Source organism: Sphaerisporangium perillae (genome assembly GCF_023276435.1).
Taxonomy (GTDB): Bacteria; Actinomycetota; Actinomycetes; order Streptosporangiales; family Streptosporangiaceae; genus Sphaerisporangium; species Sphaerisporangium perillae.
This window is the reverse complement of the sequence record NZ_JALLPO010000056.1, coordinates 1-48,072: the sequence shown is the minus strand read 5'-3', so window position 1 is coordinate 48,072 and position 48,072 is coordinate 1. Positions and strand designations below refer to the sequence as shown.

General features: G+C 72.0%; 42 protein-coding genes and 1 riboswitch. Of the genes, 30 read left to right on the top strand and 12 right to left on the bottom strand.

Annotated features, from left to right (window positions below; all coding sequences use genetic code 11):
- The 9 genes from metK to rpe form a co-directional block, all read left to right on the top strand.
- Window positions 1-704, top strand: a 704-nt coding sequence (metK, locus tag MYF83_RS37420; protein WP_248965547.1) for a methionine adenosyltransferase, incomplete at its 5' end; no start/stop codon positions are given.
- 1,231 nt (window positions 705-1,935) lie between these two features.
- Entirely contained in the window at window positions 1,936-4,821 is a 2,886-nt protein-coding gene (locus MYF83_RS37415) for a primosomal protein N' (protein WP_248965546.1), read from the top strand.
- Window positions 4,822-4,871: 50 nt separating this feature from the next.
- Window positions 4,872-6,593 carry a hypothetical protein gene (locus tag MYF83_RS37410; RefSeq protein ID WP_248965545.1) on the top strand — a complete coding sequence of 574 codons (1,722 nt, stop codon included), beginning with the start codon at window positions 4,872-4,874 and terminating at the stop codon, window positions 6,591-6,593.
- Window positions 6,594-6,690: 97 nt separating this feature from the next.
- On the top strand, window positions 6,691-8,055 hold the full coding sequence (locus tag MYF83_RS37405) for a hypothetical protein (RefSeq protein WP_248965544.1): 1,365 nt from the start codon (window positions 6,691-6,693) through the stop codon (window positions 8,053-8,055).
- A 131-nt stretch (window positions 8,056-8,186) separates the two neighbouring features.
- Complete coding sequence (gene def / locus MYF83_RS37400; protein WP_248965543.1) at window positions 8,187-8,735, top strand: peptide deformylase; 549 nt, start codon at window positions 8,187-8,189, stop codon at window positions 8,733-8,735.
- A 3-nt stretch (window positions 8,736-8,738) separates the two neighbouring features.
- The gene (gene fmt / locus MYF83_RS37395) at window positions 8,739-9,689 is read left to right on the top strand and encodes a methionyl-tRNA formyltransferase (protein ID WP_248965542.1); all 951 of its coding nucleotides are present in this window, start codon (window positions 8,739-8,741) and stop codon (window positions 9,687-9,689) included.
- A 192-nt stretch (window positions 9,690-9,881) separates the two neighbouring features.
- Entirely contained in the window at window positions 9,882-11,285 is a 1,404-nt protein-coding gene (locus MYF83_RS37390) for an RsmB/NOP family class I SAM-dependent RNA methyltransferase (RefSeq protein WP_248965541.1), read from the top strand.
- A 130-nt stretch (window positions 11,286-11,415) separates the two neighbouring features.
- Window positions 11,416-11,910, top strand: coding sequence for a cupin domain-containing protein (locus MYF83_RS37385; RefSeq protein WP_248965540.1), 495 nt, complete (start codon window positions 11,416-11,418; stop codon window positions 11,908-11,910).
- Between the two features lie 118 nt (window positions 11,911-12,028).
- Entirely contained in the window at window positions 12,029-12,694 is a 666-nt protein-coding gene (gene rpe / locus MYF83_RS37380) for a ribulose-phosphate 3-epimerase (RefSeq protein WP_248965539.1), read from the top strand.
- Window positions 12,695-12,716: 22 nt separating this feature from the next.
- Here rpe and MYF83_RS37375 read toward each other — a convergent pair whose 3' ends face one another.
- From MYF83_RS37375 to MYF83_RS37355, 5 genes are all read right to left on the bottom strand, one after another.
- Window positions 12,717-13,703, bottom strand: coding sequence for an ABC transporter ATP-binding protein (locus tag MYF83_RS37375; RefSeq protein ID WP_248965550.1), 987 nt, complete (start codon window positions 13,701-13,703; stop codon window positions 12,717-12,719).
- Window positions 13,704-13,750: 47 nt separating this feature from the next.
- Window positions 13,751-14,809 carry an ABC transporter ATP-binding protein gene (locus MYF83_RS37370; protein WP_248965538.1) on the bottom strand — a complete coding sequence of 353 codons (1,059 nt, stop codon included), beginning with the start codon at window positions 14,807-14,809 and terminating at the stop codon, window positions 13,751-13,753.
- 10 nt (window positions 14,810-14,819) lie between these two features.
- Window positions 14,820-15,800: an ABC transporter permease gene (locus MYF83_RS37365; RefSeq protein WP_248965537.1), complete on the bottom strand. Its 981-nt coding sequence runs from the start codon at window positions 15,798-15,800 to the stop codon at window positions 14,820-14,822.
- A 63-nt stretch (window positions 15,801-15,863) separates the two neighbouring features.
- On the bottom strand, window positions 15,864-17,645 hold the full coding sequence (locus MYF83_RS37360) for an ABC transporter substrate-binding protein (protein WP_248965536.1): 1,782 nt from the start codon (window positions 17,643-17,645) through the stop codon (window positions 15,864-15,866).
- A 41-nt stretch (window positions 17,646-17,686) separates the two neighbouring features.
- Entirely contained in the window at window positions 17,687-18,715 is a 1,029-nt protein-coding gene (locus tag MYF83_RS37355) for an ABC transporter permease (RefSeq protein ID WP_248965535.1), read from the bottom strand.
- Between the two features lie 359 nt (window positions 18,716-19,074).
- Here MYF83_RS37355 and MYF83_RS37350 point away from each other — a divergent pair, with 359 nt between their 5' ends.
- The 6 genes from MYF83_RS37350 (at window position 19,075) to MYF83_RS37325 (ending at window position 23,914) form a co-directional block, all read left to right on the top strand.
- The gene (locus MYF83_RS37350; protein ID WP_248965534.1) at window positions 19,075-19,884 is read left to right on the top strand and encodes an oxygenase MpaB family protein; all 810 of its coding nucleotides are present in this window, start codon (window positions 19,075-19,077) and stop codon (window positions 19,882-19,884) included.
- Window positions 19,885-19,983: 99 nt separating this feature from the next.
- Window positions 19,984-20,114, top strand: a riboswitch (FMN riboswitch).
- A 383-nt stretch (window positions 20,115-20,497) separates the two neighbouring features.
- Window positions 20,498-21,106, top strand: a complete 609-nt coding sequence (locus tag MYF83_RS37345; RefSeq protein ID WP_248965533.1) for a riboflavin synthase — start codon at window positions 20,498-20,500, stop codon at window positions 21,104-21,106.
- Window positions 21,103-21,729, top strand: coding sequence for a nicotinamide mononucleotide transporter family protein (locus MYF83_RS37340; protein ID WP_248965532.1), 627 nt, complete (start codon window positions 21,103-21,105; stop codon window positions 21,727-21,729). Before MYF83_RS37345 ends, MYF83_RS37340 begins: the two co-directional genes overlap by 4 nt.
- Window positions 21,726-22,943 (top strand): bifunctional 3,4-dihydroxy-2-butanone-4-phosphate synthase/GTP cyclohydrolase II, encoded by a 1,218-nt coding sequence (locus MYF83_RS37335; protein WP_248965531.1) that lies wholly within the window; start codon window positions 21,726-21,728, stop codon window positions 22,941-22,943. Before MYF83_RS37340 ends, MYF83_RS37335 begins: the two co-directional genes overlap by 4 nt.
- The gene (gene ribH, locus MYF83_RS37330; RefSeq protein WP_248965530.1) at window positions 22,940-23,410 is read left to right on the top strand and encodes a 6,7-dimethyl-8-ribityllumazine synthase; all 471 of its coding nucleotides are present in this window, start codon (window positions 22,940-22,942) and stop codon (window positions 23,408-23,410) included. Before MYF83_RS37335 ends, ribH begins: the two co-directional genes overlap by 4 nt.
- Window positions 23,411-23,458: 48 nt before the next feature.
- Window positions 23,459-23,914, top strand: a complete 456-nt coding sequence (locus tag MYF83_RS37325; RefSeq protein ID WP_248965529.1) for a PH domain-containing protein — start codon at window positions 23,459-23,461, stop codon at window positions 23,912-23,914.
- A 152-nt stretch (window positions 23,915-24,066) separates the two neighbouring features.
- On the opposite strand, the gene MYF83_RS37320 is transcribed toward MYF83_RS37325, so the two are convergent.
- The 4 genes from MYF83_RS37320 to MYF83_RS37305 are packed head-to-tail and all read right to left on the bottom strand — an operon-like array spanning window position 24,067 to window position 27,863.
- Window positions 24,067-25,221: an LLM class flavin-dependent oxidoreductase gene (locus MYF83_RS37320; RefSeq protein WP_248965528.1), complete on the bottom strand. Its 1,155-nt coding sequence runs from the start codon at window positions 25,219-25,221 to the stop codon at window positions 24,067-24,069.
- A gap of 2 nt (window positions 25,222-25,223) precedes the next feature.
- Window positions 25,224-26,219 carry an ABC transporter substrate-binding protein gene (locus MYF83_RS37315; protein ID WP_248965527.1) on the bottom strand — a complete coding sequence of 332 codons (996 nt, stop codon included), beginning with the start codon at window positions 26,217-26,219 and terminating at the stop codon, window positions 25,224-25,226.
- Window positions 26,220-26,268: 49 nt separating this feature from the next.
- On the bottom strand, window positions 26,269-27,027 hold the full coding sequence (locus MYF83_RS37310; RefSeq protein WP_248965526.1) for an ABC transporter ATP-binding protein: 759 nt from the start codon (window positions 27,025-27,027) through the stop codon (window positions 26,269-26,271).
- Window positions 27,000-27,863, bottom strand: a complete 864-nt coding sequence (locus tag MYF83_RS37305; RefSeq protein WP_248965525.1) for an ABC transporter permease — start codon at window positions 27,861-27,863, stop codon at window positions 27,000-27,002. The genes MYF83_RS37310 and MYF83_RS37305 overlap by 28 nt, the downstream gene beginning before the upstream one ends.
- Window positions 27,864-28,042: 179 nt before the next feature.
- Between MYF83_RS37305 and MYF83_RS37300 the strand changes: the two genes are divergently transcribed.
- The 12 genes from MYF83_RS37300 to MYF83_RS37245 all read left to right on the top strand — a co-directional run bounded on the left by MYF83_RS37300 (window position 28,043) and on the right by MYF83_RS37245 (window position 39,516).
- Window positions 28,043-28,897 (top strand): AAA family ATPase, encoded by an 855-nt coding sequence (locus tag MYF83_RS37300; RefSeq protein WP_248965524.1) that lies wholly within the window; start codon window positions 28,043-28,045, stop codon window positions 28,895-28,897.
- Window positions 28,890-29,990 carry a vWA domain-containing protein gene (locus MYF83_RS37295; RefSeq protein WP_248965523.1) on the top strand — a complete coding sequence of 367 codons (1,101 nt, stop codon included), beginning with the start codon at window positions 28,890-28,892 and terminating at the stop codon, window positions 29,988-29,990. Before MYF83_RS37300 ends, MYF83_RS37295 begins: the two co-directional genes overlap by 8 nt.
- Window positions 29,983-31,092 (top strand): XdhC family protein, encoded by a 1,110-nt coding sequence (locus tag MYF83_RS37290; RefSeq protein ID WP_248965522.1) that lies wholly within the window; start codon window positions 29,983-29,985, stop codon window positions 31,090-31,092. The genes MYF83_RS37295 and MYF83_RS37290 overlap by 8 nt, the downstream gene beginning before the upstream one ends.
- 67 nt (window positions 31,093-31,159) lie before the next feature.
- Complete coding sequence (locus tag MYF83_RS37285; RefSeq protein WP_248965549.1) at window positions 31,160-31,780, top strand: nucleotidyltransferase family protein; 621 nt, start codon at window positions 31,160-31,162, stop codon at window positions 31,778-31,780.
- A gap of 53 nt (window positions 31,781-31,833) precedes the next feature.
- Complete coding sequence (locus MYF83_RS37280) at window positions 31,834-32,874, top strand: LLM class F420-dependent oxidoreductase (RefSeq protein WP_248965521.1); 1,041 nt, start codon at window positions 31,834-31,836, stop codon at window positions 32,872-32,874.
- Between the two features lie 182 nt (window positions 32,875-33,056).
- Window positions 33,057-34,631 carry an MDR family MFS transporter gene (locus tag MYF83_RS37275; protein ID WP_308201567.1) on the top strand — a complete coding sequence of 525 codons (1,575 nt, stop codon included), beginning with the start codon at window positions 33,057-33,059 and terminating at the stop codon, window positions 34,629-34,631.
- An 84-nt stretch (window positions 34,632-34,715) separates the two neighbouring features.
- Entirely contained in the window at window positions 34,716-35,762 is a 1,047-nt protein-coding gene (locus MYF83_RS37270) for a M24 family metallopeptidase (RefSeq protein ID WP_248965519.1), read from the top strand.
- A 51-nt stretch (window positions 35,763-35,813) separates the two neighbouring features.
- Window positions 35,814-36,374 (top strand): elongation factor P, encoded by a 561-nt coding sequence (gene efp, locus MYF83_RS37265; protein ID WP_248965518.1) that lies wholly within the window; start codon window positions 35,814-35,816, stop codon window positions 36,372-36,374.
- A 1-nt stretch (window position 36,375) separates the two neighbouring features.
- Window positions 36,376-36,786 carry a transcription antitermination factor NusB gene (gene nusB, locus MYF83_RS37260; protein WP_248965517.1) on the top strand — a complete coding sequence of 137 codons (411 nt, stop codon included), beginning with the start codon at window positions 36,376-36,378 and terminating at the stop codon, window positions 36,784-36,786.
- Window positions 36,787-36,828: 42 nt separating this feature from the next.
- Window positions 36,829-37,638 carry a methyltransferase domain-containing protein gene (locus MYF83_RS37255; protein WP_372500356.1) on the top strand — a complete coding sequence of 270 codons (810 nt, stop codon included), beginning with the start codon at window positions 36,829-36,831 and terminating at the stop codon, window positions 37,636-37,638.
- Window positions 37,639-37,719: 81 nt separating this feature from the next.
- Window positions 37,720-38,976: a DNA polymerase IV gene (gene dinB, locus MYF83_RS37250; RefSeq protein WP_372500355.1), complete on the top strand. Its 1,257-nt coding sequence runs from the start codon at window positions 37,720-37,722 to the stop codon at window positions 38,974-38,976.
- Window positions 38,977-39,123: 147 nt separating this feature from the next.
- On the top strand, window positions 39,124-39,516 hold the full coding sequence (locus MYF83_RS37245; protein ID WP_248965515.1) for an SCO2097 family morphological protein: 393 nt from the start codon (window positions 39,124-39,126) through the stop codon (window positions 39,514-39,516).
- A gap of 301 nt (window positions 39,517-39,817) precedes the next feature.
- On the opposite strand, the gene MYF83_RS37240 is transcribed toward MYF83_RS37245, so the two are convergent.
- Genes MYF83_RS37240 through MYF83_RS37230 form a run of 3 tightly spaced genes read right to left on the bottom strand, consistent with a single transcriptional unit; the run spans window position 39,818 to window position 44,627 of the window.
- A complete protein-coding gene (locus MYF83_RS37240; RefSeq protein WP_248965514.1) occupies window positions 39,818-42,316 on the bottom strand; it encodes a transglutaminase TgpA family protein in 2,499 nt (832 codons plus the stop codon).
- Window positions 42,313-43,593: a DUF58 domain-containing protein gene (locus MYF83_RS37235; RefSeq protein WP_248965513.1), complete on the bottom strand. Its 1,281-nt coding sequence runs from the start codon at window positions 43,591-43,593 to the stop codon at window positions 42,313-42,315. Before MYF83_RS37235 ends, MYF83_RS37240 begins: the two co-directional genes overlap by 4 nt.
- Window positions 43,593-44,627 carry an AAA family ATPase gene (locus tag MYF83_RS37230; RefSeq protein WP_372500354.1) on the bottom strand — a complete coding sequence of 345 codons (1,035 nt, stop codon included), beginning with the start codon at window positions 44,625-44,627 and terminating at the stop codon, window positions 43,593-43,595. Before MYF83_RS37230 ends, MYF83_RS37235 begins: the two co-directional genes overlap by 1 nt.
- Before the next feature lie 475 nt (window positions 44,628-45,102).
- Between MYF83_RS37230 and mraZ the strand changes: the two genes are divergently transcribed.
- From mraZ to ftsL, 3 genes are all read left to right on the top strand, one after another.
- On the top strand, window positions 45,103-45,534 hold the full coding sequence (gene mraZ, locus MYF83_RS37225) for a division/cell wall cluster transcriptional repressor MraZ (RefSeq protein WP_248965511.1): 432 nt from the start codon (window positions 45,103-45,105) through the stop codon (window positions 45,532-45,534).
- Window positions 45,535-45,824: 290 nt separating this feature from the next.
- Window positions 45,825-46,796, top strand: a complete 972-nt coding sequence (gene rsmH, locus MYF83_RS37220; protein WP_248965510.1) for a 16S rRNA (cytosine(1402)-N(4))-methyltransferase RsmH — start codon at window positions 45,825-45,827, stop codon at window positions 46,794-46,796.
- Window positions 46,793-47,377: a cell division protein FtsL gene (ftsL, locus tag MYF83_RS37215; protein WP_248965509.1), complete on the top strand. Its 585-nt coding sequence runs from the start codon at window positions 46,793-46,795 to the stop codon at window positions 47,375-47,377. Before rsmH ends, ftsL begins: the two co-directional genes overlap by 4 nt.
- Window positions 47,378-48,072 lie beyond the last annotated feature (695 nt).

The following is a 48,072-nucleotide window of genomic DNA, read 5'->3' as shown; positions in this document are numbered from 1 at the left end:
AGAACGGCACGGTTCCCTATCTGCGTCCCGACGGCAAGACCCAGGTCACCATCGAGTACGACGGCGACCGCCCGGTCCGCCTGGACACCGTGGTCGTCTCCACCCAGCACGCTCCCGAGATCGACCTCAAGGAGATGCTGCTCCCCGACATCAAGGAGCACGTCGTCGAGCCGCTGCTCGCCGAGCTCGACCTTGAGACCGATGGCTACCGCCTGCTGGTCAACCCGACGGGCCGGTTCGAGATCGGCGGTCCGATGGGTGACGCGGGCCTGACCGGCCGCAAGATCATCGTGGACACCTATGGTGGCATGGCGCGTCATGGTGGTGGCGCGTTCTCGGGCAAGGATCCCTCCAAGGTGGACCGTTCGGCCGCGTACGCGATGCGGTGGGTGGCCAAGAACGTGGTGGCGGCCGGGCTGGCCGACCGTGCCGAGGTGCAGGTCGCGTATGCGATCGGCAAGGCGCAGCCGGTCGGGGTGTTCGTGGAGACCTTCGGCACCGAGAAGACCGACGTCGCCAAGATCCAGGAAGCCATCTTGACGGTGTTCGACCTGCGTCCGGCCGCGATCATCCGCGATCTGGACCTGCTGCGGCCGATCTACTCCCAGACCGCCGCCTACGGCCACTTCGGCCGCGAGGAGCCCGACTTCTCCTGGGAGCGCACCGACCGCGCCGACCAGCTCCGCCAGGCCGCCGGCCTCTGACAGCCCCACCCCCGCGGCCCGTGCCCAGCACGGGCCGCGCACGCGTCCCCACGTCCACAGCACCAGCGCTGGGTCGCGGGTGTCTGGTGGCATTTGCCGTTCCGAAGCGATCCCGACAAACCCATCTCAAATGGAAACGCGCCTGATCATTGCCTCCAAATGGAGGGTCGCGCGTGATCCGGATCCTTCCGATGTCCAGAGCGGCGCTTCACGCAACATCTCAAGAACTGCTGTCAACGTGACGACGCCCGGCCGGTTCCACGGCCTTCCGCGGCCTCGGCGCGGACCTAGACGATCACACTCGCCCGATCATCGGCGCCTGGTGGTGGCGCACGGACACCCGGCCGGTTCCGTGGTCTTCCATGGTTTGGCAGAGGGCCAGAGGATCACGTCCGCCTGATCATCGGCGCTAGATGGCGGCTCGGCAGCCCGACATGGATGGGTTGTCATGATTGTCGGCCCGCCCCATAGCCGACGGACCCCCACAAACCGCATGGTTACAAGATCGGCCGCGCCCTGTTGAGGGTTGCGCGTGGTTCGGAATCTTCCGATGTCAAGGGCTGCGCCGGCACGCGATCGACGCCCGGCCGGTTGGCGTACCTTCAGGGCCTCGCCGCGGGTCCAGACGATCACTCCCGCCTGATCATCGGCGCCAGATGGCGGCTCGGGGAAGCCGGCGCCGTCGTATGGTGGGTGACCGGTCGCGTGGCACTCGGAGTCGCGCGGGTTCGATTCAGGTCCCATCCGTATCGTCTGGTAGGACCTAACCGTGACCGAAGTCAGCCCTACCGTGGATCCCGCCGGGGCGTTGCCGCTGCTCGAGCTCATGAGCGACCCCGCGCGTCGAGACCTGGTCGAGGGCACGGCCTCCGGCGCCGAGAACAAGTCATCGGCGCAGGGCGAGGGTCGCGACGGGCGATCGGGTCCGGTCAGCGGTTCGCGGGCTGGCAAGGCATCTGGGCCGGCCGGAGAGCCGGAGTCTGGAAAGGGGTCTGGCCTGCTCGGGGAGCCGGGGTCTGGGAGGAGATCAGGGCTGTTCGGGGAGCCGGGGTCTGGGAGGAGATCGGGGCTGTTCGGGGAGCCGGAGTCTAGGTTGGGGTCTGGGCTGTTCGGGGAGCCGGAGTTTGGGAGGGGATCGGGGCTGGTCAGGGGGGCGGGGTCTGAGAAGCGCTCAGAGCTGGTTGGGGCACCCGGATCTGGGCCTGTCAAGGCGCCGGGGTCCGGTAAGGGGATGGAGCCGGCGAAGGGGGCGCTCGTGCCCGCCGAGGAGCTGCCGATCGCCCGGGTCCTCGTGGACATGCCGCTGCCCCATCTGGACCGGCCGTTCGACTACGTGGTCCCCGAGGCGATGACCGCCGATGCGGTGCCCGGGTGCCGGGTGAGAGTGCGCTTCGCGGGCAAGCTCGTCGATGGGTTCCTGCTGGAGCGGGCGCAGGTCAGCGAGCACGAGGGGAAGCTCGCGGGCCTGGAGCGGGTGGTCTCTCCCGAGCCGGTGCTCACCAACGAGGTGGCGGCCCTGTGCCGGGCCGTGGCCGACCGATACGCCGGGACCATGTCCGATGTCCTGCGCCTCGCCGTTCCACCGCGACACGCCAAGGTAGAGGCCGAGGGAGCCAAGCGTACGGGGCTGGAGGCTGAAGGGGTCAGGGGTACGGGGCTGGGGGCCGAGGGGGCCGTGCCGGGGGAGGGGCTCCCGGTGGTGGCGCAGGTCTCGGATGAGGGGGGTCCGGCATTCCCGCAGGTTCAGGATGTGCGATCCCCGGTGGTCCCGCAGGCCGCGAGTGAACGGTTCCCGGCGTTTCCGCGACCGGGCCTCTGGGGCGACTATCCCATGGGGCCGTCCTTCCTCGCGGCTCTCGCCGAGGGGCGTTCCCCGCGCGCCGTCTGGAATGTTCTCCCTGGTACGGGCCCGGCTGGGAGCAGCGGCACTGCCGCCGGGCCCGGCGTCGGCGCGGGTACGAGCGCCGCGACCGGTACGAGCGCGGCGACCGGTACGGGCACCGCGACCGGCACAGGCGCCACGACGGGCCCGGGTGCCGCGACCGGCCCAGGCACAGGCGCAGCCTCAGGTACGTCTGCGGGTCCGGGCATAGGCACAGTCCCAGGTGCGTCTGCCGGTCCCGGCGCAGGCGCCAGGACCAGTACGGGTGCCGCGACCGGCCCAGGTATGGCCCCAGGTATGTCTTCCGGCCCGGGTACAGGCGCCATGACCAGCACGGGTGCCGCGACGGGCCCAGGCACGGCGCGGGGTGCGTCTGGCGGTCCCGGCATGGGCGCGGCCGCCGGTACGGGTGCCGGTCGTGGCGTGGGCGCAGGCTCGGGCAGAAGGACGGGCAGGGGGGCCGGACGAGGTGTGGGTACCGATGGCGGGGGCGAGGTGCCGGGGTGGGCCGAAGGGGTCGCCGTGGCGGTCCTCGCGACCTTGTCCGGCGGCAGGGGAGCCGTGGTGGTCGTGCCCGATGGCAAGGACGTCGCCCTGCTGGACGCGGCGTTGCGCCAGGCGCTCGGGCAGGGCGCCCACGTGGCGCTGACCGCCGACCTCGGCCCCGCCGAGCGTTACCGCCGCTGGTTGCGGGTGCTCCGGGGCGAGGTGCGGGTGGCCGTCGGCACGCGGGCGGCGGCGTTCGCGCCGGTCCGTGACCTCGGCCTGGCGGTGATCTGGGACGACGGGGACGACCTGCACGCCGAACGGCTCGCGCCCTACCCTCACGCACGGGAGGTCCTCGCCCTGCGCGCCCACCAGACGGGGGCCGCCATGCTCATCGCGGGCTACGCCCGTACCGCCGAGGCGACGCAGCTGATCGCGACGGGCTGGGCCCGGCCGATCGCCGCGACGCGGGAGGTGCTCCGGCGGCGCGCGCCCCGCGTGCGTCCGTCCGGAGACGATGCCGAGCTGGCCAGGGACGATGCCGCGCGGGCGGCACGGCTGCCCAGCATGGCCTGGGGGGCTCTCAGGCAGGGGCTGGCGAGCGGCCCGGTCCTGGTGCAGGTGCCGCGCCGCGGTTACCTCCCCGCGCTGGCCTGCCAGGCCTGCCGCGCCCAGGCCCGTTGTCACCAGCAGGTGGCGGCTCCGCCCGTATCCATGACGTCCCCCGGACCGTCCGGCGGCAGGGGCGTCGCGGGGACCGCCGGGCGCATCGGGCATCAGGAGCTGCTCGGGGGGACCGCCGAGGGCGTGGTGGGGTACCTCGGCGAGGCCGCGGGGACGGCCAGGCACGCGGCGGGGTATCCGGGGGAGGCCGGTGGGCGTGCCGGGGGCGTGGGGCATCCGGGTGAGGGCGGACCGGAGGCCGGCGGGCAGGCGGCGGGGGAGTCGGGGGGCGTGGGGGCGTTGTGCGGGGGGCCGCTGGCGTTGCGAGGGGGTCATGCGGCGCCGTACTGCCGCTGGTGCGGCCGCATCGCGGGGACCTGGCGCTGCCAGGCGTGCGGGAGCAACCGGATGCGCGCCGTGGTGGTGGGCGCCCGGCGCACGGCCGAGGAGCTCGGGCGCGCGTTCCCGTCGGTCCCGGTCAAGACGTCCGGGCGTGATGGCGTGCTCGCCACCGTCGGTCCCGCCCCCGCGCTGGTGGTGGCCACCCCGGGCGCGGAGCCGGTCGCCGAGGGCGGGTACGCGGCGGCCGTCCTGCTGGACGGCTGGGCGCTTCTGGGCCGCCCCGATCTGCGTGCCGCCGAGGAGACGCTGAGACGCTGGATGAACGCCGCGGCGCTGCTCCGCCCGGCCGCCGACCTGGTCGTCCTCGCCGACCCGAGCGTGCCCGCCGTCCAGGCGCTGCTCCGCTGGGACCCGGTGACCCACGCCGAACGCGAGCTGTCGGAGCGGGCGGCGCTGGGGTTCCCGCCGGCGGTGCGCATGGCGACGCTGACCGGTACCGCCGCTGGGGTCAGGGAGATGGCGGCCGGCCTGCGGCTGCCGGAAGGGGCGCAGGTCCTCGGCCCGGTTCCGGTGGAGAACCCGCGGTCGGCGCCCGAGGAGGCGCAGGAGCGGCTGATGGTGCGGGTGCCGCGCGGGGCCGGCCTTGCGCTGGCGCGGGCGCTCAAGGGAGCGGCGGGCGTGAGGTCCGCGCGGAAGGCTCCCGACCTGGTCCGGGTGTGTATGGATCCGATCGATCTGATCTGACCGGAGGTCGCCGATTCGCGGTGCCGAAAGTAAGCCGTTAGTTTCTCCCTGTGTCGATCGAATGGGTGAACGGGGCCATCGAGGAGATCCGGGCGTGGGGGCGCTCGAACAACGTCATGGTCGACGCCGATGAGGTGCGGCTCCTGTGTGACTACGCCAGCGACTATCTGGATGTCGGCGAGCTCGCCGACTTCACGCCCGGCACGTTCGAGCAGCTGCTCCTCGACATCTACCCGCGCAAGGTCATCGCGCCGCCCGAGAGCGCGGCCGAGACGGTGGCGGCGGCGCGCACGCTGGTCGACTTCCTGCTGGACAGCGGGGAGATCGGCACCAAGATGGCGGCCCGCATGCGGGCCAAGATCGACGAGATCGCGCCCGAGATGCCGGCCGCGCTGGCCGACACCTCGAAGTTCGGCATGGCGAAGAGCATCTTCGGGGCGATGGGCGCCGACCTCGACGCCGGTGAGATCGAGGGCGCGGGGCAGCACGGCTCCGGCGACGACTTCCTCGGCCTGCCGCCGCAGCGGCTGCGCGGTGTGACGGCCGACGACGAGTGCGCCTGTCCCGGGTGCTCGCCGCTGCCCGCCGTACGGCTGGCGCCGCCGGAGGAGGTCGCGCGGGCGGCCCGGGAGGCGGGCCTGCTCCAAGACGCCCACGGCGTGGTGGCCTGGATGCTGGAGGGCGGTCATGTGCCGACCGTCCGGGGCGGGCTGCGGGTCAGGGACGCCGCGCGCATCACCAGGGAGCTCGGCATCGCCGCTCCGAAGCTGGCCTGGCAGCTGGCGGTCGCCATCGGCCTGACCGAGGTCTCGGGCGCCTCTCTTTCGGCGAGCGGGCTCCGGCCGCTGCCGTCCCGCGGCGACGCCGAGGTGCTCGACCTGTGGGCGGGCACGGTGGCGTTCCTCATCGACGGCCCGGCCGTGGAGGTCACCGGTTCGGCGGAGGTCGACCGCGAGCTCTACACGATCCACGACATGCTCTACCGCCTGCAGGTCCCCATGCCGGTCGCGGCGCTGCGCGAGCACCTCGACGAGACCTGGGCGGGCGACCGGCCCGACGGTGACGACCAGGACGAGCTGGACGCGGCGCTGGCCGCCCTCGTGCACTGCGGCACCGTCGCGCACGTGGCGGACACCGTCCGGCTCACCGCGCGCGGCCTGTGGGGGATGCGTGAGACGTTCTCCCGCATGGGCCTGCCGGCGCCCGTCGCCCCGGACCCCGCCGAGGGGGACGCCGCCGGGCTGATCGCCGGCCTGCTGGGCGGGGTGCCGGCCGAGCAGGCGGAGCGTGACATCGCCTCCTGGCTCGGCCGACGCTCCGCCGCCGAGGCGGCGCACGAGCTGCTCACCGCCGTCCGCGAGCAGGACGCGGTGACGCGCGGGGTGGCGGTCGCGATCGTCGACCGGCTGGGGGAGGACGCGGACGCCGCGGTGCGGCCGTTCCTCTCGGATCCGGAGCTGCGCCCGCACGCCGTCCACTGGCTGGCCTCCCGCGACCTCGAGGCGCCCGCCCTGACGCCGGAGGAGGTCCTGTGGCTGAGCGTCGACATGCTCGCGCTGGCCATGCCGGACGCCGAGGACGACCCGGAGCGGTTCGCCGAGACCCTTGCGGAGGCCGGGCCGCCCGCCCACGTCATCGAGGAGATGTGGCAGGTCGACCACCCCGATGTCGCGGAGGTCCTCGATCTTCTCGGCCGTCACCTGCCCGACCGCGGCGTGGCCAAGGCCGCTCGCAAGGCGGCTTTCAAGGCGCGCTCGCGCGGCATCCACTGAGCGGTCCCTGTGGACGTCCGGCGACATTCACCGAGCGGTCTAGGTCATCGTCCGGAGTCGGTCATCGGGTGTGGCTGGTGTGGAGTAAGTTGCCTGAATGGCCAACAGCGAGAACGGCGGCGTCTTCGATCTTGGAGAGCTGCGCAATCTCATCGACGAGCTGGGAAACGTGTCCGGCGAGGAGCGGGAGGCGCTGCTCACCGAGATGGCGGGCGGGAACGACGAGTGCGACTGCGGTGAGTGCGGCGAGGGTGAGGTGCTGAGCTTCCCGCCGGTCGAGGTCGCGCCTTCGGCCGAGCTCGCCGACGCGGTCCTGGCCGTGCCCCTCGTACGGGACGCGCGGCGGCTCGCGGCCTGGACGGGCACGCGCGAGGTGACCGGCGAGGGCCTGCTGACGCCCGCCGACGCGCGCGAGGCCGCCGGCGAGCTCGGGCTGAGCGGCGACCGGCTGCGCCTGGTGTGGATCGTGGCGGTCAACAGCGGCCTGCTCCGCATCACCCAGGCCGGCGCGTCTCCCGGCCCCGGGCTGCCTCCCGACCTGATGGAGTTCTGGGACGGCGTGGTCATGGACGTCCTGGACCGCACCGACGAGGGGCTCACCGGCTCGGCCGTCGCCGACGAGCACCTGACCGAGATGCTCGCCACCATCTACGCCACCAGCGACGGCATCACCTACACCGCCCTCGTCGAGGGCATGCTCCAGGCGCACGAGATCGGCTGCGAGGCGCGCGCGCCCGAGATGCGGCGGCTGCGCGAGGAGCTGCCCGGCGAGCTGGACGCGGCGCTCGACCTGCTGAGTTACTGCGGGCTCTTCGAGCGCACGGCCGACAGCGTGCGGCTCACCCCCCTCGGGGTGTGGGCAGTGCGGCAAGATCTGCTGCGCGAGGGCCATGACGCGCCGCTGCTGTCGGAGGTCGCCTCCTACGCCGAGCTGAGCGCCGCCGAACTGGTCGAGGCGATGCTGTCGGGGGAGGCGCCGTCGAGCGCTCCGACGCTGTGGGTCGAGCGCCGCGTCCCCGAGGACGCCGCCCGCGAGCTGATCAAGGTGGCGGCGTCCGGCACCCCCGGCCAGCGCGGGGTGATCGGCACGGTCCTCGAGGAGATCGGGCCGGAGGCCGAGCCGGCGATGCGCGAGGCCCTGGCCGAGCCGACGATGTGGCGCCACGCGGCCGTCTGGCTCGGCGTGCGCGACCTGGACGCGCCGGCCCTCAGCGAGGACGACGGCACCTGGCTCGCGGTGGACACGCTGGCCACGCTGCTGCACATCCCCGACGCCCAGGAGGCGATGGGGGAGTTCGAGGCGCTGGACGCCGGCGAGGAGCTGCTGCGCCTGGTCGACGACATCGGCCGCAGCCCTCATCCCGACGCCATCGCCGTCCTTTCGCTCCTGGGCGCTCACCATCCCGACGCCACGGTAGCCAAGGCGGCTCGCAAGGCCGCGATGAAGGCCCGCTCCCGCTGACCCGCGACGCCCGCGCGCGACCCTCGCGCGCGGCGGCGGCCGGGCGCGCCGGGCATGATCGCAAACAGCGCGTTCGCGGCGAGCCCATAAACTAGAGGGACCTTCAATTCGTGACGTGAACGGAGTCGTCCGTGGCAATTCAGTCGATCCGCCTGTTCGGCGATCCGGTGCTGCGCACCCCCGCGGAGCCGGTCAAGGATTTCGACAAGGAGCTCCGCAAACTCGTCAAGGACCTCACCGACACGATGATGGACGCGCCGGGAGCGGGGCTCGCGGCTCCGCAGATCGGCGTCGGCCTGCGGGTGTTCACCTACTACGTCGATGACACGCTCGGCCACCTGATCAACCCGACCCTCGACCTCTCCGAGGACAAGGACGAAGAGGGCGAGGAGGGCTGCCTGTCCTTCCCCGGCCTCACCTTCCCGACGCCGCGCGCGATCCGCGCCGTGGCCAAGGGCTTCGACATGCACGGGGAGCCGATCACGGTCGAGGGCACCGATCTGCTGGCCCGGTGCGTGCAGCACGAGACCGACCACCTCGACGGCGTGCTGTTCATCGACCGCATGGACCCCAAGCAGCGCAAGCTGGCCATGAAGGCGATCCGCGAGGCCGAGTGGAGCGGCCTTTCGGCCCCCGCGGTCAAGTTCTCGCCGCACGCCACTCAAGGGAAGGCTCTCTAGCCCGTGCGCCTCGTCTTCGCCGGAACCCCGCAGACCGCCCTGCCGCCGCTCAGGGCGCTGCTCGACTCGCCCCGGCACGAGGTGGTGGCCGTGGTGACCCGGCCGGACGCCCAGTCGGGCCGGGGCCGCAAGGTCCATCCCAGCCCGGTGGCGGAGCTGGCGGAGTCCGCCGGCATCGAGGTGCTCCGGCCGGCCAAGGCGGGCGACCCGGAGTTCCTCGCCCGGCTCAAGGCCATCGATCCTGACTGCTGCCCGGTCGTCGCCTACGGCGCGCTGCTGCCGCAGTCGGCTCTCGACATCCCGCGGTTCGGCTGGATCAACCTGCACTTCTCGCTGCTCCCCGCGTGGCGGGGGGCCGCCCCGGTGCAGCACGCCGTCCTCCATGGTGACCCGATCACCGGCGCGGCGACGTTCCAGATCGTCAAGGAGCTCGACGCCGGGCCGGTCTACGGGGTCGTGACCGAGGAGATCCGGCCCGCCGACACCAGTGGCGAGCTGCTGGCCCGCCTCGCCGAATCCGGCGCGGGGCTGCTCGCGGCGACGCTCGACGGGGTGGAGGACGGCACGCTGGAGGCCCGTCCGCAGCCCACCGAGGGCATCAGTTACGCGCCCAAGATCGAGGTCACGGACGCACGGGTCGACTGGTCGGCGCCCGCCATGCGCGTCGACCGGCTGGTCCGCGCCTGCACGCCCTCTCCGGGCGCGTGGAGCGAGTTCCGGGGCCAGCGGCTCAAGCTCGGTCCGGTCCGGCTCGTGCCCGACGCCTCGGAGCCGGTTCCGGGCGCCGGCGCGCTGGCGCCCGGCGAGATCGCGGTCGCCAAGGACACCGTCCTGGTGGGCACCGCCACCCATCCGGTGCGGCTCGGCGACGTCCAGCCGCAGGGCAAGCGCCAGATGACCGCGGGAGAGTGGGCGCGGGGCGTGCGCCTCGCCGCCGGTGACCGGCTCGGCTGAGGGCCGCGGGCCCGGCGATCCAGGGCGTCCCCTCGCGGGCGCCGCGCGCCTCACGGCGTTCAGAACAGAAAGCAGATCCGACATGTCCCGCTTGGCGATCATCGACCACCGCGCCCTTTCCGGGCCGCACCGGCAGAACGGGGAGGGCGTCCTCTCCGCGCCGAAGGACCGGGCCCGCGCCCAGGATGTCCGATGAGTCCGGCGAACGGGCAGAGCGGCCGCTCGAGGGGCGGGAACCCCAAGAGCGGGAAGAGGCCCAGGCCGGTACGCGACGAGGCGCGCAACGTCGCCTACGACCTTCTCAGGGCCGTCGACGAGCGGGACGCCTACGCCAACCTGCTCATGCCCACCCTGCTGCGCGAGCGCCGCCTGGCCGGGCGCGACGCCGCCCTGGCGACCGAGCTGGCGTACGGCACGCTGCGCGGCCTCGGCACCTACGACGAGATCATCGCAGCCTGCAGTGACCGGCCGCCCGAGGAGATCGACCCGCCGCTGCTGGACGCCATCCGCATCGGGGTGCATCAGCTCCTGAAGACCCGGGTGCCTCCGCACGCGGCCGTCAGCGCGACGGTCGATCTGGTGCGGCTGCGCATCGGCACCGGGGCCTCCAAGTTCGCCAACGCGATCCTGCGCAAGGTCGCCACCCGCGACTTCGACGAATGGCTGCCCATCGTGGCGCCCGACGCGCAGGACGACCCGGTCGGCCACCTCGCCGTGACCTACAGCCATCCCCGGTGGATCACCTCGGCGCTGCGTGACGCCGTGGGCGGGGACATGGGCGAGACCGCCGAGCTGCTGGCCGCGGACAACGAGCGTCCCGGGGTGACCCTGGTCGCCTGGCCGGGACGCAGCACCGTCGCGGAGCTGGTCGAGGCGGGCGCCGTCGCCGCGCGCTTCTCGCCCTACGCCGCTTACCTGCCCGACGGCGACCCCGGGTCCGTCGAGGCGGTCGGGCAGGGCCGGGCGGCCGTCCAGGACGAGGCGAGCCAGCTCGTCGCCCTGGCGTTGACCCGCGTGCCCGTGGAGGGCGCAGACCGTCTCTGGCTCGACATGTGCGCGGGCCCGGGCGGCAAGGCCGGGCTGCTCGACGCGCTCGCCATCCAGAACGACCGCCACCTGCTCGCCGCCGACCAGCGGTACCACCGGGCCCGGCTGGTGTGGCGGGCGACGCGCAGGGCGGGGGTCATCACGGCGGACGGCACCGAGCCGGCCTGGCGTCCCGGGGTGTTCGACCGGGTGCTGGTGGACGCCCCCTGCACGGGCCTCGGCGCCCTTCGCCGGCGTCCCGAGGCGCGCTGGCGGCGCGCTCCCGAGAGCGTGCCCGAGCTGGGCGCGCTCCAGCGGCGCCTGCTCGGCTCCGCCCTGGAGGCGGCGCGCCCCGGGGGGGTCGTGGCCTACGTGACGTGCTCCCCGCATCTGGCCGAGACCCGGGCCGTGGTCGGTGACGTCGTGAAGCGCCGGGGCGACGCCGAGATCCTCGACGCCCGGGCGTTCCTGCACGAGGCCGACGATCTCGGCGACGGCCCCTACGCCCAGTTCTGGCCGCACCGCCACGGCACCGACGCCATGTTCCTGGCCCTGCTCCGCCGCACGTGACCCGCCGGGCCCTGTCGCGTTCCTCGAGCCGCCGCTCCTCTCCGCCCGGTGCGCGGGCCAAGGTGCGAAGGTGCGAAGGTGCGAAGGTAAGTGATCATTTCGCCAGGTACCGAGAGACGGGGACGAGATCATGTCCTATCCAGACCCGAGCTATTTCGCGGCCGAGGGTGAGGTCAGCGCGACGTACCGGCCCGCCGGCCAGGAGGCCGAGTTGACGATGGGCGCCGGCGGGACGAGGGTGAGCCATCTCGCGACCGGCGCGACGACGAGCGGGCGGTTCGGGCTGTACCGCTGGGAGATGGGGCCGAAGCCGAGCGGGCCGAGCGCCCACTTCCACCGGACGATGTCGGAGTCGTTCTACGTCCTGTCCGGGACGATCCGCCTCTTCGACGGGGACAAGTGGATCGAAGCGACTCCCGGGGATTTCCTGCACGTTCCCGAAGGGGGCATCCACGCCTTCCGCAACGAGTCGGGTGCGCCCGCTTCGATGCTGCTGCACTTCGCTCCGGGCGCTCCGCGCGAGGCGTACTTCGAGGAACTCGCCGAGATCGCCGCGAGCGGCGGCAGGCTGAGCCCCGAAGAGTGGAACGCGATCTTCCTCCGCCACGACCAGTACATGGTCTGACCCCGGCCCGCGGGGTCGGGATTCCGCGATGTGGAGGGGCGAGCCGGATCTCCGCACCGGGTCGCTGAGGGTGTGCCGGGCCGGGGGCGCGGGTGGCGGGGTTCTAGACTTCGGCCTCATGGCCGTACAGATCTCACCCAGCATCCTGACCGCGGACTTCGCCCGGCTGGCGGACGTGGCGGCGAAGGTGGCGGGCGTCGCCGACTGGCTGCACGTCGACGTCATGGACAACCACTTCGTGCCCAACCTCACCCTCGGGCTGCCGGTGGTCGAGTCGCTGCTCAAGGCGACCGATCTGCCGCTCGACTGCCATCTGATGATCGAGAACCCCGACCACTGGGCCCCCGCGTACGCCGAGGCCGGCGCGGGCAGCGTCACGATCCACGCCGAGGCCGCCAAGGCCCCGGTGCGGACGCTGCGGCAGATCCGCGCCGCCGGGGCGCGGGCCGGGTTCGCGCTCAACCCCGGCACCTCGGTCCAGCAGTACGAGGACCTGCTCGGCGAGATCGACATGCTCCTGGTGATGACCGTGGAGCCGGGCTTCGGCGGGCAGTCCTTCCTCGACATCATGCTCCCGAAGATCCGCAAGGCCCGGGAGCTGATCGCCAAGCACGGCGGCGAGGTCTGGCTCCAGGTGGACGGCGGGGTCTCGGCCAAGACCATCGAGCGCTGCGCGGAGGCCGGGGCCGACGTGTTCGTCGCCGGCAACGCGGTCTACGGCTCCGGCGACCCCGCCCAAGCCGTACAGGACCTGCGCACCCAGGCCGAGCGCACCGAAAGCTGACCCCGGCGGCCGTCCGGGGTGCTCAGGCGAGGGCCGGGTCCAGGACGATCTCCCTGCCGTGGGTGGTGGGCTCCTCGGGGAAGTGGCAGGCGGTGAGGTGCCCGTCGCGGTTGCCGCCGATCTGGAGCAGCGGAGGCTCCTCGGCGGCGCACTTCTCCTTGGCCTTCCAGCATCGGGTGCGGAACCGGCACCCGGACGGCGGGTCGATCGGCGAGGGGACGTCGCCGGCGAGGCGGATCCGCTCGGTCGCGACGCCGTCCTCGGGAAGCTCCACTTCGGGCACGGCCGACAGCAGGGCGTGGGTGTACGGATGGCGGGGCCGCTCGTAGATCGACTCCCGGTCGCCCACCTCGACGATCTTGCCGAGGTACATCACGGCCACGCGCTGGGAGACGTGGCGCACCACCGCGAGGTCGTGGGCGATGAACAGGAAGGCGATGCCGAGATCGCGCTGCAGCCGCTGCAGGAGGTTGACCACCTGGGCCTGGATGGACACGTCCAGCGCGGACACCGGCTCGTCGGCGACGATCAGCTTGGGTTCCAGGGCGAGGGCCCGGGCCACGCCGATGCGCTGCCGCTGGCCGCCGGAGAACTCATGGGGGAACCGGTTGTAGTGCTCGGGGTTGAGCCCGACGATCTCCAGCAGCTCCTGGACGCGCTTCTGCAGCCCGCCCTCCGGCCTGATGTCGTTGATCTCCATGGGGCCGCGGATGATCGTTCCCACGGTCTGGCGGGGATTGAGCGAGCTGTAGGGGTCCTGGAAGATCATCTGGATCTCCCGGCGGATCGGCTTCAGCTCCCGGCGCGTGCTGTGGGCGATGTCGCGGCCCTGGTAGAGGACCTTGCCCCCGCTCGGCTCGTGCAGCCGGGCGACCAGCCGGCCGAGGGTGGACTTGCCGCAGCCCGACTCGCCGACCAGCCCCATGGTCTGACCGGCGGGCACGGTCAGATCGACGCCGTCGACGGCGTGCACCTTCCCGATCTGGTGCTTGAGGACGAAGCCGCCCATGACCGGGAAGTACTTGGTCAGCCCCTCGAGTTCCAGCAGCGGCGTCGTCACGGTCGTCCCTTGATCTGTGCGAAGGTTTCCTGCTTCTGCTTCGGCGTGAGATAGCACGCGTCCCCGTGCCCGGTGGCGGGGGACAGGTCCGGCCGCTGGTGCACGCACAGCTCGGGTCCCGCCAGCCGCACGTATTCGCACCGCGGGTGGAACGGGCAGCCGGACGGCGGGTTGAGCATGCTCGGCGGGGTGCCCCTGATCGGCGTGAGGGGCACGTCGACCGGCGACCCGAGGCGGGGGACGGAGGAGAGCAGGCCCCAGGTGTAGGGATGGCGGGCTTCGCCGAGGACCTCCCGGACGGTTCCCCGCTCGGCGGCCCGGCCCGCGTACATGACCAGCACCTGGTGCGCGGTCCTGGCGATCACGCCGAGGTCGTGGGTGATCAGGATGATCGAGGTTCCGGTCTGCTGCTGCAGGTCCTTGAGCAGGTCGAGCACCTGCGCCTGGACGGTGACGTCGAGCGCGGTGGTGGGCTCGTCGGCGATCAGCAGGTCGGGGTCGCAGACCAGGGCCATGGCGATCATGACCCGCTGCCGCATGCCGCCCGAGAAGTGGTGGGGGTAGTCGTCCACGCGCGTCCTGGCGTTCGGGATGCCCACCCGCTCCAGCATTTCGATCGCCCGGTCCCGGGCCTCCTTCTTGCTCGCGCCCTTGTGCTTGCGGTACACCTCGCTGATCTGGCGGCCGACGGTGTGGTAGGGCGACAGCGAGGTCAGCGGGTCCTGGAAGATCATGGCGATGCGGTTGCCGCGCAGCCCCTCCAGGGCCGTGCGGCTCGCGCCGGTCAGTTCCTGGTCCTCGAACCAGATCTCGCCGTGGATCTCGGTGCGGTCGCGGTTGTGCAGGCCGAGGATGGCCAGGTTGGTCACCGACTTGCCCGAGCCGGACTCGCCCACGATGCCGAGCGTCGTGCCCTTCTCCACCTCGAAGGAGAGCCCGTCGACGGCTCTCACCACGCCGTCCTCGGTCTGGAAGGAGATGTGCAGGTCCTGGACGGACAGGAAGGAGTCGCCCCGGCGGCCGGGACTGCTCTGGGAGAGTGTGACGGCGGTCAAGCGGTGACTCCTAGCTGAGGCGGACGCGCGGGTCGATGACGGCGTAGAGGGCGTCCACGATGACGTTGAAGACGACGATCGCGGCGGCGGCGAGCAGCACCGTCGCCATCAGCATGGGCAGGTCGGAGTTGAGCACGGCCTGGATGGAGAGCCGGCCGATGCCCTGCAGGCTGAACGTCGTCTCGGTGATGATCGCCCCGCCGATGAGGGTGGCGACGTCGATGCCGAAGATGGTCGCGATGGGGGTGAGCGTGCCCCGGAGCGCGAAGCGCAGGATCACGGTGCGGGCGGACATGCCCTTGGCCCGCGCAGTGCGCACGTAGTCCTCCGACAGCTGCTCCACCATCGTGGAGCGGGCCATGCGGGTGTAGTTCGCGGTGAAGATGATGGCGAGCACCACCCACGGCAGCAGCAGCCCGTACGCCCACTCCAGCGGGTTGTCGGTGAAGGGCACGTACCTCGGCCGCGCGATGATGTTCCACTGGTAGACCAGGAAGTACATGGCCAGCGTGCCGACGAAGTAGATCTGCACCGAGGCGCCGATCAGCGACGAGACACTGGCGATCTTGTCGAGGGCCTTGCCCTGGTTGAGAGCGGCGACGATGCCGGTGCCGACGCCGAAGAGCAGGAAGATGACGGCGGAGCCGAGGGTCAGCGAGATCGTGACCGGCATCCGGTCGGTGATCGTCTCGAAGACCGGGGCGTGGTTGACGAAGGAGAACCCGAGGCAGGGCGCGGGGCAGTGCCCGAGTCCCTCGTAGTCCCGTCCGACGAAGATCCCGGCCAGCCAGGTGACGAACTGGACGAAGATCGGCTGGTCCATGCCGAGGTTGTGCCGCGCCTGCGCGAGCGTCTCGGGCGGGCACACCTTCCCGCAGGCAAGCCGTGCCGGGTCCGCGGGCACGGCGAAGAAGAGGAAGAACGTCACGGCGGCGATGATCAGGAGGATGACCGCCGCGCCGAGGGTCCGGCGAGTCAGGAATCGGAGCATGGCCTGTCGTTCTCACTTGTGGGTGCTCCGGGGCGCCGCACGGGCGCCCCGGAGCCGGGAGTGCTACTGCTTCACGAAGATGGTGTTCGGCGAGACGACCCAGCTGATCGGGTCGATCTCGGCGCCGCCCACCAGCGACCCGTGGAGCTGCAGGCCGACGTTGTTCAGCGCGGGCACCAGGGGGGTGACCGTCTCCATGATCTTCTTGTCCAGCTCGCCCCATGCCTTGTTGGCCTCGGCGGCGTCGGGCAGGGCCTCGATGCGCTTGATCTCCGCGGTGATGGCCGGGTCCTTCAGGTGCGACTGGTTGTAGCCGCCGTCGTGGACCGGGCCGAAGATCACCGGGAAGACGGTGGCCGCGGTCGGCCAGTCGGCGCCCCAGCCGCCCCAGTACATGTCCAGGCCGTTGTCCACCTTGCCGGTCGCGTCGTACCAGGTCTTGGTGTTCATCGGCTTGGCGACCACCTTGACGCCGGCCTTGGCCAGCTGGTTCTTGATGGCGACCGTGATGCGCTCTTCGGTGGGGGTGTCGTTGTACCCGTAGACGATGGTCGGCGTCGGGTTGCTGGACTGGGCCAGCAGCTCCTTGGCCTTGGCGATGTCGCCCTCGGGGTGCTGCTTCATGCCGAAGGCATCGTAGTCCTGCCAGCCCGACACGCTCGGGTTGAGGATGGTGGTGTTGATCACCGAGCTGGCGGGCCCGCCGCTGATCTGCATGATCTGCTGGGTCGGCCAGGCGTAGTTGATCGCCTGGCGGATCTTGACGTCCTTCATCCTGTCGAGGTTGAAGTAGTAGTAGTCACCGTACGGCGAGGGCTGCTTGAGCAGCCGCGACTGCAGGTCGGGGTTCTCGACGACCTGCTGGGTCCGCTCGGCGGCGACGTGGCCGTAGAAGCTGAACGTCTTCTTGTCGTCGCCGGTGTCCGCGATGAACCGGTCGGTCACCTGCAGTGCCTGGAAGCCGAACTCCAGGTGCCACTTGTCGGGGTAGGCGCCGCGGATCGGGTCGGAGGCGGGGTCCCAGTTGGGGTTGCGCTCCAGGTCCATCGACTTGTCGACGACGTGCTTGGCGATGATGTACGGACCGCTGGAGACGGGCTCCTTGTCGTACTTCTCCTTGGTGTCCTTGGCCTTCGGGACGATGCCGTACCCGGTCATCGCGAGCGCGTAGTTGGCGTCCGCGTGCGGGGAGGTGAAGTGGAAGACGACGGTCTTGTCGTCGGGGGTCTCGATGCCGTCGAGCTCCTTGCCGCTGTACGGCCCCCCGTAGGCCTTCTTGTAGTCCTCCTGCGTCAGCCACTGCTGGATGTACGGCGGCCCTTCGGTGATGAACGGGGCGAACAGCCGCTCCATCGTCCACTTGACGTCACCGGAGGTGATCGCGCTGCCGTCCTGCCACTTCACCCCGTCCTTCAGGGTGAACTTCCAGGTCTTGCCGCCCTCGGAGGACTGCCCGGCGTCGGTGGCGAGGTCGCCCACCACCTTGTAGTCGCCCGTGGCGACCCGCTTGTACCCGGTGAGCTGGCGGGTGATGAGCTCGTGGAAGTTGCCGGTGACGTTGTCGTACACCCTGCCCGGGTCGAAGTGCGGGTAGTCGTCACGGTCGATCATGTTGACGGTGCCGCCCTTGACGACGCCCTCCGGCGGGATGGCCGGCCCGTTGGAGTCGTCCGCCGTGCCGACGGTGACCTTCGCGGGGGCGAAGAGCTCGGTGAGGTTCGTCGTGGTGGCGCTGGGGGTCGAGCCCGCCGGTGGCCCGCCGGCGTTTCCCTTGGAACACGCCGCGGTGAGCGCGAGGGATCCGATGGCGAGGACGGCCAGTGCGGACCGCGTTCGTGCTGACATTTCACTCCTGGTCGTAGATATATGAGGGGTGCGGGGCCGGGTCAATGTCTGATCTTCGGGTCGAAGGCGTCACGGACCGAGTCACCCAGGAGGTTGAAGGCGACGACGAAGAGGAGGAGTGCGACGCCGGGGAACATCAGGTAGGTGATGTCGGCCTGGTAGACCTCGGTCCCGCGCAGGAACATGCGGCCCCAGTCGGGCACGGGCTCGATCATCCCGACGCCGAGGAAGGACAGCGCCGCCTCGGAGGTGACCAGGGCCGGCAGCAGGAGCGTCGACTGGATGAGGATCGGCGTCCACAGGTTCGGCAGCAGCTCCTTGAAGATGATCCTGCCGGGCGAGGCGCCCGTGACCCGCGCCGCCTCCACGAACTCCCGCTCGCGCAGGGAGAGCACGTTGCCGCGCAGCAGCCGCGCGAGACCCGCCCAGCCGAACACGGTGAGGAAGATGATGAGCGAGGCGGCGCGCAGCCAGGTCGGCGTCTCCTCCTCCGGCTTCACCATGAGGTTCTCCACCACCGGCATGAACGCGATGATGAACAGCGTCGAGGGGAAGGAGAGCAGGACGTCGATGGTGCGCCCGATGAAGTAGTCGGTCCGCCCGCCCGCGTATCCGGCGACGATGCCGACCACGATGCCGATCACCGTCGTGATGGCCGTCGCCGCCAGGGCGATCAGCAGCGAGGTGCGGATGCCGTACACGAGCTGGGTGAAGACGTCGCGGCCGAGGCCGGGCTCGATCCCGAACCAGAACTCCGAGCTGATGCCGCCGTTGGGCAGCACCGGGAAGCCGTACGGGTTGAGCAGCCCGGGCTCGTCCAGGCCGTAGGTGGTGTACGGATCCTTGCCGTACAGCGCCGAGATCAACGGCGCCGCGATGGCGACCAGGATGAAGAACAGCACGATGACGGCGGAGACCACGCCTGTCTTGTCGCGCCGGAAGCGTCGCCACATGAGCTGGGCCGGCGAGCGGCCCACCAGGGGGGAGCCGCCGGCGCCGGACGTCGCGGCGAGGTCGGGGTCCGCGGGTCCGGAACCGGCCTCGGCCGTGGCCTGAGAGGGGAGAGCCATTGTGCGGGTGCCACCCCAGAGATCGATCGCGGTAAATCGTGACTTGGTGGAACCCTGGCAATTAATAAGCCGTTGGTCAACGTGTGGAACGTACTTTTCATGCCACTTCGCCGTTTGTTGTGCAATGTCAATCAGGTTGTGTCCGTAACCCCCTTGACCTGCCCTGATGCTCTACGAGAGAGTGTTCATCGCACGTGATTGCCATTGTCACGGTTTCGTGACACAAGCATGACATGGCTATGACGCAATCACCTTGATCGCTGGATGATTGTGGATATAGGGCCGGACGCGAGGGCCGGGTGTGGGCGGGGAGTTCCGTGGGTAACCCCTTACTTACGGCGTTCCCCGGAGGTGGCGCGATGGACCACGGGTTGTTCGGTCCGCGGTCGGTGACATGGCGGGTGATGGGCGAGCCGGTCCAGTTGGTCGGCGGGTTCCGCGCACTGCTGATGCAGGGCCTGCACCCCCGGGCGATGCGCGGCGTGGTGCAGAACTCCGCCCTGATGGACCCGGACGAGGCCTGGGCCCGCTTCGTGCGCACGACGGAGTTCGTCCGGATCCGCACCTACGGCACCCGGGCCGAGGCCGCCAGGGCCGGCGCCCGGGTCCGCAAGATCCACGCCTCGCTAACCGCGTACGATCCCGACCGCGACGAGGACTTCCGGCTGGACGACCCCGACGCGCTGCGCTGGGTCCACGTGGGCGAGGTCGACTCCTACCTGACGGTGGCCCGGCGCGCGGGGGTGCCGCTGAGCGACGAGGACGCCGACCGGTTCGTGGCCGAGCAGCGGCGCTCGGCCGAGCTCGTCGGGCTGCGGCCGGGGGACGTGCCGGGGTCGGTGGCCGAGCTGAACGCCTACATGGAGGCCGAGCGCCCCGGCCTGTACTTTGTGCCGGAGGCCGCCCATCCGCTGCGAGTGTCGCTCAACGCGCCGCTGCCGCTGCGGCTCACCCTGTTGAAGCCGGCCTTCCCGCTGGTGACGGTGCTGGCCATCGCCACGCTGCCGCGCTGGGCCCGCAGGCTGTACGGCCTGCCGGCCACGCCGCTCGAGGACCTGTGGGCCACCATGACGCTCAAGGCGCTGCACTGCGGCACTCAGGTGATCCCCGAGGGGCTGCGCTACAGCCCCGCCGTGCGGCGCGCGCGGCGGTTGATGTCGGCCGCCTGACAACCCGGGGGCCACCCCCTAGCTAGCAAGCGCTTGCTTACCATAGGGGTAGTAGTGGGTTACGTGCGCTTTGCCGCGCATGGCACACTGATAGCAGAGCAGCGTGCTCCGGGGTCGGTGAAATTCCGAACCGGCGGTGACAGTCCGCGACCCGGCCGAGTCCATCGGCCGGTGGACCTGGTGGAATTCCAGGACCGACGGTGAAAGTCCGGATGGGAGGAAGCGCGCGAGCGTCCGGCGATCCGTCGCCGGACGCGTCCGTGGTGCGTGTGCCGCACCCGATCACCCCGGGGCCCGCCGTGGCATGAAAGCTACTGGCGAGTAGGAGGGGCCGGGTGGGCCGACCGGACGTGACCGCGTGCCGCGCCATCGAGCGTGCCGCACCTTTCCCTGCCATCGCGCCGGCCGCGCTCGCGCCGCCGTGCCCGCTCGATCGCGGCGTGTCCCCGGAGCCGTACAGGGACCTTCCCCGTTCCCCGATTCCCGGCTCTTCCGAAGGATCCCCCCGGTTCCCCGGAAGACGGACGGATCTCCGCGGGTTGCTTCCTCACGCAGGTCACCGATCGGCCCGAGCTCAGGCTCCTCGTCCGGCCGCATCGCACAAGGAGCGCTGATGTTCACAGGAATCGTCGAGGAACTCGGCGAGATCGCCGCGATGGAACCGCTGCCCGACGCGGCACGCCTCTCCATCCGCGGCAAGGCCGTCGCCCCCGGAGCCCGTCACGGCGAGTCGATCGCCGTCAACGGCGTCTGCCTGACGGTCGTCGACGTCGACGGAGACACCTTCACCGCCGACGTGATGAAGGAGACCCTCGACCGCAGTTCCCTCGGATCGCTCTCGCCGGGCACGCGGGTCAACCTCGAGCGCGCCGTACGCGCCGACCAGCGCCTCGGCGGCCACATCGTCCAGGGCCACGTGGACGGCACCGGCGTCGTGCTGGCGCGCGAGCCCGCCGAGCACTGGGAGATCGTGCGCGTCTCGTTGCCGGCCGGGCTCGACCGGTACGTGGTCGAGAAGGGCTCGATCGCCGTCGACGGGGTCAGCCTCACCGTCGCGGACGTGCGGCCCGGCGAGTTCGCCGTCAGCCTCATCCCCACCACCCTCCAGCTCACCACGCTCGGCCGCAAGCAGCCGGGCGACCCGGTCAACCTCGAGGTGGACGTGATCGCCAAGTACGTCGAGAAGCTCGTCGGCCCGCACCGGCAGGGCGTGGCCTCATGAGCTGGACCCAGGCGGGCTTCACCCTGTTCGGCCAGCATCTGCTCTACACCGACCTGGTGGGCAACATCTGCGCGCTCGCCACCGTGGTGCTGGCCATGAAGCGCACCATCTGGACCTGGCCGGTGCAGCTCGTGGGCTCGGTGCTGCTGTTCGTCGCCTCGGTTGAGGCGCACATCACCGGCAACGCGCTGAAGCAGGCGATGTTCGGCCTGCTCGCCGTCTACGGGTGGGTCAAGTGGGTGCGGGGCATGAGGGACGGCGAGACGCTTCCCGTGCGTCCCGGCCGCACCCGCGAGCGCGTCGTCCTGGTCGCCGTCATGGTGGCGGCCACGGCGCTCGTCGCCCTGTTCTTCAGCGTCACCGGCTGGTCGTGGGCCCCGCTCCCGGACGCCTACATCTTCGTCGGCAGCGCCATCGCGACCTACGCCCAGGGCAGGGCGCTGATCGACTTCTGGTGGATCTGGATCGCGGTCGACCTCGTCGGCGTCCCCCTGGCGTTCAGCTCCGGCCTCGTCGTCTCCGGCGTGGTGTACGGGATCTTCTTCGTCATGGTCCTGCTCGGGATCCGTGAGTGGCGGCGGCAGTACAGCCGCCGTCTGGAGCTGGAGGTAGTCACAATATGAGCGACATCACGCTCGACCCCATCGAGCGGGCGATCGACGACATCCGCGCCGGCCGGCCGGTCGTCGTCGTGGACGACGAGAACCGCGAGAACGAGGGCGACATCATCTTCGCGGCCTCCAAGGCCACCCCCGAACTGCTCGCCTTCACGATCCGCTACACCAGCGGCGTGATCTGCGTCCCCATGCTCGGTGAGTACCTGGACCGCCTGGGCCTGCCGCTGATGGTCCACCAGAACCGCGAGCGGCTCCGCACGGCGTACACGATCAGCGTCGACGCGCGTGACGGGGTGACCACCGGGATCTCCGCCGCCGACCGGGCCAAGACCATCCGCACCCTGGCCGATTCGGCGACCGAGCCCTTCGAGCTGGTGCGCCCGGGCCACATCTTCCCCCTGCGCTACCACGAGGGCGGGGTGCTCGCCCGCCGCGGCCACACCGAGGCGGCCGTCGACCTCTCGCGCCTGGCCGGGCTCACCCCGGCCGGAGTGCTCGCCGAGATCGTCAACGACGACGGGACGATGGCGCGCCTGCCCGAGCTGCGGGTGTTCGCCGACCGTCACGACCTCGCGCTGGTGTCCATCGAGCAGCTCGCGGAGCACCGCCGCCGCACCGAGCGGGTCGTCACCCGGGTCGCCGTCACCGAGATCCCGAACCGGTACGGCGTGTGGCGCGCGTACGGCTTCGCCAGCGGCATCGACGGCGGCGAGCACATCGCGCTGGTCTACGGGGAGCTCGGCGACGGCGAGGACATCCTCGTGCGCGCGCACTCCGAGTGCCTGACCGGAGACGTGCTCGGCTCGCTGCGCTGCGACTGCGGGGTGCAGCTCGACCACGCCATGCGGGCCATCGCCGCCGAGGGCAAGGGAGTGATCGTCTACCTGCGGGGACACGAGGGGCGCGGCATCGGGCTGCTCGCCAAGCTCAAGGCCTACAGCCTGCAGGACAACGGCAGCGACACCGTCGACGCCAACCTCGAGCTCGGCCTGCCGGTGGACGCCCGCGAGTTCTCCAACGCCGGCCAGATGCTGGCCGACCTCGGGGTCAAGTCGGTGCGGCTGCTGACCAACAACCCGGCCAAGCTGCGCGGCATGGACGGGTACGGCATCAAGGTGCTCGGCCGCGAGCCGATGCCGGTCGCGGCCAACCAGTACAACATCAAGTACCTCACGGCCAAGCGCGACCGCCTCGGCCACCAGATCGAGGGAGTCCGATGAGTGGTACCGGACGGCCGCAGGCCGCCCCCGTCGCCGCCGAGGGGTTGAAGGTCGGCATCGTCGCGGCCCGGTGGCACGAGCAGATCACCGACCGGCTGCTGGTCCGGGCGCAGAACGCCGCCGAGGAGTGCCGGGCCGAGTGGGTCGCCGTACGGGTGGCCGGGTCGCTGGAGATCCCGGTCGTGGCCCAGGCCCTCGCCCGCCGGTGCGACGCCGTCGTCGCGCTGGGCGTGGTGATCCGGGGCGAGACGGCCCATTTCCAGTACGTCTGCGACTCGGTCACCACAGGACTGACCCGGGTGTCCCTGGACGAGTCGACTCCGGTGGGCAACGGGGTGCTGACATGTGACAACCTTGATCAGGCCGTCGACCGGGCGGGCCTCCCCGGCAGCCACGAGGACAAGGGATACGAGGCCACGGTCGCGGCCATCGAGACAGCGCTGGTGCTGCGTGACCTGAAGGGATGAGGGATTTGCCGCGCCGATCCACCTGCCGTTCCCACCGGGCGGGCCGCCGTGCCTGACAGCGAGCTCCCACCGTCCCTCCCGGTGACCTGGCGGCCCCGCCGGGCCATGATCCTGGCGTACGGCTTCGCCGTGGTGATGGTCGTGGGCTCGATCGCGCTGGCCGTGGTGCTCCCTCCTCCGTTCAAGCTGCCCGACAAGCTCGGCCTGGTCGCGTTCGGGTGCCTGGTCGCCTTCCTGCTCCACCTGCTCGGCCGGCTGCGCGTGGAGGCCGACGAGGGGGGCATCACCGTCGTCAACGCCCTGCGGGTCCACCGGTACGAGTGGCCGGAGGTGCTCGACGTCACCATGCCCGAGGGGGAGCCGTGGCCCAGGCTCGACCTGGCCGACGGGTCCAGCGTCGGCGCCATGGGCATCCAGGGCGCCGAGAAGGCCCGCTCCCGCAAGGCCGTCGCCGAACTCCGCGCCCTCATCCACGCCTACGGCGAGGCCCCCGACCACAGCTAGAGCCGGTCGACGGCGGCGGCCTGGACCCCGGGGCCTGCTGGAGGCCACGATGGCCTTCATGGCGGGCCTGTGGGTCGCCGGCGTGGACGCCCAGGCGGTGGTCCCGCCCGTGAAGTACGCCTTCGGCCCCCGCTAGAGGACGCCCGGCCGGCTCAGGCGGTGAGGCCGGCGGGCTCCTTCGCGCCGCGGTCCAGGGCGCCCCGGCGGCGCAGTTCGGGCAGGACGCCCTCGCCGAACCAGTAGGCCTCCTCCAGGTGCGGATAGCCGGACAGGACGAACTCGGTGACGCCCTGGCCGGCGTACTCCTCGATGAGGTCGGCGACCTCGGCGTGGCTGCCGACGAGCGCGGTCCCCGCGCCGCCGCGCACGAGGCCGACGCCGGCCCAAAGGTTCGGGTACACCTCCAGGTCGTGGACGCCGCCACCGTCGCGCCGGTACTCCTCGTGCAGCGCGAGCATGCGCTTCTGCCCGACCGACTCGCTGCGGGCCAGCGTCCGCTGGGCGGTGCGGATGTCGGCGGGGTCGATGCCCGACAGCAGGCGGCCTGCCTCCGCCCACGCCTCCTGTGCGGTGTCGCGGGTGATGACGTGCAGCCGGACGCCGAACCTCAGCGTCCGTCCCTCCGCGGCGGCCAGGCCGCGGACCCAGGCGATCTTCTCGGCGACCTGGGCGGGCGGTTCCCCCCAGGTGAGGTAGGTCTGGACGTGCCTGGCCGCGACCGCGCCCGCCGCCGCCGAGGAGCCGCCGAAGTACAGTTCGGGCTCCGGGTCGGGCACCTCGGCCACCGTGGCGCCCTCCACCTGGTAGTACGCCCCGGTGAAGTCGTAGGGGGCTCCGCTCCAGGCTCCGCGCACGACCGAGAGGAACTCGTCGGTGCGCGCGTACCGCTCGTCCTTCGACAGGTGGTCGCCGAAGCGGCGCTGCTCGGTGCCCTCGCCGCCGGTCACGACGTTGAGGAGCAGGCGCCCGCCGGAGATCCGCTGGTAGGTGGCGGCCATCTGGGCGGCCAGGGTGGGGGAGATGAAGCCGGGCCGGAAGGCCACGAGGAACTTCAGCCGCGTCGTCACCTGGGTGAGCGCGGCGGTGACCAGCCAGGCGTCCTCGCACCAGGTGCCCGTCGGGGTGAGCACCGCCTCGAAACCGAGCTGCTCGGCCGACCGGGCGATCTGGCCGAGGTAGTCGATGGACGGCGGCCGGAACGCGCTCGCCGCGGCGCGGCCGTGGCCACGGGTGAGCCCGTGGCCACCGCCGATGATCGCCCTGCTGTCGCCGGAGGTGGGCAGGAACCAGTGGAACTTCAGGCTCATGGTCAGGCGTCCTTCTTGACGATGTCGTTGAACCGGCGGTCGGCGAAGTCACCGAAGGTGATCTTGCCGGGGAGCAGCCCCGCCGAGGTGAAGGCGTCGGCCATCTCCTGCTCGGAGGCGATCAGGGCGTCGTCGATCGGCACCGGGGTGGTGATCCGGTTGGCGGCGGCGGCCGTCGTGACCGGGAGCGGCAGGCCCGTCTCCTTCGCCCACGCCTTGGCCCACTCGGCCTGGTGGGTGTTGGCCCAGACCTTGGCGCGCTGCAACCGGAGGAGGTAGTCGCGGATCGCCCCGGCCTTGGCACGGTCGGCGAGGGCCGCCTGTCCGGCGACCTGGAAGCTGTAGCCGTTGACGTAGCCCTTGCCGTCCACCAGCAGCTTGGCGCCGTTCCCGAGGCGCGCCTGGGAGGTGTAAGGATCCCAGATCGCCCAGGCGTCGACCCGCCCTGAGGTGAAGGCGGCCAGCGCGTCCGCGGGCTGCAGGTAGTTCACGGTGATGTCCTTGAAGGTGAGGTTCTCCTTCTTCAGGACGGACAGCAGGTGGTAGTGCGCGGAGCTGCCCTTGGCCACCGCGATCCGTCTGCCCTTCAGCTGGGCGGGGGCCGTGATGGCCGACCCGGACGGCACCAGGATGGCCTGTCCGGCGACGTCCTGAAGCGAGGCCGCCACTATCGCGATCTTCGAGTTGGCCGCCGCCGCGAAGATGGGCGGCGTGTTGCCCACCGCGCCGAGGTCGACGCCTCCGGCGTTGACGGCCTCAAGGAGCGGCGGGCCGGAGGTGAACTGAGCCCAAGTGATCTTGTAGGGCAGCGAGTCGAGCTCGCCCGCGGCAGAGAGGAGCGCCTGGGAACCGGCCTTCTGGTCGCCGACCCTGAGGGTGACCTGCGACGAGCCGGACGCGGATCCCGCCGGGGCGTCCTCTCCGGCGGTGCCCGCGCAGGCGGCGAGCGCGGCCGCCAGGCCCAGGGCTCCGAGCAGCCGGACGGCCTTGGTGATCATCCTGTTCCCTCCTTGGAGACATGGGCCTTGGAGACACGGGCGGTGGCGGTCATCGCTGTTCCTCCGGGGTGGCGGCGCGATCGGGGGTGAGGCCGGCGTCGGTGCTCACGCCGAGCGCGGTGAGCAGGCGTGTACGCAGGGAGGTCAGGTCGGGGTGGTCGCGGTGGCGGGGGCGTGCCACGCCGATGAGCTCCTCGTGGGCGATCCGCCCCTCATGGAGGACGAGCACGCGGTCGGCGAGGGCCAGCGCCTCGTCGACGTCGTGGGTGACCAGCAGCACGGCCGGGCGGTGGACCGCCCACAGCCGCAGGACGAGCTGGTGGACGGTGATGCGGGTGAGCGCGTCGAGCGCGCTGAACGGCTCGTCGAGCAGGAGCAGCTCCGGCTCCCTGGCGAGCGCGCGGGCGAGGCTGGCCCGCTGTGCCTCGCCGCCCGACAGGGTCAAGGGCCAGGCGCCGGCCCGCTCGGTGAGGCCCACCTCGGCGAGTGCCCGCCGGGTGCGTTCCCCGGGGTCGGGGACGTCCAGGCCGAGTGCGATGTTGGCGTCGACGCGCTTCCAGGGCACCAGGCGCGGCTCCTGGAAGGCGACGGCGACCGAGCCGGTGACCTCCAGCTCGCCCTCGGCGGCGCCGTCGAGGCCCGCCAGCGCGCGGAGCAGCGTCGACTTGCCCGAGCCGCTGCGCCCGAGGAGCGCGGTGAACTCTCCGTGGGCGATGTCGAGGTCCAGCCCGGCGAGGACGGTGCGCTCGCCGAACCCTCGGGTGAGGCCCCGGACCGTGGCTACTCGCCGAGAAATCCGCGTCGCCATGTCAGCGCCCGCCTTTCCATGAGCCGTACGAGCGCGTCGGTGAGCAGGCCGAGCGCGCTGTAGACGAGCAGCCCGACCACGATGACGTCCGTGCGGAGGAACTCGCGGGCGTCGTTGATCATGAAGCCCAGGCCGGCGTCGGCGTTGACCTGCTCGGCCACGATGAGGGCGAGCCACGCGACGCCGAGGCTCTGCCGCAGGCCGACGAGCGTCTGGGGCAGTGCTCCGGGAAGGACGATGTGGCGGACGAGCGCGGCACGGCCGAGTTTCAGGGTCCGCGCGAGCTCGGCGAGCTTGCCGTCGACGCCCCGGATCCCCGCGAAGGTGTTGAGGTAGAGGGGGAAGGAGACGGCGAGCGCCACGAGGGCGACCTTGGGGGTCTCGCCGATGCCGAACCACAGGATGAACAGCGGGATCAGCCCGAAGAACGGCAGTGCGCGGAGCATCTGCATGAGGGGATCGACGGCGTTCTCGCCCGCCCTGCTGAGCCCGGCGGCCAGGGCGAGCAGGATCCCGGTGATGCCGCCGAGCAGGAATCCGGCGGCGACCCGCTGGAGCGAGACGGCGATGGCGGCGGGGAGCGTGCCGTCGGAGATCAGGCCGGCGGCGGTGACGGCGATCGTCGAGGGAGAGGCGAGCAGGCTTTGGGGCAGGAGGCCGGTGGTGCTGGCGATCTGCCAGACGGCCAGGGCGGCGAGGGGGCTCACCCACCGCTGCCAGACCTTGACCCTTCCCGGGGCGTGGGCGGGCCGGGAGCGGCGCGGGGTCGTGGCCCTTGGGGCGGCGGCGGGTGCCGGTCCGCGTACCCCCTGGGCATCCAGTGCGGGGATGGACATCGAGGGACCTCGCAGGGATCGTCGCGTGCGGCGTCCCTTGCATGATTAGCTGCATTACCTACCAAGTCAATAGGTTTTGCGCGGCCCCTGCGGCGCGGGGGGCCGGGAGGCGCGCGGACGCGTAACCTGAGGGGGTGCGGCACAGGACATCCCGGGCGTCTGACATCGAAACACCGAGCATGCTCGCCGAACTGCTCGACGCGCGGGCCTACCTCGCCGACGAAGGGCTGGCGACGGCGTGCTTCCTGGCGCTGAGGATGGGGCGCCCTCTGTTCCTGGAGGGGGAGGCCGGAGTCGGGAAGACCGAGCTGGCCAAGACCCTCGCAGCGGTCCTCGGCGCGCCGCTCATCCGCCTGCAGTGCTACGAGGGCCTGGACGCGGCCCAGGCGCTGTACGACTGGGACTTCGCCCGGCAGCTCCTGCACCTCAAGGCCGCCGAGGCCACCGGCGCGACGGGCGCCACGGAGGCCGCCCGCCTGGAGGGGGAGCTGTACGACCGGCGGTTCCTGATCGCCCGTCCCCTGCTCAAGGCGCTGGAGACCCAGCCGAGCGTGCTGCTGGTCGACGAGATCGACCGGGCGGACGACGAGTTCGAGGCGTTCCTGCTGGAGGTGCTGTCGGACTTCACGATCTCCATCCCGGAGCTCGGCACGATCAGCGCCGAGACGCCTCCGGTGGTGGTGGTGACCTCCAACCGCACCCGCGATGTGCACGACGCGCTCAAGCGCCGCTGCCTCTACCACTGGCTGGAGCACCCGGCGTTCGACCGGGAGGTGGCGATCCTGCTGCGGCGCCTGCCCGAGTGCACGGAGACCCTCGCGGACCAGGTCGCCCGCGCCGCCGGGCGGCTGCGCGGCGCCGGGCTGGTCAAGCCGCCGGGCGTCGCCGAGACCCTCGACTGGACCGAGGCCCTGCTCACCCTCGGCGCCCGCGACCTGGACCCCGGGCTGGCCGCGGCGACCCTCGGCGCGGTGCTGAAGTACCGCGAGGACCAGGAGACCGCCCTCGCGAACGGCCTCCTGCGCCATGCCTGAGGAAGCGGCGGAGCTGATCGCGACGATGACCGGCTTCGCCCGGACGTTGCGGGCGGCGGGGGTCGCGGCCGACCACGAGCGCACCCAGGCCTTCCTGCGCGCCGCGCGCCACCTGGACGCCGCCGATCCCGGCGCGGTCTACTGGGCCGGGCGCCTGACCCTGTGCGCGGGCCCCGACGACCTCCCGCGCTACGACCGGTGCTTCGCGGCCTACTTCGGCGGCGAGCGCGCCCGCGCGGCCCGTACGCGCCCGCCCGTGGTGACCGTCACCCGGCACACCGTCTCGCTGGACGGCGCCGGGCCACGGGAGGACGCCGGCCAGGAGGCGCTGCCCGCGACCGCGAGCTCCACCGAGGTGCTCAGGCGGCGGGACATCGCCCGCCTGACCGCCGCCGAGCTGGCCGAGATCCATCGCCTGCTCGCGATCCTGCGCGCCCGCAGGGAGCAACGCCGCTCGCGGCGGTTCGCCCCCGCCCACCGGGGCCGCCTGGACCCGCGGCGCACCATGCGCGAGACCCTGCGCCGCGGCGGTGAGACGGCCCGGTTGCGCCACCGGGCGCATCGGGTACGGCCGCGTCGCGTCGTGCTGCTGGTCGACGTCAGCGGGTCGATGGCGCCGTACGCCGACACGCTGCTGCGGTTCGCCCACGTGCTCGTCCGGTGCGAGCCGCGCGCCACCCAGGTCTTCAGCGTCGGCACCCGCCTCACGCGGATCACCGCCGAGCTGCGCCACCGCGACCCGGGCAGGGCGATGCGGGAGGTGTCGGCGGCCATCCCCGACTGGAGCGGGGGCACCCGCCTGGGCGAGGAGCTGAAGGAGTTCCTCGACCAGGGGGCGGGCGCCCGGGGCGCTGTCGTCGTCATCGCCTCCGACGGGTGGGAGCGGGGCGACCCCTCCCTGCTCGGGCAGCAGATGGCGCGGCTGTCGCGGCTGGCCCGCCGGGTGATCTGGGTCAACCCGCACAAGGGCCAGGAGGGCTACCGGCCGCTGACCGGCGGCATGCGCGCCGCCCTGCCGCACGTCGGGGCGTTCGTCGCCGGGCATAGCCTGGCGGCCTTCGAGGAGCTCGCGGAAAGGCTGTCGCATGCGTGATGTGCTGTCGCAGATCGTGCGGTGGTGGGAGGCCGGGGAGAAGTTCGGGCTGGCGACCGTGGTGAACACCTTCCACAGCGCGCCGAGGCCGCCCGGCGCCTCCATGGCCGTGCTCGGGGACGAGGCCGCCGGCAGCGTGTCCGGCGGCTGCGTGGAAGGGGCGGTGTACGAGCTGGCGCGGGAGGTCGTCGCCGAGGACCGCGCGGTGCTGCAGCGGTACGGCGTCAGCGACGACGACGCCTTCACCGTGGGCCTGACCTGCGGCGGGATCATCGACATCCTGGTCGAGCCGGTGTCGAAGGACTCCTTCCCCGAGCTCGGTGAGATCGCCGGGTCCGTGCGGCGGCACGAGCCGGTGGTGGTCACGACGATCATGTCGGGACCGGGGCGCGTCGGCGCGCGCAGGGTCATCTGGGGCGACCGCGCGTCGGGGTCGCTGGGCGTGGCGCGACTGGACGCCGCCGTGGACGACGACGCGCGCGGCATGCTCGCCCAGGGGCTCACCGGCGTCCGCCGGTACGGCCCGGAGGGGGAGCGGCGGCTGGACGACCTGTCGGTGTTCGTCCACTCCTTCGCCCCGCCGCCGCGCATGCTCGTCTTCGGGGCCATCGACTTCGCCGCCGCGGTCGCGCGCATCGGCAAGTTCCTCGGCTACCACGTCGTGGTGTGCGACGCCCGGCCGGTGTTCGCGACGGCCAAGCGCTTCCCCGAGGCCGACGAGGTGGTGGTGCGCTGGCCGCACGACTACCTGTCCACCGCCTACGTCGACGAGCGCACGGTCATCTGCGTGCTCACCCACGACCCGAAGTTCGACGTGCCGCTGCTGGAGGTCGCTCTGCGCACCGGCGCCGGGTACGTCGGGGCGATGGGCTCGCGCCGCACCCACGAGGACCGTCTGGAGCGGCTGCGCGAGGCGGGCGTGCCGGAGGCGGACCTGGCGCGGCTGCGCTCGCCGATCGGCCTGGACCTCGGCGCGCGGACGCCGGAGGAGACGGCGGTGTCGATCGCGGCCGAGCTGATCCAGCTCCGCTGGGGCGGTTCGGGCCGGGCGCTGACCGAGACCAGCGGGCGCATCCACGGGAGCGGGGAGGCGGCCGGGTGACCGGGGACGGGATCGGGGAGGCGGCCGGGTGACCGGGAAGGCGGCCGGTGAGCTGGATGGGAGCGGGATGACCGGGCGCGGGCCGGGCTGCGCCGGGCTGCTGCTCGCGGCGGGCAAAGGGGCCCGGCTCGGCACGCCCAAGGCGGCCGTCTCGTTCGGCGGCGAGCTGCTGGCCGACCGGGGGGCGCGCCTGCTGCGCGAGGGAGGCTGCGATCCGGTCGTGGTGGTCCTCGGCGCGGTCTCCGTCCAGGTGGCCGGCGCGGTCACCGTGCGCAACCCCGACTGGGAGTCGGGGATGGGCTCCTCGCTGCGGGCCGGGCTGGACGCGCTGCCGGCGTCCGCCGAGGCCGTCGTGATCGCCCTGGTCGACCAGCCGCTCATCGGCGCGGGGGCCGTGGAGCGGCTGATCGAGGCGAGGAGCGTCGGGGCGGCGGTGGCGGTCGCGACGTACGGCGGCGCGATGCGCAACCCCGTGCTGATCGGCAGGGAGCATTTCGGCGAGGTGGCGAGGCTGGCGGCCGGCGACGTCGGGGCCCGGCCGTTCCTGCGCGCGCATCCGGAGCTGGTCACGCCCGTGCCCTGCGACGACGTGGGCGATCCCGCCGACATCGACACCCCGGACGATCTGGCCCGCCTCTCGCGGGGCGCGCGGCCCCCAGGGGTCGACCCCCGGCGGGCGACTCGATAGCCTTGCCTGGCTACTGGAACATCATTCGGTTTGCCTCGACGGAAGGACGCGGGATGCGTATCGGCATGGCCCTCAACTACGCCGGGGGCTTCAAGGAGACCGTGGCGGAGCTGGCCGACTACGAGCGCGCGGGGCTCGACATCGTCTTCGTCGCCGAGGCCTACAGCTTCGACGCGGTGAGCCAGATGGGCTACATCGCGGCCAGGACCGAGCGGCTGCAGATCGCCTCGGGCATCCTGCCGATCTACTCGCGCACCCCGGCGCTGCTCGCCATGACCGCGGCCGGCATGGACTACGTCTCCGACGGCCGATTCGTGCTCGGGCTCGGCGCGTCGGGCCCGCAGGTGATCGAGGGCTTCCACGGCGTGCCCTACACCGCGCCGCTCGGCCGCACCCGCGAGGTGATCGAGATCTGCCGCAAGGTGTGGCGGCGCGAGCGGCTGACCCACGACGGCAAGTACTACCAGCTGCCGCTCCCGGAGGGGGAGGGCACCGGCCTGGGCAAGCCGCTGAAGCTGATCAACCACCCGGTCCGGCCGCGCATCCCGATCGTGGTCGCGGCCATCGGCCCGAAGAACGTCGAGCTGGCCGCCGAGCTGGCCGAGGGCTGGGAGCCGATCTTCTACGTGCCGGAGAAGGCCGCCGACGTGTGGGGCGCCTCGCTGGCGGCCGGCAAGGCAAAGCGGGACGCCGAGCTCGGCGAGCTGGACGTCGTCGCCCAGGCGACGCTGGCGATCGGTGACGACGTCTCGGGGTTCCTGGAGTTCGGCAGGCCGATGGCGGCGCTGTACATCGGCGGCATGGGCGCCAAGGGCAGGAACTTCTACAACGATCTGGCCCGCCGCTACGGGTACGACAAGGAGGCCGAGCAGATCCAGGACCTCTACCTCGAGGGCAAGAAGGACGAGGCGGCGGCGCTCGTGCCGATGGAGCTGCTGGAGAAGATGTCCCTGGTCGGCTCCGAGGGGTTCGTCCGCGACCGCATCGCGGCCATGAAGGAGTCGGGCGTGACCACGATCAACGTCAACCCGATCGCGGGCTCCCACGAGGAGCGCCTGAAGCTGATCGAGAAGATCAAGGACCTGGCGGCCTGAGCCGCGGGCCGCGCCGGGCACCGGCGCGGCCAGGTCGGGGAGGCGGCGGGCGGCGCGGCGAAGGCCGATCCGCCCGGCCGCCTTTCCCCTTTTCGCCCCATGTAGCGCTGTGTAGTTGTTTGACAAGGTAAACAGGCCTCTAATACAAATAGTTGGTAAAAACATAAAACTGGGGGCCTGTAGTGGCGTTACAGGGGGATACCCGAGCGGACGCACATGGCGAGTCGGGGGACCGCCGGACCTACACTCATCAAGAGATCCTCAAGGTCATGTCGGGGCTGCTCATCGCCCTGATGACCTCGCAGATCTCGACGTCCGTCGTGGGCACGGCTCTGCCCACCATCGTCGGGGAGTTCGGCGCCCAGGACCAGCTCTCCTGGGTCGCGGCCGCGCCGCTGCTGACGCTGACCGCCTCCACTCCTCTGTGGGGCAAGCTGTCCGACCTGTTCGGGCGCAAGCGCATGTTCCAGCTCTCCCTCGTGATCTTCGCTGTCGCCTCGGTGATCGCCGGCCTCTCACAGAGCATCGGCATGCTCGTCGCCGCCCGCGCGCTGCAGGGCCTCGGCACCGGCGGCCTGTCCGCGCTGACCCAGGTGATCCTCGGAGATGTGGTCCTGCCGAGGGAACGAGGCCGCTATTCCGGCTACATCGGCGCGGTGTTCGGCGTGTCCACCGTCGGCGGGCCCCTGCTGGGCGGCTTCATCGTCGACGCCCCCTGGCTCGGCTGGCGCTGGTGCTTCTACTGCTGCGTCCCGCTGGCCCTGGTCGCGTTCGCCGTCGTGCAGAGGGTGCTCCGGTACGACCACGAGGCGCGGGACGCCCGCATCGACTGGCTGGGCGCGTTCACCCTCACCGGCGGCGCCTCGGCGCTGATGCTGCTGCTCTCCTTCGGCGGTCAGGAGTTCCCGTGGAACTCCGGGTGGACGTACGGGCTCGGCGCCGTCGCGGTGGTGCTCTTCGGCCTCGCCATCCTCGCCGAGCGGCACGCCGCCGGCCCGATCCTGCCGCCGAGGCTCTTCCGCGACCGCACCTTCGTCCTGGCGAGCACGGCGTCACTGCTGGTCGGCATCGCGATGTACGGCGTCATGATCTATCTGCCGCAGTACTTCCAGATCGTCAAGGGCATGACCCCCACCATGTCGGGCGTCATGACCATCCCCCTGGTCCTCAGCCTGCTCGTGTCCGCGGTGGGGGCGGGACGGGTGGTCACGCGCACCGGCCGCTGGAAGATCTTCCCGGTCGCAGGCATGCTGCTCGTCTCCGTCGGCGCCGCGTTGCTCTCCCAGCTGCGCACCGACTCCAGCGACTGGGTGATCGGCGTCGACATCGCCGTGCTCGGCACCGGTCTCGGCTTCAGCATGCAGATGCTCGTCCTCGCCGCACAGAACGCCGCGCAGACGCGCGACATGGCCGTGGCCACCTCGGGCATCTCCTTCTTCCGCAACCTGGGCGGCGCGGTGGGCGTGGCGGCCCTCGGCGCCATCCTCAGCAACCGGGTCAGGGACGAGATGACCGGCATGCTGGCCGCCGCCCGGATCAAGGTGCCCCCGGGCTCCGACCTCGGACTCGGCACTCCCGAGGCCATCGGGCAGCTGTCGCCGGCCCTCCAGCACATCGTGATCGAGTCCTTCACCCAGGCCATGCAGATGGTCTTCCTGGCATGTGTCCCGGCCGCCCTGGTCGGCTTCCTGGCGGTGGTCTACCTGCGCGAGCTCCCGCTGCGCTCCGCCCACAGCAGCCCTCCCGACACGACCTGACCGCACGGCACCAGGGCGTCCCCGGTGCCGTCCCGGAAGGCCCGGTCCTGCGGCAGCGGGGCCGGCCGGCCGTAAGGTGCGGACATGACCGTCATCTACGAAACGCGGCGCGCGCGGCTCGCCGCTCTGCTCGCCGAGCACGGCATCGACGCCCTGCTCGTCACCCGCGGCGTCAACGTGCGGTACCTGACCGGCCTGGTCAGCTCGAACGCCGCCGTCCTCGTGCGGGAGGACGGCTCGGCCGTCCTGGCGACCGACTCCCGCTACATCGAGACCGCGCGCGCCTGCCCCGGCGTCGAGGTCGTCCAGGAGCGCGACGTGGCGGGCGCCCTGGTCAAGATGGCGGAGCGGCCGGGCATCGAGGCGCACGACATGTCCGTGGCCCGCTACCGGCGGCTCGGCGGCGAGCCCGCCCCCGTCGAGGGCGTCGTGGAGCGCCTGAGGGTCGTCAAGGACGAGGGGGAGATCGAGGCGCTGCGCACCGCCTGCGACCTGACCGACCGCGCCTTCGCCGAGGTGATCACCACGATCGCGCCGGGAATGACGGAGCGGCGGATCGCCAGGGCGCTGGACGCGCGCATGGTCGAGCTCGGCGCCGACAGGCCGGCCTTCGACACGATCGTGGCGAGCGGCCCGAACGGCGCCGTCCCGCACCACGTCCCCGGAGAGCGGCCGGTCGAGCGCGGGGACCTGATCACCATGGACTTCGGCGCCCTGTACGACGGCTACCACGCCGACATGACCAGGACGGTCGCCATGGGAACCGCGTCGGAGTGGCAGCGGGAGCTGTACGACCTGGTCCGCGCGGCGCAGCGGGCCGGGCGGCACGCGCTCGCGCCGGGCGCGGGGATCCAGGAGGTGGACGCCGCCGCGCGCGACGTCATCGCCGGCGCCGGGCACGGCGACCACTTCGTCCACGGGCTCGGCCACGGCGTGGGCCTGGAGATCCACGAGGACCCGTTCCTGCGTCCTGCCGGTGCCGGTAGACTTGAGGATCGGGTTCCGATCACCGTCGAGCCCGGCGTCTATCTGCCAGGCAGGGGCGGCGTCCGGATCGAGGACACTCTCGTGACACGCGCCGGCGGCCCGGAGCTCCTCACCCGCACGACCAAGGAGCTGCTGATCCTGTGAGGCAGGACGGCGGCCCAGCGAGCGCGACCATGACGACGCAGGAGAAAACGAGTGGCGACGACCAACGACCTCAAGACCGGCCTGGTGCTCAAGCTCGAAGGCGGTGACCTCTGGAGCGTGGTGGACTTCCAGCACGTCAAGCCGGGCAAGGGCGGCGCCTTCGTCCGCACCAAGCTGAAGAACGTGCTCTCCGGCAAGGTCGTCGACAAGACCTTCAACGCCGGCGTCAAGGTCGAGGTGGCCAACGTCGACAGGCGCGAGATGCAGTACTCCTACATGGACGGCGACGACTTCGTCTTCATGGACACCGAGACCTACGACATGCTGCACGTCTCGCGCCCGACGGTCGGCGACGCCGCCAACTACCTGCTGGAGAACACCCTCGCCACCGTGGCGGTCAACGAGGGCAACGTCCTGTACGTCGAGCTCCCCGCGGCCGTCGAGCTGACGATCTCCCAGACCGAGCCGGGCCTGCAGGGCGACCGCTCGACCGGTGGCACCAAGCCCGCGACGCTGGAGACCGGCGCCGAGATCAAGGTGCCGTTGTTCATCACGACCGGTGAGAAGGTCAAGGTCGACACTCGCACCGGCGAGTACCTCGGCCGGGCCTGAGGTGTCCGCTCGGGGAAAGGCGCGCAGACGCGCACTGGACATTCTCTTCGAGGCCGAGCTACGGAGCGAGCCGCCGGCGAACGTTCTCGCCGAGCGCGTCGAGCGGGCCGAGCCGCCCGTCAACGAGTACACCTCGACGCTGGTCGAGGGCGTGAACCGGCACCGGTCGCGGATCGACGAGCTGATCTCGACCTACTCTGAGGGCTGGACCCTCGACCGCATGCCGGCCGTCGACCGCAACCTGCTGCGGGCCGGCACCTACGAGCTGCTGTGGGTCACGGACGTCCCCGAGGCGGTGGTCATCAGCGAGTGGGTGCACCTGGCCTCGGAGCTGTCCACCGACGAGTCGCCGCAGTTCGTCAACGGCCTGCTCGCCCGCTTCAAGCAGCTCAAGCCGTCCCTCGCCCTCTGAGGCCGCCGCGCGCCCGCACCGCGTAGGCTGGGCCAGACCGGCATGCTTCCAGCGGGGCCGGCCGACACGCTTCAAGGAGGCGAGCTGAAGTTGCGCACCGAAGGCGCCACACGCCAGGCGGGCACTCCTCCGGCGGTGCGCACCGCCGTGGTGTGGGACGCGCTCCGGGCCGCGCTGGCCGAGCGGGCGGGGGCCACCGGGCGTGAGCGGCTCGACATCGTCGACGCGGGCGGCGGCACCGGCGGCTTCGCCGTGCCGCTGGCCGAGCTCGGCCACGTCGTCACCGTGGTCGACCCCAGCCCCGACTCGCTGGCGGCCCTGGAGCGGCGCGCCGCCGAGGCGGGCGTGGGCGTCAAGGGCATCCAGGGCGACGCCTCAGACCTGCGCGAGCTGCTCGAGCCCGGCTGCGCCGACCTGGTGCTGTGCCACAGCGTCCTCGAGTACGTCGAGGATCCGGCGAGCGCGCTGAGCGCCGTCGCGGCCGTGCTGAGGCCGGGCGGCGTGATCAGCGTGCTCGCGGCCAATCCCGTCGCCACGGCGATCCACCGCTCGCTCTCGGGCCATTTCGACGAGGCCAGGCAGGTGCTCGCCGATCCCGCCGGCAGGTGGGGCGACCAAGATCCGACGCCCCGCCGGTTCAGCGGCGAGACGCTCGCCGCGCTGCTGTCGGCGGCCGGGTTCACCCCTGGAGAGGTCAGGGGCGTGCGCGTCTTCGCCGATCTGGTCCCGGGCCGGCTGCTCGACGGGGAGCCGGGGGCGGCGCGGGCGCTGATCGCGCTGGAGCAGGCCGCCGCGGCCCATCCGGTGCTGCGCGACATCGCCACCCAGCTCCACCTCCTCGGCCACCGGTGAGCGCGGTCCGCGGCCGGCCGGGCGGGCCGGATCGGCCGATGAAAGTCACTGCTAGAACGCCTGTTCGGCTAGGATGAGCCTGTGTCGCGCAAGCAGGTTCTGCGGTCGGAGCCAGGGCAGGGCAGTGGCCCGGGCCGGGCGGCGCCGGCCGACGACACCGGCTGTCCCATCCTGCACGTCGACATGGACGCCTTCTTCGCGAGCGTCGAGCTGCTCGAGCGCCCTGAGCTGAAGGGCACCCCGGTGATCATCGGGGCCGCCGGCGCCCGCGGGGTCGTGCTCAGCGCCACCTACGAGGCCAGGCGATACGGAGTGCACTCGGCGATGCCGATGACCCGCGCCCGCCGCCTGTGCCCGCAGGCCGTGGTCATCCCGCCGAGCCACGGCAAGTACTCCGAGGTCTCCAAGGGCGTGATGGAGATCTTCCACTCGGTCACCCCCGAGGTGGAGCCGATCGCGTCCGACGAGGCGTTCCTCGACGTCAGCGGGGCCCTGCGCAGGCTCGGGTCGCCGGCGCGGATCGGCGAGCTGATCCGCGCCGAGGTCGTCGAGCGCCACGGCATCACCTGCTCGGTGGGCGTGGCGAGCAGCAAGTTCGTGGCCAAGCTCGCCTCCCGGCACTGCAAGCCCGACGGCCTGCTGGTCATCCCCGCCGACGGGGTGGTGGACTTCCTGCATCCCCTGCCCGTCGCCGCCCTGTGGGGCGTCGGCGAGCGCACGGAGCAGGCCCTGGTGCGGCTCGGCATCAAGACCGTGGGTGATCTGGCCCATGTGCCCCCTTCGACCCTGCAGCGGGAGTTCGGGGCCGTCGGGGCCCATCTGGCGGCCCTCGCCTGGGGGCGCGACGACCGCCGGGTCACCCCGCACGTCCCCGACAAGAGCATCGGCGCCGAGGAGACCTTCTCCCACGACGTGGACGATCCCGACGCCATCCGCCGCGAGCTGCTGAGGCTGTCCGAGCGCGTCGCGGCCCGGCTGCGGGGCGGCGGTCACGTGGGCCGCACGGTGAGCGTCAAGCTCCGCCGCTCCGACTTCACGACGATCACTCGCGCCCGCACGCTGCGCGAGGCGACCGATGTCGCGAAAGAGATATATGCCACTGCCTGCGACCTTTACGGTGCCGCCGGGCTGGAGCGCGTGCGGCTCCGCCTGGTCGGGGTCCGGGTGGAGAACCTCCGCCCCGTGGGCACGGCCACCCGCCAACTCGGCCTCGGCGAGCGCGAAACCGGCTGGCGGGAGGCCGAAATGGCGATGGACAAGGCCATGCGCAGGTTCGGCCCGGAAGCGGTCCGCCCGGCCTCGCTGGTTCGCCCTCCGTTTGATGGAATGGATCTATGACGTCACCTCCGGTTTGGTCTACGTTGGACGTTTTCTTTCGCCTACGTCTACAGCCTCGTATTCTGGGGATAACCGACCGCGAGGTCCGGACACCCTGTGGTGCCCGTTGCCGTCTTCCCCGTCAAGGGGCCGTCCTTGGGAGGCGCCGTGCCGCTCTCTGAGCACGAGCAGCGCTTGCTCGACCAGATCGAGCAGGCCCTCTACGCCGAGGACCCAAAGTGGGCCAATACCGTACGGATCAGTGATCCACGCAACCACTACAAACGTCGCCTGGTGAAAGCCTCGATCGGCTTCGTCCTCGGTGTCGTCCTGTTGATGGTCGGCGCCGTGGCACCGCTCATCCCTCTCGGTGTCGGTGGCTTTGTGGTCATGCTCGCCGCGTCCGTCTGGGGCCTGTCCAGCTGGAAACGCATGAACGGGTTCGGCGGTGAGGCCAAGCCGGGTGCCCCCGACGCGAAGCCCGACCGCCGGCGTGCCGCCAGGCCGAGCTTCATGGAACGCATGGAAGAGCGCTGGCGCCGCCGGGGCGAGGAACGCTGACACGTCGCGGCGGGCCGTCATCGTGATCCCCCGCGACGTGGCCCGCGCCTGACCGTCCGAGGCGGCCCTCTCGGACACCGACGGCTCTCGGCATCCCCGGCCCCTCCGGGCCGGTCCTCCCTTTTCGCATGCCCACCCATGGGTGGGCATGCGAGCCATGTCCCGGACCCACTCCCGCACCAGGCCTTCGCGCGGTGTCCTGCCTCGCCATGGGCGAAGCGGCGTCCCCTCGCCCCCGGGCGGCCCGCCTCCCGCCGGGGGAGACCCGTCCACGGGCCTTCACCGGCGGGACGCGGGCGGGTCAGCGCCGGGAACCGGCCAGCGGGCGCTCCTCGGCGGCCTGCTCCCGGCCGGGCGGCGGGAGGTCGCGACGCCGCGGCCACAGCCGCAGTGTCTCCAGCCGGTCGAAGCCGTCGAGCATCTTCTCTCCCACGCCTCTCAGCCTGCGCAGCGTGGAGGGCGGCAGGAGCGTGGCCCGCAGCCGCCGCGAGCGCGGCACCCTCGCCCGCAGCGCGTCGCGCACGGTCCGCATGTCCTCGCTCAGGGAGCCGACCCGCCCGGGCGTGCGCGCGTACCGCATCCGCTCCTCGGCCGAGGCGATCCTCGTGATCGAGGAGGCGCTCGCGCCGTCCAGCTCGCACTGCTCGACCAGCCGCCTCGCCAGGGCGCGCGGGGTCTCGCTCGCCTCGTGACCGAGCCGCAGATCGTACAGCGTGTCGATCAGCTCCTGCCACGACGCGTGCACCGCGTGCCCGAGGACCGTCTCCGGCGCCCGGGCCTGCCCGCGCAGGCGCCCCTCGCGGGCCGCGGCGGCGCCGCCTTCCCCGGCCGCGCCGTCCGCCTGGGCCCAGGCGCGCCGGCGCCGGTAGCGGACCAGCGCCCGCCAGGCGGCGGGGAGCAGCCCGACCAGCAGCAGGGCGACGAAGCCGAGGCCGATCTTGGCGGGTACGGGGACGCCCGTGTCCACGATGACCGGGCCCGCGGCGAGACCGGTGTCGGGGTCGCGGGGATCGCGCCTCGCGCCCGCCAGGCCGCCGGCCGGGTCGTTCGCGTCGGTGCCGCCGGTCGGCCCGGCGGTCGGGGTGTCACCCGGTGTGCCGGTCGTGACAGGCGGGCGGCTGTAGTCGGGGATCCGGGCCGTGGCCTGGCCGAGACCGCCCGCCGGGGTGGGCTCGAAGCGCAGCCATCCGGCTCCCTCGAAGTACAGCTCGGGCCATGCGTGCAGGTCGTGGGTGCGGACCTGCCAGGAGCCGTCGATGAAGGAGCCGCCGGTGTAGCCGATGCCCACGCGGGCGGGGATGCCGAGGACGCGGGCCATCACCGCCATGGCGGCGGCGAACTGCTCGCAGTAGCCGGCCCGGTTGTTCAGGAAGTCCAGCAGCGCCTCGTTGCCGTTGCCCTGCGTCCTCAGGCTGTAGACGAAGCCGCCTCCCGAGGTGAACCACGACTGGAGCTTGACCGCCGCCTCGTAGGGAGTGTCGGTGTCCTTGACCAGCCGGGCCGCCATGCCGCGGATCTGCGGCGGCAGGTCCGGGGGAAGGGCGAGGTAGCGCGTGGCGATCTCGACGTCGGGCGTCCCGGGGAGCGTCCTGAGGTCGTCGGTGGTCGGCTGGGGCTCCCGGCCGGCGATGCTGTAGGACTGCCCGCCCGCCGTGTCGCGCGTGGAGAAGACCATGAGCGTGCTCTCGTCGGCGCGCCAGTCGCCCTCCACCCGCACCGATGCCGACGGATAGGGCAGCGGCAGGAAGCTGAGGCCCTCGACGTCGTCGCTCACCCGGATCTGCGTGGCGACGTTCTTCACCGGGACGTCCAGGGACAGGCCGGGCGGCGGCGGCATCGGGGCCTCCGACACGCGGTCCTCGGGCCGGCCCTTGGGCTGCGACATCGTCCACTGCTCGCCGTCGAAGGTGTCCAGCGAGTACATCCGCAGGTAGCGAGGGACGTTGTCGTTGTTGGTGTAGGTGAGGACCGTGGCGTTCTGGGGCTGGTTGAGCTGGCCGCGCAGGCTCGCGATCGGGTTCGGGATGGTGATCGTGTTGCCGCCCCTGCCGGTGCCCGAGCCCACGCCGAACCCGAACAGCGGGCTCGGCTCCAGCGTCGGCAGCAGCGCGGGCAGCGCGATGGCCAGGGCGATCGCCGCGAAGCCGATGCGCTTGCCCGCCAGCGAGAGCGGGGCGGTGTCGGTCTGGATCCGGGCGCCCGCGCCGCGCGAGCGGCGCACCAGGACGGCGCGGCCCCAGTGGCTGAGGCGCTCGCGCCCGTCGGCGGTGAGCAGGCCCACGTACCCGAGGGCGCCGATGATGAACGCCGGCCAGCTGATCGGGTCGGACAGCACCGCCGCGGGCACGGTGAACAGGGCCAGCAGCGGCAGCCCCGCGAGGGCCGCGCGCCGCAGCCGCACGGCGAGGAGGTCGACGAGCACGGCGATCAGGCCGATGCCACCGGCGGTGAGCAGGGAGATCGAGGGGTTGGCCGGCACCGGGGCGGCGTACCGCTGGATGTCGTCGAACCCTTCCCCGAGCAGCCGCGCCAGGGAGACGACGGAGTCCTTGGTGGGGAGGATCCACGCCCAGTTGTCGTCGAGGACGAACACCATCGTGAGGTAGACCCACAGCACGAAGAGCTCGGCCGGAGGGCCGAGCCATCGCGGCATGGTGTTGCGGGTGGTGAGGACCGAGGCGACGACGACCACGATGATCGCGCCCATCCCGGTCCAGAACCAGGTGCCCCCGCGGAACAGGGGATAGAGGGTGATCGAGGCCGCGGCCGTGGCCAGGCCCGCCGCGATCGGAAGTCTCATGCCGCGTCTCCTGCCGTGATCGTGTCCCGCGGCCCGGCGTACCGGCTGCTCTGGCCGGCGTCCTGCCAGACGGCCGCGAGGGAGGTGCCGGCGGGCAGCCGCACGACCCGCCAGCCGGAGCCGGCGAGAATGGCCCGAGCCGTCTCGAACGACTCGTCCACCGCCGCGTGGTGGGCGGGCGTCTGCTGCCAGGTGCGCACGTCGAGCAGGACGGCGACGCCGGTGACCCCGCTGTTCCTGAGCCGGGCCATCGCCTGGGCCTCCTCGGCGTCCAGGTCGCCGAGCACGGCGACGATGAGGCCGTCCCCGCCGCCCTGCCGCAGCGCCGTGATACCGGTGTCGAGCGAGCGGGCGGTGCTCTGGCGCACCACGGCGAGCGCGTCGAGGAGGGAGTGGCCGCCCGCGGTGTCGGGGAGGTGCTGGGCGCCCTGGTCGGTGACCAGGCGCAGGCCGAGGCCGTCGCGGGCGAGCTGCATCCCGATGGACGCGGCCGCCGAGACGCTCACCTCGAACGACGAGCGCGGGCCCTCGCCGCGGTGCGCGTGCCTGCGGGTGTCCAGGAGCAGGGCGCCCCGGCTCTGCCACTGCTGCTCCTCGCGGCGCACCATCAGCTCGCCGTACCGCGCGGTGGATCGCCAGTGCACCCGGCGCAGGTCGTCACCCTGGCGGTACTCCCGGGGGCCGATGTCGTCGTCTCCGGCCGCCGCCACGCTGGTGCTGCGGCTGTCGCCGCCGCCGGTCCACTCGCCGGAGAGGCGGACGTGGGGGAGCGGCACGACCTCCGGGACGACCATCAGCGTGTCGGTGGCGGTGAAGGCGCGGGTCAGCTCGACCAGGCCGAAGGGGTCGGTGATGCGCACCGAAAGCGGCCCGATGGGGAACCGGCCCCGCAGGTCGGAACGGACCTTGTAGTCGATCTCCCGGATGCCGCGCGACTCCACCCGGTCCAGGACGAACCGGGGGCGGGTGCCGACGGCGTAGGGAACGGTGTCCTCGATGAGCAGCAGCCCGGTGGGGAGCCGGGTGACGTTCTCCAGCCGGACCGTGACGGTGCTGTCGGAGCCCACCTCGACCCTGCTCGGGTCAAGGCGCCTGGCGCAGCTGAGGCGGTAGCGGGTGCGGGCGACGACCAGGGCGGCGAGCAGCGGCAGCGTGATGACCAGCACGCTGACCCGCAGCAGGTCGTGCTCCCCGAGGACGAACGCGCACAGCAGGGCGGCGACGCCCGAGGCGAGGAAGGAGCGGCCGCGCGAGGTGAGCGCCCTGAGCCCTGCCATCACCGCTCGGATCCCGCCCCGTCGAACCCCCTCTCCCGGCTGTCCGGCACCGGGACGCGACGGACGAGTTCGGCCATGACGTGCTCGGGGCGGCGTCGCTGCCCCTGGGCCTCCAGGCTCGGGAGCAGACGGTGGGCCAGGACGGGGACGGCGAGTTCCTGCAGGTCGTCAGGGATGACGTAGTCGCGTCCGGCGAGCGCCGCCTGGGCGCGGGCGGCCCGCACGAGGTGCAGGGTGGCGCGCGGGGAGGCGCCGAGCCGCAGGTCGGGGGACTGGCGGGTGGAGGTCACCAGGTCGATCGCGTACTTCTTGATGGGCTGGGAGACGTAGACGGCCCGCACGGCGTCGATCAGCGCCTTCACCTCGGCGGTCGTGGCGACGGGCTCCAGCTTGTCCAGCGGCGAGGAGGCGCCGTGGACGTCGAGCATCTCCAGTTCGGCGGCGGGTTCGGGGTACCCCATCGCGATCCTCGCGGTGAAGCGGTCGCGCTGGGCCTCGGGGAGGGGATAGGTGCCCTCCATCTCGATGGGGTTCTGGGTCGCGATGACCATGAACGGCGTCTCGAGGCGGTAGGTGGTGCCGTCGACGGTGACCTGGTGCTCCTCCATGCACTCGAGCAGCGCCGACTGGGTCTTGGGGGAGGCGCGGTTGATCTCGTCGCCGACCACGATGTTGGCGAAGACCGGGCCGGGCTTGAACTCGAACTCGCGTGATTGCTGGTTGAAGGCGCTGACGCCCGTGATGTCGCTCGGAAGCAGATCTGGGGTGAACTGGACGCGGCGCACCGGGCAGTCGATCGACCGGGCGAGCGCCTTGGCCAGCATGGTCTTGCCGACTCCCGGCACGTCCTCGATGAGCAGGTGCCCTTCCGCGAGCAGCACCGTGAGGGTGAGGCGGACGACGTCGCTCTTGCCCTCGATCACCGACTCGATCGCCTCACGGATCCGGTGCGCCGTGGCGACCAGACCATCCAGCTCCTGTCCGACATCGTGGGTTATTCCCACCGGGCCTCCATGAGGGTGCGGCAGCCCCACGCCGGGATCGTATTGCGGGGGGCTTTGTCGTTCCTTTTTCATTGTGCGTACCGACACTACGGTGCCGGAGGTTCCCGGGCGACTTTCCGTCATATTCGGGATGAACAGCCCCAGTGTTCTGCTCCGGAGTCGCGTTCATGTTCCGTGAAGGTGCGAATACCGTGACACGAGCGACCGCTCCGGCGCTCCACTTCTCCCCACCCCCGGCTTCTCGTTCCTCCATCCTGCGCCCCGCGGGCCCGGAAAGTGACCGGGATATGTCAAGCGGCGGCCCGACACGCCCGTCAGCGCATGCTGCGCCCCCAGGGCCCTCCACTCCACTCCACTTGCTCTGACCTGCGAAAACGCGAGCATGGCAGCCGTCCGACACGGTTTGAATCAGTTGACGGTGGGGAGAAGTGGAGTATGGTGGTGCGCAGTGGAGGGGCTGGGGTCCAAGCGCCGGCCGTTCCACATGGCACGGGAGGTGGGGCCGGTGTTCCTCGGCACCCATCAACCGCGTCTGGACGAAAAAGGACGACTGTTCCTGCCGGCGAAGTACCGTGAGGAGCTGGCGGAGGGTCTTGTGATCACCAAGGGCCAGGAGCGGTGCCTCTACGTATTTCCAGTAGAGGAGTTCCAGCGCATCACCGAGGCGCTGCGTACCGCGCCCGTGACAGCCAAGGCCGTTCGCGATTACAGTCGCGTCTTCTTCGCCAGTGCTTCCGACGAGACGCCCGACAAGCAGGGGCGGATCACCATCCCCCAGAGCCTGCGCGAGTATGCCGGCCTTCGCCGCGACTGTGTGGTCATCGGGGCCAACACGCGGCTGGAGATCTGGGACGCGACGGCCTGGGACACCTATCTGGCCGACCAAGAGCAGGCGTTCTCCGAGCTGTCGGAGGAGGTGCTGCCAGGAGTCCTTTGACGAAGGTCGACTCGTCGGTGAAGACGTCGTTCGGCGAGGTCTCCACCCGCTCCCATGGTGCCGGGACGGTTCCGGTCACCGCAGCGCCGCCGCCAGCTGATGCACCTTCCCCGGTGTCAGGTGGCGGGGCGCGAAGAGGGGACGCGGATGGGGACCTGGCCGGACGAGCCGTTTACAAGGGGGGGCGAGAGCCCGCCGGCGAAAGGCCGAATGGAAGGCCGCATATCCGCGAGCAGGAAGTGTCCCGGGGTTTCGATGGACACGACCAAGGCGGCAAAGGGGGTTTGACCATGCATGTCCAAGATCATGCCGAGCCGGGCGGGCACGTCCCGGTGATGCTGCGACGCGTCCTGGAGCTTCTCGCTCCCGCGCTCGCCGGTCCTAGCCCCGTGCTGGTCGACGCCAATCTGGGCCTCGGCGGTCACGCGGAGGCGCTGCTGGCCGCGCACCCAGATCTTCACCTGGTCGGTATCGACCGGGATCCGACCGCCATCGAGCGGTCCACCGAACGCCTCGCGCCGTACGCGGGCCGCGTCACCCTGGTGAGGGCGGTCTCCGACGAGCTGCCCGAGGTGCTCGCGCGCGCCGGCCATCCCCGCGTGGACGGGGCCCTGTTCGACCTCGGGGTGTCCTCCCCGCAGCTCGACGAGGCCGGGCGCGGCTTCGCCTACTCCTACGACGCTCCCCTCGACATGCGCATGGACCCCGAGCAGGAGCTCACGGCCGATGTGGTGGTCAACACCTACTCCGAGGCGGAGTTGACCCGCATCCTGCGCGACTACGGCGAGGAGCGCTTCGCCGCGCGCGTCGCGCGTTTCATCGCCCGGGAGCGGGCAGAGGAGCCGATCACGTCGACCAAGCGGCTGGCGGAGATCGTCCGTGACGCGATCCCGGCCGCGACCCGTCGTACCGGTGGAAACCCCGCCAAAAGAACGTTCCAGGCCTTACGCATCGAGGTGAATGGGGAGTTGACCGCTCTCGAACGGGCGCTCCCCGCTGCACTGGACGCACTGAAGGTCGGAGGGCGCGTGGTCGTGCTCTCCTACCACTCACTGGAGGACCGGCTGAGCAAGCAGGTCCTCACGGCGCGAACCAGGGACACCAGCCCTCCGGGGCTGCCCGTCCCGTTGCCGGCCCACCAGCCGCGGTTCCGTCTGGTGACGAGGGGAGCGGAGCTCCCAGACGAGGAAGAGGTCGCGCGCAACCCGCGCGCTGCCTCGGCCAGGTTGCGGGCGGCAGAGAGGATCCGGGAGCCGGAATGAGCATTGACAAGGAGACACCGCAAGAGGCCGTCAGCGTCCGCACGGCGACCGCCGTCGACGACAGGCCTGTGCGCACGGCGCGCGGCACCCGCGCGGTCACCGCGCCGCCGCGGCCCGAAAGGACCGTCCGGCGCCCGGCGCCGTCGCGTCCTCCGAGGCGCGCGGCCGCGCCCGCGCCGCCGGTGGCCGAGGCCGCGGAGGCCCCGCCGCGGGCGACCGTCCGGCGTGGCGCGCCGCGCATGCCGTTCGTGCTGCTCGTCGTCGGCCTGCTGTGCGGCGGCCTGGTCAGTCTGCTGCTGCTGAACGTCGTGCTCGCCACCGACTCCTACCGGGCGAACGACCTGGTCAAGAGCACCCAGCGCCTGCGCGACGAGGCGGCGGCCGCGCGCACCAAAGTGCTGCTGGACTCCCAGCCGGAGAGGCTCGCCGAGCAGGCCCGCAAGCTGGGCGAGAAGCCCGACAAGCGGGCGCCGCAGGTCCTGGTCATCCCGCCGGAGGGCCAGGGGGCCGGCCGGGCGGCGAGCCAGAACCAGGCTCCGGCCGGCACCGGGGCACAGGGCGCGGGGGTCTCGATCCGGTGAGAGAGGGTGGCGGCCGCCCCCCCGGGCCCGGTCGCAACGGTCCGGGCGGCGGTGGAGGCGGGCGAAGCGGTCCGGGCGGGCCCCGGCGCGGCTCCGGATCCGGATCCGGAGGCCGCCAGGGCCCGCCCGAAGGTCCCGGACGCCCTGAGGGCCCCGGTGGCCGCTCCGGCGGCTCCGGGCGTTCCGGTGGCTCGGACCCAGGCGCTCCGGACGGCCGTTCGGGCGGTTCAGGTGCTTCCGGCGGCCGTTCGAGTGGTGCGGGCGCGTCCGGTGGCGGTTCGGGCGCTCCCGGCGCGTCCAGTGGTCGTTCGGGCCGTTCAGGTGCTTCCGGTGATCGTTCGGGCGGTTCAGGTGCTTCCGGTGGCCGTTCGGGCGGCGCGGGCGCCTCGGGTGGAGCGGCCGGCCGGCCGGGGAGCTCCGGGCGCCCCGACGGATCCGGCGGCCGTCCGGCCGGTTCCGGGCGATCCGAGGGCGCCGGCGGCTCCGGGCGTTCCGGCGGCTCCGGCGGTCCGGGCGGCCGGTCGGGTGGCGCAGGGCGCCCGCCGAGGCCCGGCGGCGCCGCTTCGCGTACCGACGGGCCGGCGCGGCCGGTCAGAGGCGAGCCCGAGGCCACCATCGCCACCCCGCGCCGCGTGCTCGGCACCGGGCAGGGCCCGCGGCGCGTCCCGCCACGGGGCCGTCCCGGGGAGGCCGCC

Bases quoted from the DNA above. Each gene is read 5' to 3' on its own strand.
- MYF83_RS37415 (WP_248965546.1), top strand. From the start codon at position 1,936: ATGGAGCCGGCGAAGGGGGCGCTCGTGCCCGCCGAGGAGCTGCCGATC.
- MYF83_RS37405 (WP_248965544.1), top strand. From the start codon at position 6,691: ATGGCCAACAGCGAGAACGGCGGCGTCTTCGATCTTGGAGAGCTGCGC.
- MYF83_RS37390 (WP_248965541.1), top strand. From the start codon at position 9,882: ATGAGTCCGGCGAACGGGCAGAGCGGCCGCTCGAGGGGCGGGAACCCC.
- MYF83_RS37385 (WP_248965540.1), top strand. From the start codon at position 11,416: ATGTCCTATCCAGACCCGAGCTATTTCGCGGCCGAGGGTGAGGTCAGC.
- rpe (WP_248965539.1), top strand. From the start codon at position 12,029: ATGGCCGTACAGATCTCACCCAGCATCCTGACCGCGGACTTCGCCCGG.
- MYF83_RS37375 (WP_248965550.1), bottom strand. From the start codon at position 13,703: ATGGGCGGCTTCGTCCTCAAGCACCAGATCGGGAAGGTGCACGCCGTC.
- MYF83_RS37365 (WP_248965537.1), bottom strand. From the start codon at position 15,800: ATGCTCCGATTCCTGACTCGCCGGACCCTCGGCGCGGCGGTCATCCTC.
- MYF83_RS37360 (WP_248965536.1), bottom strand. From the start codon at position 17,645: ATGTCAGCACGAACGCGGTCCGCACTGGCCGTCCTCGCCATCGGATCC.
- MYF83_RS37355 (WP_248965535.1), bottom strand. From the start codon at position 18,715: ATGGCTCTCCCCTCTCAGGCCACGGCCGAGGCCGGTTCCGGACCCGCG.
- MYF83_RS37350 (WP_248965534.1), top strand. From the start codon at position 19,075: ATGGACCACGGGTTGTTCGGTCCGCGGTCGGTGACATGGCGGGTGATG.
- MYF83_RS37345 (WP_248965533.1), top strand. From the start codon at position 20,498: ATGTTCACAGGAATCGTCGAGGAACTCGGCGAGATCGCCGCGATGGAA.
- MYF83_RS37340 (WP_248965532.1), top strand. From the start codon at position 21,103: ATGAGCTGGACCCAGGCGGGCTTCACCCTGTTCGGCCAGCATCTGCTC.
- MYF83_RS37335 (WP_248965531.1), top strand. From the start codon at position 21,726: ATGAGCGACATCACGCTCGACCCCATCGAGCGGGCGATCGACGACATC.
- ribH (WP_248965530.1), top strand. From the start codon at position 22,940: ATGAGTGGTACCGGACGGCCGCAGGCCGCCCCCGTCGCCGCCGAGGGG.
- MYF83_RS37320 (WP_248965528.1), bottom strand. From the start codon at position 25,221: ATGAGCCTGAAGTTCCACTGGTTCCTGCCCACCTCCGGCGACAGCAGG.
- MYF83_RS37315 (WP_248965527.1), bottom strand. From the start codon at position 26,219: ATGATCACCAAGGCCGTCCGGCTGCTCGGAGCCCTGGGCCTGGCGGCC.
- MYF83_RS37310 (WP_248965526.1), bottom strand. From the start codon at position 27,027: ATGGCGACGCGGATTTCTCGGCGAGTAGCCACGGTCCGGGGCCTCACC.
- MYF83_RS37305 (WP_248965525.1), bottom strand. From the start codon at position 27,863: ATGTCCATCCCCGCACTGGATGCCCAGGGGGTACGCGGACCGGCACCC.
- MYF83_RS37300 (WP_248965524.1), top strand. From the start codon at position 28,043: ATGCTCGCCGAACTGCTCGACGCGCGGGCCTACCTCGCCGACGAAGGG.
- MYF83_RS37295 (WP_248965523.1), top strand. From the start codon at position 28,890: ATGCCTGAGGAAGCGGCGGAGCTGATCGCGACGATGACCGGCTTCGCC.
- MYF83_RS37290 (WP_248965522.1), top strand. From the start codon at position 29,983: ATGCGTGATGTGCTGTCGCAGATCGTGCGGTGGTGGGAGGCCGGGGAG.
- MYF83_RS37285 (WP_248965549.1), top strand. From the start codon at position 31,160: ATGACCGGGCGCGGGCCGGGCTGCGCCGGGCTGCTGCTCGCGGCGGGC.
- MYF83_RS37280 (WP_248965521.1), top strand. From the start codon at position 31,834: ATGCGTATCGGCATGGCCCTCAACTACGCCGGGGGCTTCAAGGAGACC.
- MYF83_RS37270 (WP_248965519.1), top strand. From the start codon at position 34,716: ATGACCGTCATCTACGAAACGCGGCGCGCGCGGCTCGCCGCTCTGCTC.
- MYF83_RS37255 (WP_372500356.1), top strand. From the start codon at position 36,829: ATGCTTCCAGCGGGGCCGGCCGACACGCTTCAAGGAGGCGAGCTGAAG.
- MYF83_RS37240 (WP_248965514.1), bottom strand. From the start codon at position 42,316: ATGAGACTTCCGATCGCGGCGGGCCTGGCCACGGCCGCGGCCTCGATC.
- MYF83_RS37235 (WP_248965513.1), bottom strand. From the start codon at position 43,593: ATGGCAGGGCTCAGGGCGCTCACCTCGCGCGGCCGCTCCTTCCTCGCC.
- rsmH (WP_248965510.1), top strand. From the start codon at position 45,825: ATGCATGTCCAAGATCATGCCGAGCCGGGCGGGCACGTCCCGGTGATG.
- ftsL (WP_248965509.1), top strand. From the start codon at position 46,793: ATGAGCATTGACAAGGAGACACCGCAAGAGGCCGTCAGCGTCCGCACG.